The 57,383-nt window shown below is 60.8% G+C and carries 53 protein-coding genes and 1 tRNA gene (2 of these 54 cut by a window edge); 32 read left to right on the top strand and 22 right to left on the bottom strand.

All coding sequences use genetic code 11. The features are described from left to right. The 11 genes from HX817_RS23125 to HX817_RS23075 form a co-directional block, all read left to right on the top strand. Positions 1-440 carry the 3' portion of an LPS-assembly protein LptD gene (locus tag HX817_RS23125; protein ID WP_177027969.1) on the top strand. Its footprint begins 2,371 nt before the window's first position, so only the last 440 of its 2,811 coding nucleotides appear in the window; the start codon falls outside the window, past its left edge; the stop codon is at positions 438-440. Continuing rightward, complete coding sequence (locus HX817_RS23120; RefSeq protein ID WP_003210991.1) at positions 421-1,758, top strand: peptidylprolyl isomerase; 1,338 nt, start codon at positions 421-423, stop codon at positions 1,756-1,758. Before HX817_RS23125 ends, HX817_RS23120 begins: the two co-directional genes overlap by 20 nt. After that, a complete protein-coding gene (gene pdxA / locus HX817_RS23115; protein WP_003210992.1) occupies positions 1,755-2,744 on the top strand; it encodes a 4-hydroxythreonine-4-phosphate dehydrogenase PdxA in 990 nt (329 codons plus the stop codon). Before HX817_RS23120 ends, pdxA begins: the two co-directional genes overlap by 4 nt. After that, a complete protein-coding gene (gene rsmA, locus HX817_RS23110) occupies positions 2,741-3,553 on the top strand; it encodes a 16S rRNA (adenine(1518)-N(6)/adenine(1519)-N(6))-dimethyltransferase RsmA (RefSeq protein ID WP_003210994.1) in 813 nt (270 codons plus the stop codon). The genes pdxA and rsmA overlap by 4 nt, the downstream gene beginning before the upstream one ends. A gap of 124 nt (positions 3,554-3,677) precedes the next feature. Further along, entirely contained in the window at positions 3,678-4,058 is a 381-nt protein-coding gene (gene apaG, locus HX817_RS23105; RefSeq protein ID WP_003210996.1) for a Co2+/Mg2+ efflux protein ApaG, read from the top strand. Then, positions 4,058-4,909 carry a symmetrical bis(5'-nucleosyl)-tetraphosphatase gene (locus tag HX817_RS23100; RefSeq protein WP_008434419.1) on the top strand — a complete coding sequence of 284 codons (852 nt, stop codon included), beginning with the start codon at positions 4,058-4,060 and terminating at the stop codon, positions 4,907-4,909. Before apaG ends, HX817_RS23100 begins: the two co-directional genes overlap by 1 nt. A gap of 33 nt (positions 4,910-4,942) precedes the next feature. Continuing rightward, complete coding sequence (gene glpE, locus HX817_RS23095) at positions 4,943-5,272, top strand: thiosulfate sulfurtransferase GlpE (RefSeq protein WP_008434417.1); 330 nt, start codon at positions 4,943-4,945, stop codon at positions 5,270-5,272. Between the two features lie 285 nt (positions 5,273-5,557). Beyond that, positions 5,558-7,480, top strand: a complete 1,923-nt coding sequence (locus tag HX817_RS23090) for a PrkA family serine protein kinase (protein ID WP_003210999.1) — start codon at positions 5,558-5,560, stop codon at positions 7,478-7,480. A gap of 126 nt (positions 7,481-7,606) precedes the next feature. Further along, positions 7,607-8,878 (top strand): YeaH/YhbH family protein, encoded by a 1,272-nt coding sequence (locus HX817_RS23085; protein ID WP_003211000.1) that lies wholly within the window; start codon positions 7,607-7,609, stop codon positions 8,876-8,878. Then, entirely contained in the window at positions 8,875-10,437 is a 1,563-nt protein-coding gene (locus HX817_RS23080) for a SpoVR family protein (RefSeq protein ID WP_003211001.1), read from the top strand. Before HX817_RS23085 ends, HX817_RS23080 begins: the two co-directional genes overlap by 4 nt. A gap of 63 nt (positions 10,438-10,500) precedes the next feature. Then, complete coding sequence (locus HX817_RS23075) at positions 10,501-11,736, top strand: multifunctional CCA addition/repair protein (protein ID WP_177041292.1); 1,236 nt, start codon at positions 10,501-10,503, stop codon at positions 11,734-11,736. Here the strand turns inward: HX817_RS23075 and folK are convergent. Together folK and folB are read right to left on the bottom strand one after the other, a co-directional pair. Then, positions 11,706-12,224: a 2-amino-4-hydroxy-6-hydroxymethyldihydropteridine diphosphokinase gene (folK, locus tag HX817_RS23070; RefSeq protein ID WP_003211005.1), complete on the bottom strand. Its 519-nt coding sequence runs from the start codon at positions 12,222-12,224 to the stop codon at positions 11,706-11,708. The two genes, HX817_RS23075 and folK, sit on opposite strands and share 31 nt — an antisense overlap. Next, complete coding sequence (folB, locus tag HX817_RS23065; protein WP_177008799.1) at positions 12,215-12,568, bottom strand: dihydroneopterin aldolase; 354 nt, start codon at positions 12,566-12,568, stop codon at positions 12,215-12,217. The genes folK and folB overlap by 10 nt, the downstream gene beginning before the upstream one ends. A gap of 74 nt (positions 12,569-12,642) precedes the next feature. Here folB and plsY point away from each other — a divergent pair, with 74 nt between their 5' ends. Continuing rightward, positions 12,643-13,212, top strand: coding sequence for a glycerol-3-phosphate 1-O-acyltransferase PlsY (plsY, locus tag HX817_RS23060; protein WP_177041290.1), 570 nt, complete (start codon positions 12,643-12,645; stop codon positions 13,210-13,212). 33 nt (positions 13,213-13,245) lie between these two features. Here the strand turns inward: plsY and tsaD are convergent, their stop codons facing one another. Continuing rightward, on the bottom strand, positions 13,246-14,271 hold the full coding sequence (tsaD, locus tag HX817_RS23055) for a tRNA (adenosine(37)-N6)-threonylcarbamoyltransferase complex transferase subunit TsaD (RefSeq protein WP_087694726.1): 1,026 nt from the start codon (positions 14,269-14,271) through the stop codon (positions 13,246-13,248). A 203-nt stretch (positions 14,272-14,474) separates the two neighbouring features. Between tsaD and rpsU the strand changes: the two genes are divergently transcribed. The 6 genes from rpsU to HX817_RS23025 all read left to right on the top strand — a co-directional run bounded on the left by rpsU (position 14,475) and on the right by HX817_RS23025 (position 23,631). Further along, positions 14,475-14,690: a 30S ribosomal protein S21 gene (rpsU, locus tag HX817_RS23050; protein ID WP_002551877.1), complete on the top strand. Its 216-nt coding sequence runs from the start codon at positions 14,475-14,477 to the stop codon at positions 14,688-14,690. Positions 14,691-15,135: 445 nt separating this feature from the next. Then, entirely contained in the window at positions 15,136-17,097 is a 1,962-nt protein-coding gene (gene dnaG / locus HX817_RS23045) for a DNA primase (RefSeq protein ID WP_003211012.1), read from the top strand. 67 nt (positions 17,098-17,164) lie between these two features. Then, entirely contained in the window at positions 17,165-19,015 is a 1,851-nt protein-coding gene (gene rpoD, locus HX817_RS23040) for an RNA polymerase sigma factor RpoD (RefSeq protein ID WP_003211014.1), read from the top strand. 120 nt (positions 19,016-19,135) lie between these two features. Continuing rightward, positions 19,136-22,879: a bifunctional diguanylate cyclase/phosphodiesterase gene (locus HX817_RS23035; protein WP_177008800.1), complete on the top strand. Its 3,744-nt coding sequence runs from the start codon at positions 19,136-19,138 to the stop codon at positions 22,877-22,879. Between the two features lie 15 nt (positions 22,880-22,894). After that, a tRNA-Ile gene (locus tag HX817_RS23030) sits at positions 22,895-22,971 on the top strand. Between the two features lie 147 nt (positions 22,972-23,118). Then, positions 23,119-23,631, top strand: a complete 513-nt coding sequence (locus HX817_RS23025; RefSeq protein ID WP_177022285.1) for a cupin domain-containing protein — start codon at positions 23,119-23,121, stop codon at positions 23,629-23,631. Positions 23,632-23,720: 89 nt separating this feature from the next. On the opposite strand, the gene HX817_RS23020 is transcribed toward HX817_RS23025, so the two are convergent. The 4 genes from HX817_RS23020 to HX817_RS23005 form a co-directional block, all read right to left on the bottom strand. After that, positions 23,721-24,122 (bottom strand): type II toxin-antitoxin system HicB family antitoxin, encoded by a 402-nt coding sequence (locus HX817_RS23020; RefSeq protein ID WP_003211020.1) that lies wholly within the window; start codon positions 24,120-24,122, stop codon positions 23,721-23,723. A gap of 55 nt (positions 24,123-24,177) precedes the next feature. Then, positions 24,178-24,360 (bottom strand): type II toxin-antitoxin system HicA family toxin, encoded by a 183-nt coding sequence (locus HX817_RS23015; RefSeq protein ID WP_003211022.1) that lies wholly within the window; start codon positions 24,358-24,360, stop codon positions 24,178-24,180. Positions 24,361-24,545: 185 nt separating this feature from the next. Further along, positions 24,546-25,799 carry an amidase gene (locus HX817_RS23010; RefSeq protein WP_177041288.1) on the bottom strand — a complete coding sequence of 418 codons (1,254 nt, stop codon included), beginning with the start codon at positions 25,797-25,799 and terminating at the stop codon, positions 24,546-24,548. Between the two features lie 10 nt (positions 25,800-25,809). Then, positions 25,810-26,235: a VOC family protein gene (locus HX817_RS23005; RefSeq protein WP_003211024.1), complete on the bottom strand. Its 426-nt coding sequence runs from the start codon at positions 26,233-26,235 to the stop codon at positions 25,810-25,812. Between the two features lie 113 nt (positions 26,236-26,348). Between HX817_RS23005 and HX817_RS23000 the strand changes: the two genes are divergently transcribed. Further along, complete coding sequence (locus HX817_RS23000; protein ID WP_003211026.1) at positions 26,349-27,215, top strand: LysR family transcriptional regulator; 867 nt, start codon at positions 26,349-26,351, stop codon at positions 27,213-27,215. A 42-nt stretch (positions 27,216-27,257) separates the two neighbouring features. On the opposite strand, the gene HX817_RS22995 is transcribed toward HX817_RS23000, so the two are convergent. Continuing rightward, positions 27,258-29,618 carry a glucose/quinate/shikimate family membrane-bound PQQ-dependent dehydrogenase gene (locus HX817_RS22995; protein ID WP_177041286.1) on the bottom strand — a complete coding sequence of 787 codons (2,361 nt, stop codon included), beginning with the start codon at positions 29,616-29,618 and terminating at the stop codon, positions 27,258-27,260. A gap of 161 nt (positions 29,619-29,779) precedes the next feature. On the opposite strand from HX817_RS22995, the gene HX817_RS22990 reads away from it, so the two are divergent. The 9 genes from HX817_RS22990 (at position 29,780) to pqqE (ending at position 38,732) form a co-directional block, all read left to right on the top strand. Beyond that, a complete protein-coding gene (locus tag HX817_RS22990; RefSeq protein WP_102604402.1) occupies positions 29,780-30,262 on the top strand; it encodes an Lrp/AsnC family transcriptional regulator in 483 nt (160 codons plus the stop codon). 167 nt (positions 30,263-30,429) lie between these two features. Then, positions 30,430-32,112: an NAD(P)/FAD-dependent oxidoreductase gene (locus HX817_RS22985; RefSeq protein WP_032899288.1), complete on the top strand. Its 1,683-nt coding sequence runs from the start codon at positions 30,430-30,432 to the stop codon at positions 32,110-32,112. A 10-nt stretch (positions 32,113-32,122) separates the two neighbouring features. After that, positions 32,123-32,917, top strand: a complete 795-nt coding sequence (locus tag HX817_RS22980) for a carbon-nitrogen hydrolase family protein (protein WP_087694733.1) — start codon at positions 32,123-32,125, stop codon at positions 32,915-32,917. A 51-nt stretch (positions 32,918-32,968) separates the two neighbouring features. Beyond that, the gene (pqqF, locus tag HX817_RS22975; protein WP_177041284.1) at positions 32,969-35,341 is read left to right on the top strand and encodes a pyrroloquinoline quinone biosynthesis protein PqqF; all 2,373 of its coding nucleotides are present in this window, start codon (positions 32,969-32,971) and stop codon (positions 35,339-35,341) included. A gap of 159 nt (positions 35,342-35,500) precedes the next feature. Then, the gene (gene pqqA / locus HX817_RS22970) at positions 35,501-35,575 is read left to right on the top strand and encodes a pyrroloquinoline quinone precursor peptide PqqA (protein ID WP_003194766.1); all 75 of its coding nucleotides are present in this window, start codon (positions 35,501-35,503) and stop codon (positions 35,573-35,575) included. A 77-nt stretch (positions 35,576-35,652) separates the two neighbouring features. Continuing rightward, entirely contained in the window at positions 35,653-36,564 is a 912-nt protein-coding gene (pqqB, locus tag HX817_RS22965) for a pyrroloquinoline quinone biosynthesis protein PqqB (RefSeq protein ID WP_003211040.1), read from the top strand. Positions 36,565-36,575: 11 nt separating this feature from the next. After that, entirely contained in the window at positions 36,576-37,328 is a 753-nt protein-coding gene (gene pqqC, locus HX817_RS22960) for a pyrroloquinoline-quinone synthase PqqC (protein WP_003211042.1), read from the top strand. Beyond that, positions 37,325-37,600, top strand: a complete 276-nt coding sequence (pqqD, locus tag HX817_RS22955; RefSeq protein ID WP_003211043.1) for a pyrroloquinoline quinone biosynthesis peptide chaperone PqqD — start codon at positions 37,325-37,327, stop codon at positions 37,598-37,600. The genes pqqC and pqqD overlap by 4 nt, the downstream gene beginning before the upstream one ends. Continuing rightward, the gene (pqqE, locus tag HX817_RS22950) at positions 37,593-38,732 is read left to right on the top strand and encodes a pyrroloquinoline quinone biosynthesis protein PqqE (RefSeq protein ID WP_008434380.1); all 1,140 of its coding nucleotides are present in this window, start codon (positions 37,593-37,595) and stop codon (positions 38,730-38,732) included. The genes pqqD and pqqE overlap by 8 nt, the downstream gene beginning before the upstream one ends. A gap of 6 nt (positions 38,733-38,738) precedes the next feature. Here pqqE and HX817_RS22945 read toward each other — a convergent pair whose 3' ends face one another. The 4 genes from HX817_RS22945 to HX817_RS22930 all read right to left on the bottom strand — a co-directional run bounded on the left by HX817_RS22945 (position 38,739) and on the right by HX817_RS22930 (position 41,178). Further along, positions 38,739-38,897 carry a YqaE/Pmp3 family membrane protein gene (locus HX817_RS22945; RefSeq protein ID WP_003211049.1) on the bottom strand — a complete coding sequence of 53 codons (159 nt, stop codon included), beginning with the start codon at positions 38,895-38,897 and terminating at the stop codon, positions 38,739-38,741. A gap of 96 nt (positions 38,898-38,993) precedes the next feature. After that, positions 38,994-39,314 (bottom strand): DNA-binding transcriptional regulator, encoded by a 321-nt coding sequence (locus HX817_RS22940; protein WP_063026725.1) that lies wholly within the window; start codon positions 39,312-39,314, stop codon positions 38,994-38,996. After that, positions 39,298-39,663 (bottom strand): type II toxin-antitoxin system RelE/ParE family toxin, encoded by a 366-nt coding sequence (locus tag HX817_RS22935; RefSeq protein WP_177041282.1) that lies wholly within the window; start codon positions 39,661-39,663, stop codon positions 39,298-39,300. The genes HX817_RS22940 and HX817_RS22935 overlap by 17 nt, the downstream gene beginning before the upstream one ends. A 234-nt stretch (positions 39,664-39,897) precedes the next feature. Continuing rightward, entirely contained in the window at positions 39,898-41,178 is a 1,281-nt protein-coding gene (locus tag HX817_RS22930; protein WP_177041280.1) for an aspartate aminotransferase family protein, read from the bottom strand. A 209-nt stretch (positions 41,179-41,387) separates the two neighbouring features. On the opposite strand from HX817_RS22930, the gene HX817_RS22925 reads away from it, so the two are divergent. Then, a complete protein-coding gene (locus HX817_RS22925) occupies positions 41,388-42,278 on the top strand; it encodes a LysR family transcriptional regulator (RefSeq protein ID WP_003211052.1) in 891 nt (296 codons plus the stop codon). A gap of 226 nt (positions 42,279-42,504) precedes the next feature. Here HX817_RS22925 and HX817_RS22920 read toward each other — a convergent pair whose 3' ends face one another. From HX817_RS22920 to bioB, 10 genes are all read right to left on the bottom strand, one after another. Further along, the gene (locus HX817_RS22920; RefSeq protein ID WP_177020657.1) at positions 42,505-44,283 is read right to left on the bottom strand and encodes an acyl-CoA dehydrogenase C-terminal domain-containing protein; all 1,779 of its coding nucleotides are present in this window, start codon (positions 44,281-44,283) and stop codon (positions 42,505-42,507) included. A gap of 122 nt (positions 44,284-44,405) precedes the next feature. Continuing rightward, positions 44,406-46,190, bottom strand: coding sequence for an acyl-CoA dehydrogenase C-terminal domain-containing protein (locus tag HX817_RS22915; RefSeq protein ID WP_087694737.1), 1,785 nt, complete (start codon positions 46,188-46,190; stop codon positions 44,406-44,408). A gap of 90 nt (positions 46,191-46,280) precedes the next feature. After that, the gene (locus tag HX817_RS22910) at positions 46,281-47,570 is read right to left on the bottom strand and encodes a diguanylate cyclase (protein ID WP_023659318.1); all 1,290 of its coding nucleotides are present in this window, start codon (positions 47,568-47,570) and stop codon (positions 46,281-46,283) included. A gap of 204 nt (positions 47,571-47,774) precedes the next feature. Continuing rightward, on the bottom strand, positions 47,775-49,580 hold the full coding sequence (locus tag HX817_RS22905; RefSeq protein ID WP_177035247.1) for a phenylacyl-CoA dehydrogenase: 1,806 nt from the start codon (positions 49,578-49,580) through the stop codon (positions 47,775-47,777). Positions 49,581-49,919: 339 nt separating this feature from the next. Continuing rightward, positions 49,920-50,201, bottom strand: a complete 282-nt coding sequence (locus HX817_RS22900) for a hypothetical protein (protein WP_008434375.1) — start codon at positions 50,199-50,201, stop codon at positions 49,920-49,922. A 107-nt stretch (positions 50,202-50,308) separates the two neighbouring features. Beyond that, positions 50,309-50,989 carry a dethiobiotin synthase gene (gene bioD, locus HX817_RS22895; RefSeq protein WP_177041277.1) on the bottom strand — a complete coding sequence of 227 codons (681 nt, stop codon included), beginning with the start codon at positions 50,987-50,989 and terminating at the stop codon, positions 50,309-50,311. Continuing rightward, positions 50,986-51,795: a malonyl-ACP O-methyltransferase BioC gene (gene bioC, locus HX817_RS22890; RefSeq protein ID WP_177041274.1), complete on the bottom strand. Its 810-nt coding sequence runs from the start codon at positions 51,793-51,795 to the stop codon at positions 50,986-50,988. The genes bioD and bioC overlap by 4 nt, the downstream gene beginning before the upstream one ends. After that, complete coding sequence (locus HX817_RS22885) at positions 51,788-52,519, bottom strand: alpha/beta fold hydrolase (protein WP_177041272.1); 732 nt, start codon at positions 52,517-52,519, stop codon at positions 51,788-51,790. The genes bioC and HX817_RS22885 overlap by 8 nt, the downstream gene beginning before the upstream one ends. Beyond that, on the bottom strand, positions 52,512-53,690 hold the full coding sequence (gene bioF, locus HX817_RS22880; RefSeq protein WP_177041270.1) for an 8-amino-7-oxononanoate synthase: 1,179 nt from the start codon (positions 53,688-53,690) through the stop codon (positions 52,512-52,514). The genes HX817_RS22885 and bioF overlap by 8 nt, the downstream gene beginning before the upstream one ends. A 153-nt stretch (positions 53,691-53,843) precedes the next feature. Further along, positions 53,844-54,899 carry a biotin synthase BioB gene (gene bioB, locus HX817_RS22875; RefSeq protein WP_003211072.1) on the bottom strand — a complete coding sequence of 352 codons (1,056 nt, stop codon included), beginning with the start codon at positions 54,897-54,899 and terminating at the stop codon, positions 53,844-53,846. An 89-nt stretch (positions 54,900-54,988) separates the two neighbouring features. On the opposite strand from bioB, the gene HX817_RS22870 reads away from it, so the two are divergent. From HX817_RS22870 to HX817_RS22860, 3 genes are all read left to right on the top strand, one after another. After that, a complete protein-coding gene (locus tag HX817_RS22870; RefSeq protein ID WP_177022296.1) occupies positions 54,989-55,726 on the top strand; it encodes a ComF family protein in 738 nt (245 codons plus the stop codon). 57 nt (positions 55,727-55,783) lie between these two features. Next, a complete protein-coding gene (locus tag HX817_RS22865; protein WP_177041268.1) occupies positions 55,784-56,548 on the top strand; it encodes a TOBE domain-containing protein in 765 nt (254 codons plus the stop codon). Positions 56,549-56,619: 71 nt separating this feature from the next. Next, on the top strand, positions 56,620-57,383 hold the 5' end (the start) of the coding sequence (locus HX817_RS22860; RefSeq protein WP_177041266.1) for a PhoX family phosphatase. The gene runs 1,135 nt beyond the window's last position; the window shows 764 of its 1,899 coding nt (coding positions 1-764); the start codon lies at positions 56,620-56,622; its stop codon lies beyond the right edge, outside the window.

The following is a 57,383-nucleotide window of genomic DNA, read 5'->3' as shown; positions in this document are numbered from 1 at the left end:
GCTATCGCAACGACCAGGTGGTGTACAACCAGCTGACCGGCAAATGGCAGTTTGGTGGCGACTACGGGCAGCCAGGCGACCCGAACTTCGTGAAGGATTACTACAAAATCCAGCAACACGACTTCTCGATGATGTGGCCGATCGTTCCGCAGTGGAACCTGATCACCCGCTGGCAGTATGACTATGCCCGCAACCGTACCCTGGAGGCCTTCGGTGGTTTCGAGTACGACAACTGCTGCTGGAAACTGCGCGTCATCAACCGTTACTGGGTTTCCAACGACGAATACAGCCAGATCGCCCCGCTGAACGAAAAGGGTGACCACGGGCTCTTCTTCCAGATCGTCCTTAAAGGACTCGGCGGCCTGACCGGCGCCAAGGTAGAGAGCTTCCTCGACAAAGGCATTGAAGGTTATCGTGAACGTGAAGACCAAGCTTTCTGATTGTCTGCGCCCGCTGATGCTGGGTGCGCTGTTCCTGGGTACCGCCGCAGCTCACGCTGCGGTTCAACCGCTGGACAAGGTAGTGGCCATCGTCGATAACGACGTGATCATGCAGAGCCAACTGGACCAACGGGTCAAGGAAGTTCAGCAAACCATCGCCAAGCGTGGCGGCGGCGTACCACCGACCAGCGTGCTGGACCAGCAGGTGCTTGAACGCCTGATCGTTGAAAACCTGCAACTGCAGATCGGCGATCGCTCCGGTATCCGTATCAGCGACGAAGAATTGAACCAGGCTGTCGGCACCATCGCCCAGCGCAACAACATGAGTGTTGATCAGTTCCGCGCGGCCCTGGCTCACGACGGCCTGTCCTATGAGGACGCCCGTGACCAGATTCGCCGGGAAATGATCATCAGCCGTGTACGTCAGCGTCGCGTGGCCGAACGGATTCAGGTGTCCGAGCAGGAAGTGAAGAACTTCCTCGCCTCCGACCTTGGCAAGATGCAGCTTTCCGAAGAACTGCACCTGGCGAACATCCTGGTGCCTACGCCAGACAGCGCCAACGCTGAACAGCTCAATGCTGCCGCAGCGAAAACCCAGGCTATCTATGACCGTCTCAAGCAAGGTGCCGACTTTGCCCAGATGGCCATTGCCCAGTCCGGCAGCGACAACGCCCTCGAAGGCGGTGACATGGGCTGGCGTAAAGCCGCGCAACTGCCACCACCGTTCGACCGCGAGCTGAGCGCCATGGAAGTCGGTGGCATCACCCAGCCTGCCCGTACGCCAGGCGGTTTCATCATCCTCAAGTTGCTCGGCAAGCGCGGTGGCGAAGAAGCCCAGATGAAGGACGAAGTTCACGTTCGTCACATCCTGGTCAAGCCAAGCGAGATCCGTACCGAAGCCCAAACCAAGGAACTGGCCCAGAAGCTCTATGACCGCATCGAAGCGGGCGAAGACTTCGGCGAATTGGCGAAGAGCTATTCCGAAGACCCGGGTTCGGCGCTTAACGGCGGTGATCTGAACTGGATCGATCCGAAGGCACTGGTTCCAGAGTTCCAGGACGTCATGGCCAAGACCCCTCAAGGCGTGCTGTCCAAGCCGTTCAAGACCCAATACGGCTGGCATGTGCTGGAAGTCCTTGGCCGTCGCGCCACTGACAACACCACCCAGGCCCGCGAGCAGCAAGCCCTGACCGTACTGCGTAACCGCAAATACGACGAAGAGCTGCAAACCTGGTTGCGTCAGATCCGTGACGAAGCCTACGTAGAGAACAAGCTTCCTGGTGCCGACCAAACAGGCACCGACCAGGCAGCCCAGTGACACCCAAGCGTTTCGCACTGACACCCGGCGAGCCGGCCGGCATTGGTCCTGACCTGTGCCTGCTGCTCGCCTCGCACCCCCAGCCACACCCCCTGATTGCCATTACCAGCCGCGACCTGCTCATTGAGCGGGCCGCGCAGCTGGGTGTGGTTGTCGATCTGCTGCCGGTGGGCCCGGGCAACTGGCCTGATCTGCCGGCACCGGCCAACAGCCTGTACGTATGGGATACCCCGCTGGCGACCAAGGTCGTGGCCGGGCAACTGGACAAGGCCAACGCTGCCTTCGTCCTGGAAACCCTGACCCGTGCCGGCCAGGGCTGCATCGACGGGGATTTTGCCGGGATGATCACCGCCCCGGTACACAAGGGCGTGATCAACGAATCAGGCATCGCCTTTTCCGGGCATACCGAATTCCTCGCTGAGCTGACCCATACCGAACAAGTGGTGATGATGCTGGCAACGGGCGACCTGCGGGTGGCGCTGGTGACCACTCACCTGCCCCTGCGCGAGATTGCCGACGCCATTACCCCCGAGCGACTGGAGCGTGTAACACGCATCCTGCACGCCGACCTGCAACAGAAATTCGGCATCGCCCAACCACGCATCCTGGTCTGTGGGCTCAACCCCCACGCCGGTGAAGGTGGCCACCTGGGCCATGAAGAAATCGACATCATCGAACCAACCCTGGAGCGTCTGCGCCTTGAAGGCATGGACCTGCGCGGCCCATTGCCTGCCGACACTCTGTTTACCCCCAAATATCTGGAGCACTGCGACGCAGTGCTGGCGATGTACCATGACCAGGGCCTGCCCGTGCTGAAGTACAAAGGCTTCGGCGCCGCGGTCAACGTGACACTGGGCCTGCCGATCATCCGCACCTCCGTCGACCATGGCACCGCCCTGGACCTCGCAGGCAGCGGCAAGATCGATACCGGCAGCCTGCACGTGGCCCTGGAAACCGCCTATCAGATGGCCGAGACCCGTATATGACCGAGCATTACCAACACCGGGCGCGCAAGCGTTTCGGGCAAAACTTCCTGCACGACGCTGGCGTGATTGATCGCATCCTGCGTTCCATCCATGCCAAGCCCGAAGACCGCCTGCTGGAAATCGGCCCGGGCCAGGGCGCCCTGACCCAAGGCCTGCTGAAAAGCGGCGGCCAGCTGGACGTGGTTGAGTTGGACAAGGACCTGATCCCGATCCTCAACCAGCAGTTCGCCGGCATGCCCAATTTCAACCTGCACCAGGGTGATGCGCTGAAGTTCGACTTCACCAGCCTCAATGCAGCGCCCAACAGCCTGCGGGTGGTCGGCAACCTGCCGTACAACATCTCCACCCCGCTGATTTTTCACCTGCTGAACAACGCCGGCATCATCCGCGACATGCACTTCATGCTGCAAAAGGAAGTGGTCGAGCGTCTGGCAGCGGGTCCTGGAGGCGGTGACTGGGGTCGCCTGTCGATCATGGTTCAGTACCATTGCCGCGTAGAGCACCTGTTCAACGTCGGACCTGGCGCGTTCAACCCCCCGCCGAAAGTCGACTCCGCCATCGTGCGCCTGGTGCCTCACGCGGTGTTGCCACACCCGGCCAAAGATCACAAGTTGCTGGAGCGCGTGGTGCGCGAAGCCTTCAACCAGCGCCGCAAGACATTGCGCAATACGCTGAAGGCCTTGCTCAGCAACGCTGAAATCGAGGCCGCCGGCGTCGACGGCAGCCTGCGCCCCGAGCAGCTGGACCTGGCCGCCTTCGTGCGCCTGGCTGACCAGCTCGCCATTCAGCCTGCGCCAGTGGCTGAATAAATAGTAGGAGCCGGCTTGCCGGCGATGGCGCACTCACGATCGCCATCGCTGGCAAGCCAGCGCCTACGGGCCTAGACTGACCGGCATCCGCTGTTCCCCCGCTTTTGCTTTTAAGGCCTCTTGCATGTCCGATCCTCGTTATCAGATCGACGTCAGCGTCGTCACCCGCTTTCTGGCGGAACAATCGCAACCCGAGCAGAACCGCTTTGCGTTCGCCTACACCATTACCGTGCAAAACAACGGCGAGCTCCCTGCCAAGCTGCTGTCGCGCCACTGGGTCATCACCGACGGTGACGGCCAGGTCGAGGAAGTACGCGGCGCCGGCGTGGTCGGCCAACAACCGCTGATCGCCCCAGGCAAGAGCCACACCTACAGCAGCGGCACTGTCATGACCTCCCGTGTCGGCAACATGCAAGGCAGCTACCAGATGCTCGCCGACGACGGCAAACACTTCGACGCCATCATCGCCCCGTTCCGCCTCGCGGTGCCTGGAGCCCTGCACTGATGGCGACGTATGCCGTCGGCGACCTGCAAGGCTGCCTGGAACCGCTCAAGTGCCTGCTCGAGCGTGTGGCCTTTGACCCGGCCAAGGATCGCCTGTGGCTGGTGGGCGACCTGGTCAACCGTGGCCCGCAATCCCTGGAAACCCTGCGCTTCCTTTATGGCATGCGCGACTCCCTGGTGTGCGTACTGGGCAACCATGACCTGCACTTGCTGGCCGCCGGCAATAACATCGAGCGTCTGAAAAAGGGCGATACCCTGCGGGAAATCCTCGAAGCGCCGGATCGCACCGAGCTGCTTGACTGGCTGCGCCGGCAAAAACTCATGCACTACGACGAGAGCCGCGACACCGCCTTGGTGCATGCCGGCATTCCACCCCAGTGGACGCTGAAGAAAGCCCTCAAGTGCGCGAGTGAAGTCGAAGCAGCCCTGGCCGATGACAACCTGTACACCGCTTACCTGGATGGCATGTACGGCAACGAACCCGTTAAGTGGGACAACGAACTGACCGGCGTCGCGCGCCTGCGGGTGATCACCAACTACTTCACCCGCATGCGTTTCTGCACCGCCGAAGGCAAGCTGGACCTCAAGAGCAAGGAAGGCGCCGACACTGCGCTGCCCGGCTACAAGCCCTGGTTCGCCCACAAGGAGCGCAAGACCCGTGAAACGAAGATCATCTTCGGCCACTGGGCAGCCCTGGAAGGCAAATGCGATGAACCCGGTGTATTCGCCCTCGACACCGGCTGCGTGTGGGGCGGCGCGATGACCCTGATGAATGTCGACACCGGCGAGCGCTCGAGCTGCCAGTGCGACTCGCCCATTCCCGAACAACTGCAGGCCACGGCAAAGCGCTGAGCCGCGCTTTCATACAGGCCAAAGGAGCCCGCCATGACTGAATTCAAACGTATCCCTCCCGAGCAAGCCCAGGCCCTGCGCGAGCAAGGCGCGGTGGTTGTAGACATCCGCGACCAGCCAACCTACAACGCTGCCCACATCAGTGGTGCCCAGCACCTGGACAACCACAACATCGCCGACTTCATCCGCGCCGCCGACCTCGACGCGCCGGTCATCGTCGCGTGCTACCACGGCAACTCCAGCCAAAGCGCGGCCGCCTACCTAGTGAGCCAGGGTTTCTCCGACGTCTATAGCCTCGACGGTGGCTTTGAGCTATGGCGTGCGACCTATCCTGCAGAAATTGCCGCAGGCGACGCGCAATAATTTTTTTCAAACCCCGCTATCCCGCGTGACGCTTGGCCTCGCGCCGTTTCTGACGAACGGCGCGGCCAAACTAATTTCGTATCGCGCCTTGACCTCCCGGATTCCGAACTATCCTTAAGCGCAGGCCATCCAAAACAGGGGAGAGCCGGTACACCGGCGTGCGGGTCATCGGTAGCGTTTCAGGGTGTTCTGGGGGGAAAACGGCCATTGGTGTCCACCAATGGCTGCCAGCATCGACTGATTGATCCGGCGTCGGCTCCACGTATCGAGCGAGGTGACGACGTCATGAGTATTTTTAGCCACTTCCAACAACGCTTCGAGTCCACCCGCCAGGAAGAGCTCTCGCTTCAGGAGTATCTCGAACTGTGCAAAAAGGACCGCAGCGCCTACGCGTCTGCCGCTGAACGCCTGCTGTTGGCGATCGGCGAGCCGGAGCTGGTGGACACCGCAGCCAATTCGCGCTTGTCGCGGATTTTCTCGAACAAGGTGATCCGTCGCTACCCGGCCTTTGAAGACTTCCACGGTATGGAAGAATGCATTGACCAGATCGTCTCGTATTTCCGCCATGCCGCCCAAGGCCTGGAAGAGAAGAAACAGATCCTCTACCTGCTCGGCCCCGTCGGCGGCGGCAAGTCGTCCCTGGCCGAAAAACTCAAACAACTGATCGAGAAGGTGCCGTTCTACGCCATCAAGGGCTCGCCGGTGTTCGAGTCGCCCCTGGGGCTGTTCAACGCCACGGAAGATGGCGCGATCCTCGAAGAAGACTTCGGTATTCCACGGCGCTACCTCAATACCATCATGTCGCCGTGGGCGACCAAGCGCCTGGCCGAATTCGGCGGCGACATCAGCCAGTTCCGGGTGGTGAAGCTCTATCCCTCGATCCTCAACCAGATCGCCGTGGCCAAGACCGAACCCGGTGACGAGAACAACCAGGACATCTCGGCGCTGGTGGGCAAGGTCGATATCCGCAAACTCGAAGAATTCCCGCAGAACGACGCCGATGCCTACAGCTACTCGGGCGCACTGTGCCGGGCCAACCAGGGCCTGATGGAGTTCGTGGAGATGTTCAAGGCACCGATCAAGGTGCTGCACCCACTGCTTACCGCCACCCAGGAAGGTAACTACAACAGTACCGAAGGCCTGGGGGCGATTCCGTTTACCGGGATCCTGTTGGCCCACTCCAACGAATCGGAATGGCACACCTTCCGCAACAACAAGAACAACGAAGCCTTCATCGACCGGATCTACATCGTCAAGGTGCCGTACTGCCTGCGGGTCAGCGATGAAATCAAGATTTACGACAAGCTGCTGTTCAACAGCTCCCTGGCCAAGGCCCATTGCGCGCCTGACACCCTGAAGATGCTGGCCCAGTTCACCGTGTTGTCGCGCCTCAAGGAGCCGGAAAACTCCAACATCTACTCGAAGATGCGGGTGTATGACGGCGAAAACCTCAAGGACACCGATCCGAAGGCCAAGTCGATCCAGGAATACCGCGACACCGCCGGCGTGGATGAGGGCATGAACGGCCTGTCGACACGTTTTGCGTTCAAGATCCTGTCCAAGGTCTTCAACTTCGACCCGCACGAAATCGCCGCCAACCCGGTGCACCTGCTCTACGTGCTGGAACAGCAGATCGAACAGGAACAATTCCAGGCTGAAACCCGCGAGCGCTATCTGCGCTTCCTCAAGGAATACCTGGCACCGCGCTACATCGAGTTCATCGGCAAGGAAATCCAGACCGCGTACCTGGAGTCCTACAGCGAATACGGCCAGAACATCTTCGACCGCTATGTGCTGTACGCAGACTTCTGGATCCAGGACCAGGAATACCGCGACCCGGAAACCGGCGAGATTCTCAACCGCGTAGCCCTCAACGAGGAACTGGAAAAGATCGAAAAACCCGCTGGCATCAGCAATCCGAAGGATTTCCGCAACGAAATCGTCAACTTCGTGCTGCGCGCCCGGGCCAACAACAACGGCAAGAACCCAACCTGGCTCAGCTACGAGAAGCTGCGGGTGGTCATCGAGAAGAAAATGTTCTCCAACACCGAGGATCTGCTGCCGGTCATCAGCTTCAACGCCAAGGCCAGCAAGGAGGATCAGCAAAAACACAACGACTTCGTCACTCGCATGGTCGAGCGTGGCTACACCGACAAACAGGTACGACTGCTCTCCGAGTGGTACCTGCGGGTCCGCAAATCGCAGTAAGGCAGCGACAAGCGTGCAATGCCAGGCTCCCGGTGCGCCGGACAGCCTGGCAATCGACCGCTTGTCTTTAAGCTTCCAGCTTGCCGCTTGAAGCTTGTAACTTGAAGCTGCCCGGAGGGCTCCTGCATGAGCTATGTGATCGACCGACGTCTCAATGGCAAGAACAAGAGCACGGTAAACCGCCAGCGGTTCCTGCGGCGTTACCGTGACCACATCAAAAAGGCCGTCGAAGAGGCCGTCAGCCGCCGTTCCATCACCGATATGGAGCATGGCGAACAGATCAGCATCCCCGGACGCGACATCGATGAACCGGTGCTGCACCACGGCCGGGGCGGCAAACAGACCGTCGTGCATCCCGGCAACAAGGAATTCACCAGCGGCGAACATATCCAGCGGCCCCAGGGCGGCGCGGGCGGCAAAGGCCCGGGCAAGGCCGGTAACTCCGGCGAAGGCATGGATGAGTTCGTGTTCCAGATCACCCAGGAAGAGTTCCTGGAGTTCATGTTCGAAGACCTGGAACTGCCCAACCTGGTCAAACGCAACCTGACCGGTACCGACACCTTCAAGACCGTGCGTGCCGGGATCAGCAACGAAGGCAACCCGTCACGGATCAACATCATCCGCACCCTGCGCTCGGCCCATGCGCGACGTATCGCCTTGTCTGGCAGCAGCCGGGCAAAACTGCGGGATGCCAAGGCGGAACTGGAACGCCTGAAACGCGAAGAGCCGGACAACTTCGGCGATATCCAGGAAATTGAAGCCGAAATCGCCAAACTCAGCGCGCGAATCCATCGCGTGCCGTTTCTCGACACCTTCGACCTGAAGTACAACCTGCTGGTCAAGCAACCCAATCCCAGTTCCAAGGCGGTGATGTTCTGCCTGATGGACGTGTCCGGCTCCATGACCCAGGCGACCAAGGACATCGCCAAGCGCTTCTTCATCCTGCTGTACCTGTTTCTCAAGCGTAACTACGACAAGATCGATGTGGTGTTCATCCGCCATCACACCAGCGCCAGGGAAGTCGACGAGGAGGAATTCTTCTACTCGCGGGAAACCGGCGGCACCATCGTCTCCAGCGCCTTGAAGCTGATGCAGGAAATCATGGCCGAACGCTATCCGGCCAACGAGTGGAACATCTACGCCGCCCAGGCTTCCGACGGCGACAACTGGAACGACGACTCGCCGATCTGCCGCGACATCCTGATCAACCAGATCATGCCGTTCGTGCAGTACTACACCTACGTCGAAATCACCCCGCGCGAGCATCAGGCCCTGTGGTTCGAATACGAGCGCATCAGCGAAGCCTTCGCTGACACCTTCGCCCAGCAACAATTGGTCTCGGCCGGCGATATCTATCCGGTCTTCCGTGAACTCTTCCAGCGCAGGTTAGTGACATGACCGCCAAAGAGCATAAGCGCCAACCCATATCCACGGGGTCCGAATGGACCTTCGAACTGATCCAGGCCTATGACCGGGAAATCAGCCGCATCGCGGCGGGTTATGCCCTGGATACCTACCCCAACCAGATCGAAGTGATCACCGCCGAACAGATGATGGATGCCTATGCGTCCGTGGGCATGCCCCTGGGCTATCACCACTGGTCCTACGGCAAACACTTCCTCAGCACTGAAAAGTCCTACACCCGCGGCCAGATGGGCCTGGCCTACGAAATCGTCATCAACTCCGACCCGTGCATCGCCTACCTGATGGAAGAAAACACCATCTGCATGCAGGCGCTGGTGGTGGCCCACGCGTGCTACGGGCATAACAGCTTCTTCAAGGGTAACTACCTGTTCCGCACCTGGACCGATGCCAGCTCGATCATCGATTACCTGGTATTCGCCAAGCAGTACATCATGCAGTGCGAGGAGCGCCACGGCATCGACGCGGTGGAAGACCTGCTGGACTCCTGCCATGCCCTGATGAACTACGGCGTCGACCGCTACAAACGCCCGTATCCGATTTCCGCCGAAGAAGAACGGCTGCGCCAGAAGGACCGTGAAGAGCATCTGCAAAAGCAGATCAACGACCTGTGGCGCACCATTCCCAAACGCGCCGGCAAGAACAACGACAAGGACAATGCGCGCTTCCCCGCCGAACCTCAGGAAAACATCCTGTATTTCATCGAAAAGCACGCGCCATTGCTGGAGCCCTGGCAGCGGGAAATCGTGCGGATCGTGCGCAAGATCGCCCAGTATTTCTACCCACAACGCCAGACCCAGGTGATGAACGAAGGCTGGGCCACGTTCTGGCACTACACCCTGATGAACGACCTGTATGACGAAGGCCTGGTCACCGACGGTTTCATGATGGAGTTCCTGACGTCCCACACCAGCGTGGTCTTCCAGCCGGGCTTCGACAGCCCCTACTACAGCGGTATCAACCCGTATGCATTGGGCTTTGCGATGTACCGCGATATCCGGCGCATGTGCGAGCACCCCACCGAAGAAGACCGCCGCTGGTTCCCGGAGATTGCCGGCAGCGATTGGTTGTCGACCATCAAGTTCGCCATGAGCAGCTTCAAGGATGAGAGCTTCATCCTGCAGTACCTGTCCCCCCAGGTGATTCGAGACCTCAAGCTGTTCAGCATCATGGACGACGACCTCAAGGACGACCTGCTGGTGCCGGCGATCCACGATGAGCCGGGTTACCGCACCATCCGCGAAACCCTCGCGGCGCAGTACAACCTGGGCAACCGCGAACCCAATGTGCAGATCTACAGCATCGACGTACGCGGCGACCGCTCGCTGACCCTGCGCCACCAGCAGCACGACCGCAAACCGCTGGGAGAGTCCACTGAGGAGGTTCTCAAGCACCTGCACCGGCTGTGGGGGTTCGATATCCACTTGGAGACGCTGCAAGGCGACCAGGTCATGAAAACCCACCACGTTCCGCCCCGCAACGAACACGGCGATAACGATTACGGCCGCCTGGACCTGGCAGTCGTACATCTGTGAAACGGCAAAGCCTCCATTGGCGGGCCGCAGGCGTTATCCTGTGCCGCTAATGGAGGCTTTTTCATGCAAATCTACAAAGTCGGTGGTGCGGTACGTGATCGCCTGCTGGGCATCCCCGTTACCGATATCGACCGTGTCGTAGTCGGCGCTACCACTGAAGAAATGCTCGCCCTGGGCTACAAGCCTGTGGGTTCGGACTTCCCGGTATTTCTTGACCCGAAAAATGGTGACGAGTACGCCCTCGCCCGCACGGAGCGCAAGAGCGGCCGGGGTTATGGCGGCTTTGTGTTTCACGCCAGCCCCGAAGTTACCCTGGAAGAAGACCTGATCCGCCGCGACCTGACCATCAACGCCATGGCCGAGGATGACGCGGGCAACCTGACCGACCCTTATCACGGCCAGCAGGATCTTGACGCACGCATTCTGCGTCACGTTTCCCCGGCGTTTGCCGAAGATCCACTGCGTGTCCTGCGCGTTGCCCGCTTTGCCGCACGCTATGCCGGCCTCGGCTTTACGGTAGCGCCCGAAACCCTGGAACTGATGCGCGAACTCAGCGAGTCGGGCGAACTGGAAGCCTTGACGCCCGAACGCAGCTGGAAGGAGATTTCCCGCGCATTGATGGAAAACCAGCCACAGGTGTTTATCCAGGTGCTGCGCGATTGCGGCGCCCTGAAAACCCTGATGCCGGAAATCGACGCACTGTTTGGCGTGCCGCAACCCGAGGCCCATCACCCCGAAATCGATACCGGCGTGCACACATTGAGCGTGCTGGAACAGGCGGCCATCCATGCCCAGCCGTTGACCGTCCGCTGGGCGTGCCTGCTGCACGATCTGGGCAAGGGGCTCACGCCTGTGGATAAGTTGCCGCAGCACATCGCTCATGAGCAACGCGGCGTGAAGCTGATCAAGGCGATGAACGAACGCTTCAAGGTGCCAAGGGATTGCCAGGAGTTGGCGTTGCTGGTGGGCGAATATCACACCCATGGCCACCGCGCACTGGAGCTGAGGCCCTCGACATTGCTGGAGTTGCTGCAAAGCTTCGACGTTTACCGTCGCCCGCAACGCTTTGAAGAGTTTGTGGTGGCATGCGAGATGGACGCCCGCGGGCGCAAGGGCCTTGAGCAGAGAAGTTATCCACAAGCAGATTATTTGCGCGGTGCGGCGCTGGCGGCCAGAGGTGTGGCCGTCGCACCGCTACTGGAACAAGGCTTCAAAGGCCCCGAACTGGGCGAAGCGCTGAAACGCGAACGGCTCAAGGCGCTAAAAGCCTACAAGAGCGAGTCCGGCGTCAACGGCTGATCCCGCCATTCGAACGCGACCGGCGCCAGTACCTGGTCAATGTGTGCATCCTGCCACAGCGCGGCAAATGACTTGCCCACCTCAGGATGCACACGCTGCGGCGCCATCAACGACAGCGGCCACAGCACAAACGCGTTCTTCAGGATTTCGGCCCGGGGCAGGATCAGGCCATCGAAGTTACCCACCAGCTCGCCATACAGCAGCACGTCGATGTCCAGCGGCAAGCCCTTGCGATCCGGGGCGTAGCGGCCATTGTCGGCCTCGATGAATTTCAGCCGGCGGTCCAGTTCCATCAACGGCAGGTCGGTATACGCCGACACCACCAGATTGAAGAATGGCCCGCTCTTGATGCCCACAGGCTGGCTTTCAAACACCGGCGAACAGCGCATCTGCGTCAGGAAACCCGCCAGCGCATCAAGGCCAGCGTGCAAATGGGCCTCACGCTCGATGTTACTGCCAAGACCAAGGTAAACCTGAGTTAGCGACATCCGCGCTCGATCTCCACGCCCACACCCTTGGCGGCCGGTACGGCGCCGGGCTTGGTCAGTTTGAGGTGCAGCCAGGGAATCTGGAACTCACTCATCAACACTTCAGCAAGGCGCTCGGCGAAGGTTTCCACCAGCTGGAACTGCGTCTGCTCGGCAAAGGCCTGGATCCGCGCGGACACGCTGGCGTAATCCAGCGCCAAAGTCAGGTCATCACCGGCAGCGGCCGGGCGGTTATCCCAGGCGAAGCTCAGGTCCAGACGCAGGCATTGCCGGATACCGCGCTCCCAGTCGTAGGCCCCGATCACGGTGTCGACTTCCAGACCTTCGATAAACACTCTGTCCAAGCACTCTTCTCCGCTGCACGACAAGGGCGCGATGCCCCGTTAGAATCAGGGCGTCCTCGCCCGGAATAGTTAGCATGTTTTGGTTACTGGCGACTTTCGCCTACCTGCTCGGCTCGCTGTCCTTCGCCATTTTGCTCAGCCGCCTGACGGGAAATCCCGACCCGCGAATGAGTGGCTCAGGCAATGCCGGCGCCACCAATATGTTGCGCCTGGCCGGCAAGAAACTCGCCGCACTCACGCTGTTCGGCGACGTCTGCAAGGGCCTGCTGCCGGTGCTGATCGCCGATCTCGCCGGGCTCTCGCTGCAACAGCAAGCCTGGATCGGCGTCTGCGCGGTGCTCGGCCACCTGTTCCCGCTGTACTTTCGCTTTCGCGGCGGCAAAGGCGTTGCGACGGCGGCCGGCATGCTGCTGGGGATCTACCCACCGGCGGCGCTGCTGGCCATCCTGGCCTGGCTGCTGACGTTCTACCTGACACGCACCAGCTCGCTGGCCGCCCTCATCGCCACGCCCCTGACCCTGCCGTTGCTGGCGTGGCAGGAACCGGAGGCGCTGGTGCCGATGAGCGTGCTCACGCTGCTGATCGTCTGGCGCCACCGGGGCAATTTACGCGACCTGTTTGCCGGGCGCGAACGGCATTTTTAAATACGCCCGGTGAACCCGGCTCACGTTCGCCCGTTACAGCGGCGGCAACTGCTCCATCGGCCAGCGCGCCTGCACGCTGATTGCCAGGCTTTCATGCTGCCCGGCCTGCAAACGCTGGCAACCGGCATAGGCGATCATCGCACCGTTGTCGGTGCAGAATTCGGGACGCGCATAAAACACGTCGCCCTTCATGTCGCCGAGCATTTTCTCCAAGGAGCTGCGCAGCGCCTTGTTCGCGCTGACGCCGCCCGCGATCACCAGGCGCTTCATGCCCGCCTGCTTCAGGGCCCGCTTGCACTTGATGGTCAAAGTCTCCACCACGGCCTGCTGGAACGCCAGCGAGATGTCGCAACGGGCTTGCTCACTGTCGTCTCCGGCGCTGACGCTCTGCTGCCAGGTGTTCAGGGCAGAGGTTTTCAGGCCGCTGAAGCTGAACATCAGGCCAGGGCGATCGCACATCGGGCGCGGGAAGGTATAGCGCCCCGGAACGCCTTTTTCTGCCAAGCGGGCGATTTCCGGGCCGCCCGGATAATTAAGGCCCATCATCTTCGCAGTCTTGTCGAAAGCTTCACCGGCAGCGTCGTCCAGGCTTTCGCCCAGCAGCGTGTATTGACCGATTCCGTCGACCTGAACCAGCTGCGTATGGCCGCCTGAAACCAACAAAGCGACGAACGGGAACGCTGGCGGGTTTTCTTCCAGCATCGGTGCCAGTAAATGGCCTTCCATGTGGTGCACACCAAGGGCCGGAATGCCCCAGGCAAATGCCAGCGCCTGGGCGCAAGAGGCCCCAACCAGCAGGGCTCCGACCAATCCGGGGCCGGCGGTATAGGCAATGGCGTCGATCTCGGTCGGCACGCAGCCGGCCTCGTCCAACACCTGGCGAATCAATGGCAGCATGCGTTTCACATGATCACGGCTGGCCAGCTCCGGCACCACGCCGCCATAGGCGCGATGCAGGTCGATCTGACTGAACAGTGCGTCGGCCAAAAGCCCGCGTTCACTGTCGTAAAGTGCGACACCGGTTTCGTCGCACGAGGTTTCTAATCCCAGAACTAGCATGGGTTTGCGCCTTGTAGAGGCTGAATTCGAAGGCGCGCATAATAGTCGCCACTCCCCCTCCCGACTAGCGGTTTTCGATCAGAGGCTTTGCATTCCGGGCAATGAGGGGTTAACATCCGCAACCCTTAAAAACCGACGACCTCAGCCGCGAATTTTTTGCGACGAGAACGTTGATTCCCGGTAATGAAAGAAGGTAGCTCTGGATGCCAGCCGTCAAAGTAAAAGAGAACGAACCCTTCGACGTAGCTCTGCGTCGTTTCAAGCGCTCCTGCGAAAAAGCCGGTGTTCTGGCTGAAGTTCGTAGCCGCGAATTTTACGAGAAGCCAACTTCTGAGCGTAAGCGTAAAGCAGCAGCCGCTGTTAAGCGTCACGCCAAGAAAGTTCAGCGCGAGCAGCGCCGCGCCGTTCGTCTGTACTAATACACAGACGTTCGTAGCAAGCTTCTGCCAAGCCCGGCCCTCAGCCGGGCTGTTGGCATTTGCGGATATCGCTTGATGCTTCACCGTTGACGCCGCACACGCGACTGAAACGAACTGCTTCACACGTCAGGACTGGCTCTTTTGCCAGCGGTGCACGTCTCTTCTGACGAGCCTAACAAGGCTACTGACGAGCACACTTATTTTTTAACAGGCGATCAACAGGTCGGCTGCGCCCACTGATGAGCTTCCGAGGCCCCCACATGGCCAAGACCGGACTCCCGGGCAACATTTCTACGCCGGGCACTGATCGGAACTAACGTCAGTGAATGTTCGGCAGATACACTTCCTGACAGACCAAGCAGACGACAGTAGATCGAGCCGCACAACACGCGCGCCTTGAGCACTTTGCGGGCCCTCTTTTACACGCAGTGATGACGAGAACGCCATGGCCGGGCTAATTCCCCAGAGCTTTATTGACGACCTTCTGAACCGCACCGACATCGTCGATGTTGTCAGCTCGCGCCTGCAGATGAAAAAGGCCGGCAAGAACTATACCGCCTGCTGCCCGTTCCACAAGGAAAAGACTCCGTCGTTCAGCGTCAGCCCCGACAAGCAGTTCTACTACTGCTTCGGCTGCGGCGCTGGCGGCAACGCCCTCGGCTTCATCATGGACCACGACAACCTGGACTTCCCCCAGGCCGTCGAGGAACTGGCGAAAGCCGCCGGCATGGAAATCCCCCGCGAAGAAAGTGGCCGCCCGCACAAACCGCGGCAACCCACCGATTCGCCGCTGTACCCGCTGCTTACCGCTGCTGCCGACTTTTACCGCCAGGCACTGAAAAGCCACCCGCAGCGCAAAGCCGCCGTCGATTACCTCAAGGGCCGCGGCCTGACCGGTGAAATCGCCCGCGACTTCGGCCTCGGCTTCGCCCCGCCGGGCTGGGACAACCTGTACAAGCACCTGAGCAGCGACACCCTGCAGCAAAAAGCCATGATCGACGCCGGCCTGTTGGTGGAAAACGCCGAGACCGGCAAGCGTTATGACCGTTTCCGCGACCGCGTGATGTTCCCGATCCGCGACAGCCGCGGCCGCATCATCGCGTTCGGCGGCCGGGTGCTGGGGGACGACAAGCCCAAATACCTGAACTCACCGGAAACCCCGGTGTTTCATAAAGGCCAGGAACTCTACGGCCTGTTTGAAGCGCGCAAGAACAACCGCAACCTCGACGAAATCATCGTGGTTGAAGGCTATATGGACGTGATTGCCCTGGCCCAGCAAGGTTTGCGCAACGCCGTGGCGACCCTGGGCACCGCGACCAGCGAAGAGCACTTGAAGCGCCTGTTTCGCGTAGTGCCCAACGTACTGTTCTGCTTCGACGGCGACCAGGCCGGCCGCAACGCAGCGTGGCGTGCCCTTGAGTCGACCCTGTCGAGCCTGCAGGACGGGCGGCGCGCACGCTTCCTGTTCTTGCCCGAAGGCGAAGACCCGGACACCCTGGTCCGCTCCGAAGGCACCGACGCGTTCCGCGCGCGCATCAACCAACACGCACAACCGCTGGCCGATTACTTTTTCCAGCAACTGACCGAAGAGTCCGACCCGCGCTCCCTCGAAGGCAAGGCCCACATGGTCACCCTCGCGGCACCGCTGATCGACAAGGTTCCGGGCGCCAACCTGCGGACCCTGATGCGCCAGCGCCTGCTGGAAATCACCGGTTTGAGTGGCGAGGCCGTCAGCCAGCTGGCCCGCAGCGCGCCGCAAGAGGCGCCGCCGGCCTACGACCCGGGCATGGATTACGACGCCATGCCGGACTATTCCGACTTCCACCAACCGCAGGAGGCCTACACGCCCCAGCAGGAGTGGACACCGAAGAAACCCGGCGCCGGCGGCAAGAAATGGGACAAGAAACCCTGGGACAAAAACGGCAAACGTGGCGGTGACCGTGACGAACCGCGCGGCCCACGCGTCCCAGCAGCAGTAGAGCCGCCCACCATGGCAGCCCTGCGTACACTTTTGCACCACCCGCAACTGGCACAAAAAGTCGAGGATGCGGGGCACTTTGCGGCCGAAGACCACACCAATACGCAACTGTTGGTGGCCCTGCTCGAAGCCGTACAGAAGAATCCTAAGCTAAACTCATTCCAGCTGATTGCACGCTGGCACGGCACCGAACAGGGCCGTTTGCTGAAGGCATTGGCAGAAAAGGAATGGCTGATTGATGGCGATAACCTTGAACAACAGTTTTTCGACACCATTACTAGTTTGGTAGCTCGTCAACGCGAGCGAAACCTGGAACAACTTCTTCGAAAAGCGCGTCAGAGTGAATTGACCGCCGAAGAGAAAAATCAACTGCGCGACCTTTTAAGTCGCAATGTTTCCGCATCAAACCCGACCTCAGCTGGCGTGTGAGGTCATAGCTCGGGTATAATCCTCGGCTTGTTTTTTGCCCGCCAAGACCTTCAGTGGATAGGGTGTTATGTCCGGAAAAGCGCAACAGCAGTCTCGTATCAAAGAGTTGATCACCCTTGGTCGTGAGCAGAAGTATCTGACTTACGCAGAGGTCAACGACCACCTGCCTGAGGATATTTCAGATCCAGAGCAGGTGGAAGACATCATCCGCATGATTAATGACATGGGGATCCCCGTACACGAGAGTGCTCCGGATGCGGACGCCCTTATGTTGGCCGACGCCGATACCGACGAGGCAGCCGCTGAAGAAGCAGCCGCCGCGTTGGCAGCGGTCGAGACCGACATCGGTCGCACGACTGACCCTGTGCGCATGTATATGCGCGAAATGGGTACGGTAGAGCTGCTGACACGTGAAGGCGAAATCGAAATCGCCAAGCGTATCGAAGAGGGCATCCGTGAAGTGATGGGCGCAATCGCGCACTTCCCAGGCACGGTTGACCACATTCTCTCCGAGTACACTCGCGTCACCACCGAAGGTGGCCGCCTGTCCGACGTCCTGAGCGGTTATATCGACCCGGACGACGGCATTGCGCCACCTGCGGCTGAAATTCCGCCACCGATCGATGCCAAGGCTGCGAAAGCAGACGACGACACCGACGACGACGAAGCTGAAGCCAGCACCGATGACGAAGAAGAAGTCGAAAGCGGTCCGGATCCGATCATCGCAGCCCAGCGCTTTGGCGCGGTCTCCGATCAGATGGAACTGGCTCGCAAGGCCCTGAAGAAGCACGGTCGCGGCAGCAAGCAGGCAACTGCTGAATTGCTGGCCCTGGCTGAACTCTTCATGCCGATCAAACTGGTACCGAAGCAATTCGAAGGCCTGGTTGAGCGGGTTCGTAGCGCCCTTGAGCGTCTGCGTGCACAAGAGCGTGCGATCATGCAGCTCTGTGTCCGTGATGCGCGCATGCCGCGTGCCGACTTCCTGCGCCAGTTCCCTGGCAACGAAGTCGACGAAAGCTGGACCGACGCACTGGCCAAAGGCAAAAGCAAATACGCTGAAGCCATTGGTCGCTTCCAGGCCGACATCGTTCGTTGCCAGCAGAAGCTGACTGCATTGCAGACTGAAACCGGTCTGACGATTGCCGAGATCAAGGACATCAACCGTCGCATGTCGATCGGTGAGGCCAAGGCCCGCCGCGCGAAGAAAGAGATGGTTGAAGCGAACTTGCGTCTGGTGATCTCCATCGCCAAGAAGTACACCAACCGTGGCCTGCAATTCCTCGATCTGATCCAGGAAGGCAACATCGGCTTGATGAAAGCGGTGGACAAGTTCGAATACCGTCGCGGCTACAAGTTCTCGACTTATGCCACCTGGTGGATCCGTCAGGCGATCACTCGCTCGATCGCCGACCAGGCCCGCACCATCCGTATTCCGGTGCACATGATCGAGACGATCAACAAGCTCAACCGTATTTCCCGGCAGATGTTGCAGGAAATGGGTCGCGAACCGACCCCGGAAGAGTTGGGCGAACGCATGGAAATGCCTGAGGATAAAATCCGCAAGGTATTGAAGATCGCTAAAGAGCCGATCTCCATGGAAACCCCGATCGGTGATGACGAAGACTCCCATCTGGGTGACTTCATCGAAGACTCGACCATGCAGTCGCCAATCGATGTTGCTACCGTTGAGAGCCTGAAAGAAGCGACTCGCGACGTACTGTCCGGCCTCACTGCCCGTGAAGCCAAGGTACTGCGCATGCGCTTCGGCATCGACATGAATACCGACCACACCCTTGAGGAGGTTGGTAAGCAGTTCGACGTTACCCGTGAGCGGATTCGTCAGATCGAAGCCAAGGCGCTGCGCAAGCTGCGCCACCCGACGAGAAGCGAGCATTTGCGCTCCTTCCTCGACGAGTGATCACAAAAACCCCGGCCCAGGCCGGGGTTTTTGCTTCTACAGATTAAATCCTCGCTGACTCCCCTCCCCCGCAATGCCCGTCTACACTCGAAACATTCCCCGTGCCATAACGAGACCGTTATGCCCAGATTGCCGACCGTGTTACTGCTGTCGCTGCTGACCTGGACCGCAACGGCTGGCGCGTTGACTCTCACCGATGAAGAGCGTGGCTGGCTGGCGGACCACCAAGAGTTGCGCCTGGGCGTCGACGCCTCTTGGCCACCCTTTGAATACCGCGATGAAGATGGTCGCTACCAGGGCCTGGCCGCTGATTATGTGCGGCTGATGCAGGATCGCCTTGGCGTCAGGATAAAACTGATCGAGCCGGTGAACTGGAGTGCCGTGCTGGAACAGGCCCGCAACAACCAGCTCGACCTGCTGCCGGGCATCATGTCCACACCGGAACGCCAGGGTTTCCTGTCGTTTACCCGGCCTTATCTCGACTTCCCCATCGTCATCCTCGCCCACGAAGGCGGCCCGCAACCACGCAGCCTCAAAGACCTGTACGGGTTGAAGGTGGCCGTGGTGGAAAACTACGCGCCCCATGAACTGCTGCGCACTCACCACCCGGACCTCAACCTGGTGGCCATGCCCAATGTCAGCGCTACGCTGCAGGCCCTGGCCACCGACAAGGTCGACGCCGTAGTGGGCGATCTGGCGTCCAGCGTGTGGAGCCTGCGCCAACTCAAGCTGGAAGGCCTGTACATCAGCGGCGAAACGCCTTACCGCTATCAGTTGGCCATGGGCGTACCCAAGGACGACAAGATGCTGGTGGGCATCCTCGATAAAGTCCTGGCCGACATCAGCCCGTCTGAGACCGAGGCCATCCAGCAGCGCTGGGTCGGCAACGTCATCGACCACCGCACGCTCTGGACGGATGTGCTGCTCTACGGGTTGCCTGCCGTGCTGTTGCTGAGCATCGTGCTGGCCGTGGTTATTCGGATCAATCGTCGGCTCAGCTCGGAAATTTCCCGCCGGGTCGCCCTCGAACAGGAACTGCGCAGCAGCGAATACCACTATCGCGGCCTGGTGGAGAGCCTTTCCGCGATCGCCTGGGAAGCCAGCATCAGCGATTTCACCTACAGCTACGTGTCGCCCCACGCCGAGGAACTGCTGGGTTACCCCCGTGCCCACTGGCTGATCCCGGGCTTCTGGCGCAACATCATCCACCCCGCGGACCTGACCCGCACCGAATCCTATTGCTACGCCGAAACCCGGGCCAACCGCGACCACAGTGTCGACTACCGGGTGATCACCGCCGATGGACGCTGCCTGTGGGTGCGGGACATCGTCAGCCTGATCGAACACGGCCACGAGCCCGTGCTGCGCGGCCTGATGATCGACATCAGCGAAGCCAAGCGCACCGAGGAAGCGTTGCAGCTTTCGGAACAGAAATTCGCCTCCGTGTTCCAACAATGCCCGGACATCCTGGTCATCGCCCGGCTGTCGGACGGCTGCCTGATGGAGGTCAATAAGGCATTCGAAGACCAGATCGGCCTGAGCGCCGAAGCAGTCGTAGGAAAAACCGCCACTGAACTGAATATCTGGGGCATCCAGGGCGTAGGCCCCGGCCTGCTGCAACGGGTACAGACCACCAGCATCCGCAACCTGGAAATGCCCTTCCTGCGCAGCAACGGCCAGGCCTTCACCGGACTGATCTCCGCCGAACCCTTTCAACTGGATACCACCGAAGCCCTGGTCGTGGTGGTGCGTGACATCACCCAGCTGAAAGAAACCCAGCAGCGGCTGCAAACCTCCGAAGAGAAATTCGCCAAGGCCTTTCATGCCTCTCCCGACGGCCTGCTGTTGTCCCGCCAAAGCGACGGTTTGCTGATTGAGGTCAACGAAGGATTCAGCCGTATTACCGGCTTCAACAGCGTGATGTCGCTGGACCAGTCAACCCTGGACCTCGGGATCTGGGTCGACCTGAACGAACGCAAAGATATGTTGGAGCGACTGCAACGGGATGGATTTGTCCGCGACTTTGTCTGCCACATCCGCCGCAGCGACGGCGAAATTCGCCTGTGTGAAGTCTCCAGCCGCCCGCTGCCCATCGGCGACGACGACTGCATGCTGACCATCGCCCGGGACATCACCGAACGCCAACTGATGCAGGAAAAACTGCAACAGGCCGCCACCGTGTTCGAGAGCACGGCCGAAGGCGTACTGATCACCGACACCCGGCAAAATATCAGCGCCGTGAACCGCGCCTTCAGCGAGATCACCGGCTACAGCGAAGCCGAGGCCCTTGGCCAAACCCCGCGCCTGCTTGCCTCGGGCCTGCACGACAGCGCCTTCTACGCGGCCATGTGGCACCAACTGACGGCCAACGGCCACTGGCAAGGCGAGATCTCCAACCGGCGCAAGAACGGCGAGCTGTACCCCAGCTGGCTGACCATCAGCGCCGTGCGCAACCGCGAGGAGTCGATCACCCACTTCGTCGCCGTGTTTGCCGACATCTCCAGCCTCAAGCACGCCCAGGCGCGCCTCGATTACCAGGCCCACCACGACCCGCTGACCGGCCTGCCCAACCGCACCCTGTTTGAAAGCCGCCTGCAAGCCGCCCTCAACAACCAACAGGAAACCGGCAGCCAGGGCGCCGTGCTGTTCCTCGACCTCGACCGCTTCAAACACATCAACGACAGCCTCGGCCACCCGATTGGCGACCTGCTGCTCAAGGACATCGCCGTTCGCCTCAAGGACCAACTGCGAGACGTCGACACCGTCGCGCGCCTGGGTGGCGACGAATTCATCATCCTGCTGCCCGGCCTGCAACAAGCCAGCGACGCCGAACACCTGGCCAATAAGCTGCTGGCCTGCTTCACCCCACCGTTCCAGGCGGGCGAGCATGAGTTCTTCATCAGCGCCAGCATCGGCACCAGCCTGTACCCACGGGACGGCAACGACGTCGCCACCCTGGTCAAAAACGCTGACGCCGCCATGTACCGCTCCAAGGCCAAAGGCCGCAACCGCGTCGAAAGCTACACCCAGGACCTCACTGCGCAAGCCAACGAGCGCGTGGCCCTGGAACACGAACTGCGCCGAGCGATCGAGCGCGACGAATTGTCTCTCTATTACCAGCCGAAACTCAGCCTCGACACCCAACAACTGATCGGCGCCGAAGCCCTGATTCGCTGGCGCCACCCCACCTTCGGCGAAGTGCCGCCCGAGCACTTCATTGCCCTGGCCGAAGAGAACGGCATGATCCTGCAGATTGGCGACTGGGTACTGGAGCAGGCCTGCCGACAGATGCACGACTGGCGAGAAATTTTTGATGACTTCGGCCCGCTGTCCGTCAACCTCGCCGGCGCGCAACTGCGCCACCCCAACCTGCTGGCGCGCATCGAGCAACTGCTGCGGGACAACCGCCTGGAGCCTGGCTGCCTGCAACTGGAGATCACCGAAAACTTCATCATGAGCCAGGCCGAAGAGGCGCTGGAGGTGCTGCACCAGCTCAAGCATCTGGGCGTGCAACTGGCCATTGATGACTTCGGCACCGGCTATTCGTCCCTAAGCTACCTGAAACGCCTGCCGCTGGACTTCCTGAAGATCGACCAATCCTTCGTCCGTGGCCTGCCCGACGACCCACACGATGCGGCGATCGTGCGCGCCATTATTGCCCTGGGGCACAGCATGCAATTCACCATCATTGCCGAGGGCGTAGAAACGCCGGCCCAGCAAGCGTTTCTGGCGGCTGAAGGTTGTGAGCAGATGCAGGGCTACATCGTCAGCCTGCCGCTGCCGCCGGACCTTTTCGCCGCTACGTTCCTTCGTATGAGCGTTTCGGACTTTTCGGATGGCACAGCGAAGAAACCATCGCTATAATCCGCGGCCTACTGAGGGCCTATAGCTCAGTTGGTTAGAGCAGGGGACTCATAATCCCTTGGTCGTAGGTTCGAGTCCTACTGGGCCCACCATCTTGAAAGCCGCGCATTGCGCGGCTTTGTCGTTTCTGGCGCGCGTGAGTCGTGCAGCAATGAAACATTAGTTAGTTGTCCCGAACGGCTACGGCACTGACCATGATTCCCAGTCAACGCCAATTCAGCACGAGGGAAACTTGTTCCATGCATCAGCAAAAACGCTCGCCGCGCAACGCAATCCACGGCCTGGGCATACGTGCCACAGCCACCGTCGCAATCACCCTCGCCACCTTGAGCGGTGCACAAGCCGCCCCCGCCGCCACTGACTCCATCAAGGCATTCAAGCTCTGCACCGGCGCCGACAACAATTCGCACGTACTGGAAGGCACCATCGACCAGAGCATGCGCAATGACGTGACTGCCATTCACTTCAAGCAAACCCCGGCGCACGCCTCGTATGGCTGGCATAACGACCCGGAGCCTCAGTACGTGATGACGCTGTCCGGCACCCTTGCATTCGTGACTCGCGGCGGTGAGAAGTTCACGTTGCATCCGGGTGAAGTACTGATCGCCGAAGACAATACCGGCACCGGGCACCGCTGGAATCTGGTGGACGATCAACCGTGGCGGCGAGGGTACGTGGTGCTGAAGCCGGGCGCGCCGGATTCATTTATCCCGAACGATGCTGCCGCTGCGAAGGTGTGCAAGGGGTCGTAGTCTCGCTGATCACACCTCCTCGAATAAAAGAAAGACTTACGCTTTGCGGCGTAAGCCTTTTTTGTACTGCGTGCTCTACCGGCCCGTTATCAAACGGAAAGTTCGCGCAAAGCCGCCGTCGCCAGGAACCCAGAGCGCGAGGCATAGCGATGGTCTTTTTGCACTCGCTCATCGATACGATTCAAAAGTTGCTCAGGCAGCGAGGCGTTGAACCTGACTGACTTGCCCAGGTAAGGAGTGAGATCAAAGTCGATCACCGCCCACACGCCACCCGCAAAGTCCGGATTCTCCAAATGGACGTCGACCTCTCTAGCCTGAGGAAGCCGCTCCTCATCAGCAACCAATCCCTCGAGGTGCAGCGCTAAAGCTTCGCGGACATTATCCAGAGCTTCGGAAAAGGTTGTGCCCGCAGAAAAGCAACCTGGCACGTCCGGGACGGTCACGCTGTAATCTGAATCAGCGTCTTTGTGTATCACCACTGGAAATTTCATTTTTCCTCCTTTGAATGAGCCGCAGCGGGATCATTCACCACATAACCTACGGTCATCACTTCAGGCCTGCTGATTTCAAAATGCTGTGCAAGGTCCCCTTGGCTATCTCTGATTTAGGATGAGGAACCGTCACCCGGCCGGGCTTGGTTGAGTGCTTGAATTGATGGTGACTGCCTTTCGCCGCCACCTCAAACCATCCATCCGCCATCAGCAAGTCAATTACCTCTCTGCTTCTCATCGCGCCCGCTCCACAGTGTGTATCTTACACACCGAAGGTATCCTGCAGCATCTTTTATACACACAGGACACACCAATGAAAAAAGCCCGCTCATTTCTGAACGGGCTCATGCGAAGAATATGATGACTACGCCTATCGCCGCTTCGCCAGCGAACTAATGTCAGTTTTTGTGCCTTGACTGACTCTCAGCTTACCAACGCATTAACAATGACTTGCGCCGTACCTAGCAACGGCGCATCCCCTCTGAACGCCCCAATTACCTGCAACCCCACCGGCAACTCCCCTTCCCCACGCATCACCGGTACATTCACCTGCGGCAAGCCAAACGCGCCCCAGAACTTGATGAAGTCCGACGGGCCCGTGGTCGCCAACCCCACCGGCGCCAGCATCCCGCAGGAAACACTCAACATCGCATCAAACGGCTGGCAGATTTGCGCGAGCTGCGGGGCGAGTTGTGCGAGGCGTGCCTTCGCAGCCGACTCCTGTTCCCAGCTTGTAGCCTTCGCACGCTCAATCATGGCCAACGTCGAATCACTGAGTAACTCAGGATGAGACTGAAATTCCTTGGCCAATGAACGGGCACCTTCGCAATCGTTGATCAACTGGTGATCGTCGAATACTCCGTCGAACGCCTCGGGCAACACGACTTCACTGACAAGAGGCCCCAACCTGGCTATCGCTAGCTCAATCGCCTGGGCCACCACCGGCTGCACATCCGACCAGCGAGAGGTACGGCAGAAACCAAGCCGCAAGGGCCGACGCCCCGCCTCAACAGCCGGAAACCCAGGGATCAACACCCGCGCCACCCGCTCAAGATCACGCACCGAACGGCCATACCAACCCACGGTATCGAAGCTCGGCGCCAGGGGTTTCACGCCTTCTAGCGAGACCAGTCCAAACGACGGTTTGAAGGCATACAACCCGCAATAAGCGGCTGGCTTGAGCAGCGACCCAGCCGTCTGGGTACCCAACGCCAACGGGAAAAACCCGGCCGCCATCCCCGCCGCGGAACCCGCGCTGGAGCTACCCGGCGTGCGGGACAGATCGAGCGGATTACGCGTCGGCCCTGTGTGCATGTAGGCAAATTCGGTGGTGTGGGTCTTGCCCATGATGATCGCGCCCGCCTGTCGTAGCAGCGTCACCACATGGGCATCCCGCGATGGACGATTACCCAGGTAAATCGGCGAATAGAATTCCGTTGGGTGGTCGGCGGTATCAAAGATGTCCTTGACCCCCACGGGCAAGCCCGCCAGCGGACCGGAACAGCCTTCAAGCTGCAACGCCTGCTCGCGCACCGCCTCAGCGTCGAAGGATACAAACGCCTGGATATCTGGTTCGTCGACACCTATGCGCGCAAGAAAGTGTTCAGCAACCAAAGCCGGCGTAATCGCCCCCGAACCCACCGCCTCGGCGATGCCCGTTGCATCCAGGCCATTCATCAAAGCGCCCTCACTTGGCAAACAACTGCCCAATGTCCTTGAACGCCTTGAACTCCAACGCGTTGCCGCACGGGTCAAACAGAAACAACGTCGCCTGCTCGCCCACCTGGCCTTTGAAACGAATATGCGGTTCCAACACAAACTGGGTATTGCGCGCCTGCAAACGCTCCGCCAACGCATGCCAATCATCCCAACTCAACACCACGCCAAAATGCGGCACCGGCACGTCGTGGCCGTCCACTGCATTGGTGTGCGCCGCCTCTTGAGAAGCGGTTTTCGGGTGCTCATGAATCACCAATTGATGCCCGAAGAAGTCGAAGTCGACCCAGTGATCACTGGCACGTCCCTCCTCCAACCCAAACACCTCGCCATAAAACTGCCGCGCAGCCGCCAGGTCGAATACCGGAATTGCCAGGTGAAAAGGAGCCAGTGCCATCAGGTCTAACCTCTATGGGTATTAAGTCCTTGCGAGTCTAGCCTTGCCGTAACCGATGGAAAGACGATAGTTTTCGCAGCGAGCTCAAATTATTTTGATCAATCGAGACGCCCATGCTGCGGGAACTGAAAACCTTTATCGCCGTTACCCGCCATGGCACGTTCGCCGCAGCGGGCATGCATATCGGGCTGACACAATCGGCAGTGAGTGCGCAGATCCGTCAGTTGGAGCAGGTGCTCGGCGTGCAGTTGTTCGACCGAACCGGACGCCAGGCCACGCTGAACGCGGCGGGGATCCGCGCGCTGCCGCTGGCCAGGGAAATTCTCGAGACGTTCAACCGCATGGCTGTGCCGGTGGATGCCAATGAGTACAGGGGCGAGTTGAAGGTCGGCGCCATCACCACCGCCCAGACCGGCCTGCTGCCCCAGGCCCTGGTGCGTTTGCGCCAGGCGGCGCCGACGGTGGAGTGCAAGTTGGTGCCGGGAGTTTCCCTGGAGCTGCTCAGCCAGGTGGATGCAGGCGAACTCGACTCGGCGATCATCATTCGCCCACCCTTTGACTTGCCCAAGGAACTGCACGTGCAACTGCTGCGCAGGGAGCCGTTTGTGTTGATCGCGCCGCTGACGGTCGAGGGGGATGACCCGCTGCAACTGCTCGCCGCTCATCCTCACGTGCGCTACGACCGGGCTTCGTTTGGCGGGCGGCTGGTCAGTCGCTTTCTGCGGGATCAGCGGCTGGACGTGCAAGTGGCGCTGGAACTGGACGAGATTGAGGCGCTGGTCAAAATGGTCGAATGCGGCCTGGGCGTTTCACTGGTTCCCCACGCCGGACTATGGCTGGACCGATCCCCGCAGGTGCGTGTCATCCCGCTGGGCGAGCTGACCTTTAACCGGGAAATCATCCTGCTGAGCCGCTACAGCCAGCGCAACCTTCCGGTGCCACAACTCTTTGCCCGATGCCTGCTGGCAGACACGATCTAAGACGCAAAAAAAAGCCGCACATCCGTGCGGCTTTTTCACGCCCTATTTCTTGGGCAACGCGTAGGCAATCACATAATCCCCACGGTCCGGCGACTGTCGCGCGCCGCCAGCGGTGAGCACGATGTACTGCGTGCCGGTCTTGGGCGACACGTAGGTCATCGGCCCCGACTGGCTACCCACCGGCAGCCGTGATTTCCAGATCTCGTTGCCGTTGCCGGTGTCGAAAGCGCGCAGGTAGAAGTCCTGGGTGCCGGCGAAAAACAGCAAGCCGGACTGGGTGGCCAGGGACGCGCCGAGGGTCGGCATGCCGATTGGAATCGGCATGTGCATGCGGATGCCCAGCGGCCCGGTGTCTTCAACCGTGCCCACCGGCACTTGCCACATCAGCTTGTGGGTTTTCAGGTCGATGGCCGACAGGGTGCCGAACGGCGGCTTCTGACACGGAATGCCCGCCGCCGAGAGGAAGCGCTCGCGCATCGCACCGAACGGCGTACCTTCTTGCGGCACCACGCCCATTTCGATGCCACTGGCACCGGCGGCGATCTTGTCGCGCGGGATCATGTAGTTGGCCAAACCCAGGCGCATGTCGTTGACGAACATGTAGTGGGTGTTCGGGTCCACCGACACACTGCCCCAGTTCATACCCCCCAGCGAACCCGGGAATTGCAGCGCGCGGTCCAGGCCTGGCGGCGTATAGACGCCCTGGTGGCGCATGCCCTTGAACTGGATGCGGCACATCAACTGGTCAAACGGCGTGGCGCCCCACATGTCGGATTCGGTCAGTTGCTGATTGCCGATCGAAGGCATGTCCACCGAGAACGGCTGGGTCGGCGAATAACGTTCGCCGGGCACATTGCCCTGGGGCACCGGGCGCTCTTCGACCCGGGCGATGGGGACGCCGGTTTCGCGGTTGAGCAGGAAGATTTCACCTTGCTTGGTGACTTGGGCCAGCGCTGGCTGTACGCCGCCATTGCCATCCGGAATGTCATAGAGCAGCGGCTGTGCCGGCAGGTCGAAGTCCCACAGGTCGTGGTGAGTGGTCTGGAAGTGCCAGCGCACCTGGCCGGTCTTCACGTCGATGGCGACGATGGAGGAGCTCCACTTGTCGTCATAGGCGGTACGTTCACCGGCGAAGAAGTCCGGGGTGGCGTTACCGGTGGGCAGGTAGACCAGGCCGAGCTTGGCGTCGTAAGACATGGCCGACCATACGTTCGGCGTGCCCCGGGTGTAGGTCTCTCCTGCAGGTGGGCGTTTGGTGGTGTTCGGGTTGCCCGGATCCCAGGCCCACACCAGTTCGCCGCTGTGCACGTCAAAGGCGCGCACCACGCCTGGCGGTTCACCGGTGGAGAAGTTGTCCGCCACGCGTCCACCCACGATCACAACATTTCCCGCCACCAGTGGCGTCGAGGTTTGCTGGTAATAACCGGGCTTCACTTCGCCCATGTCGGTCTTCAGGTCGACGGTGCCGTGGTCGCCGAAGTCTTCGCAAGGCGCGCCGGTTTCAGCATTGATCGCAATCAACCGGGCATCGCCGGTCGGCAGAAACAGACGTTTCACACAGGCTTTGGCGCCGGCGGGTTGCTCGCTGGCACTGCTGTCGAAATACCCCAGGCCACGGCAACGCTGCCAGTTGGGGCCGCTGCCCTGGGGATCGAATTTCCAGCGTTGGGCACCGGTATCGGCGTCCAGGGAAAACACTTTGCCGTAGGCGGTGCACACGTAAACGCTGTCACCGATCTGCAGCGGGGTGTTCTGGTCTTCGGCACCGGCGCCATTGCTCTCGGGGATGTCGCCGGTGTGGAAGGTCCAGGCCACCTGCAACTTGTCGATGTTGCCTTTGTTGATCTGGTCCAGCGCGGCAAACCGATTGCCGGCGGTGGTGTTGCCCCAGTGGGCCCAGTCTTTTTGCTCGGTGCCCGGCGTTACCGCAGTCACCGCAGGCTCACTGCTGGCCTTGACCACGTGGGTCGGTACAAACATGTACGCCAGGGTGGCGACCACGCCCAGGCCCAGCAGCCCGGCAACGCCATAGGCGCCGCGCCCGGGTGTCGATCCGGAAGCGCGGGCGAGCTGGGGATAAATCAGCGCGACTACCAGGCCGATGACGGCGAAGGTCAGGACTCGCGAAACCAACGGCCAGTATTCCAGACCGGTATCCCACACCGCCCAGATCGCAGTCAGCACCAATGTCACGGCGTACAGCCATGCGCCCAGAGGCCGGCGCTTGGCGATCAGCACACCAGAGACCAGCATCGCCAGGCCCATCAGCAGGAAATACCAACTGCCGCCCAGCACTACGAGGTAACCGCCACCGCCTGCCAAACCCAGGCCGATCAAGGCGATCAGCAGGCCCAGCCCAACCAGCAACCATCTGCTGCCGGTAGCAGCTCCAAAGTTATTCATCGCGCAAACGTCCTTCCTGTATACCTAACGCAAAATAATGTACCAAACAGTTACTTTTCACAATCTGGCACAAAATAATGTGTTCGATCAGCGGCGAAAATAAATTCCCGGCCGGGCGGGCAGTATCGCCAGGACCGAGCCTGTAACATGCTCGCCCATTGATGCCCGCGCCGGAGAACACCTTGTCCGCCTCTCACCCTCCCGTCCTCGATGAAATCGATCGCCAGTTGATCGCCGCCTTGCAGATCAACGCGCGTGAAAGTGTGGCCATGCTTGCCCGGCAACTGGGCATCGCGCGCACCACCGTCACCTCACGCCTGGCGCGCCTGGAAAAAACCCAGGTGATTACCGGCTATGGCGTGCGCCTCAGCCAGCGGGTGGTGGACGGTGGTTTGCAGGCCTACGTGGGGATCACCGTGCAACCGCGCTCCGGCAAGGAAGTGCTGCGCCGGATCAGTGCCATGGCGCAGGTTCAGCAGTTATGTGCGGTAAGCGGCGAGTTCGATTACGTGGCCTGGCTGCGCACCGATTCGCCGGAACAGCTGGATCAACTGCTGGACCAGATCGGCAGCGTCGACGGCGTGGAGAAGACCACCACCTCGATCATCCTCAGTAACAAACTGGATCGCGGCCAACCAATCTGACCAGCAAGCTCGTCACTCTGACTAAAAACAATTCAATCCGACGACACATTGCGTCTTATTAACGAACGCTACGCTCCCTAGAATGGCTGCCATCTTTTCCTATACTCAGCGGGTCGCGCCCCGCCGAGCCGCCAGCAAGGTCAGCCATGAGCATTCCTTCCAGCACCATCAGCAAGACCAATCGCCACCCCGCCACCGGTAAAAAGCCGATCACCATCTTTGGCCCGGACTTCCCGTTTGCCTTTGATGACTGGATCGAGCATCCGGCGGGCCTGGGCAGCATTCCGGCGGCCAACCACGGCGCCGAAGTGGCGATCGTCGGCGCCGGGATTGCCGGGCTGGTAGCCGCCTATGAGCTGATGAAGCTGGGCCTTAAACCCGTGGTGTATGAAGCCTCGAAAATGGGTGGCCGCCTGCGCTCCCAGGCGTTCGAAGGCGCCGAAGGCATCATCGCGGAACTGGGTGGCATGCGCTTCCCGGTGTCCTCCACCGCGTTCTACCACTATGTGGACAAGCTCGGGCTGGAGACCAAACCCTTCCCCAACCCGCTGACGCCGGCTTCCGGCAGCACGGTCATCGACCTCGAAGGCCAGACGCACTACGCACAGAAACTCGCTGACCTTCCTGCACTGTTCCAGGAAGTGGCTGACGCCTGGGCCGACGCCCTGGAAGCCGGCTCGCAGTTCGCCGATATCCAGCAAGCCATCCGCGACCGTGACGTACCGCGCCTGAAAGAGCTGTGGAATACGCTGGTTCCGTTGTGGGACGACCGCACCTTCTACGACTTCGTGGCGACCTCCAAAGCGTTCGCCAAGTTGTCCTTTCATCACCGCGAAGTGTTCGGCCAGGTCGGCTTTGGCACCGGCGGCTGGGACTCGGACTTCCCCAACTCGATGCTGGAAATCTTCCGCGTGGTGATGACCAACTGCGACGATCACCAGCATCTGGTGGTCGGCGGCGTCGCCCAAGTGCCCATGGGCATCTGGCGCCATGTGCCGGAGCGTTGCGCCCACTGGCCCGAAGGCACCAGCCTCAGTTCCCTGCACAACGGTGCGCCACGGGCCGGGGTCAAGCGCATTGCCCACGCGCCGGACGGCCGTTTCGCCGTCACCGACAACTACGGTGACACCCGCGAATACGCCGCCGTGCTGACCACCTGCCAGAGCTGGCTGCTGACCACCCAGATCGAGTGCGACGAAACCCTGTTCTCGCAAAAGATGTGGATGGCCCTGGACCGCACCCGCTACATGCAGTCGTCGAAGACCTTCGTGATGGTCGACCGGCCATTCTGGAAGGACAAGGATCCGGAAACCGGCCGCGACCTGATGAGCATGACGCTGACGGATCGCCTGACCCGCGGCACCTATCTGTTCGACAACGGTGACGACAAGCCGGGGGTGATTTGCCTGTCCTACTCCTGGATGAGCGATGCGCTGAAAATGCTTCCGCAACCCATCGAGAAACGCGTGAAACTGGCTCTGGATGCGCTGAAGAAGATCTACCCGAAAGTCGACATCGCCGCGCGGATCATCGGCGATCCGATCACCGTGTCATGGGAAGCAGACCCGCATTTCCTCGGTGCTTTCAAAGGCGCACTTCCCGGTCACTATCGCTACAACCAGCGGATGTACGCGCACTTCATGCAAAAGGACATGCCGGCGGAGCAACGCGGTATTTTCATCGCCGGTGACGACGTGTCCTGGACCCCGGCGTGGGTTGAAGGCGCCGTGCAAACCTCGCTGAACGCGGTGTGGGGCATCATGACTCACTTCGGTGGCAGCACTCACCCGCAGAACCCGGGGCCGGGGGATGTATTCGATGAGATCGGGCCAATCGCGCTGCCCGAGTAAGGAGTTGCCCATGCGTGTTGCCCTGTATCAATGCCCGCCTCTGCCGCTGGACGTGGCCGGCAATCTCAAGCGCCTGCATCAGTTGGCGCAGGAGGCCACCGACGCCGACCTGCTGGTGCTGCCGGAGATGTTTCTCACCGGCTACAACATCGGCGTGGAAGCGGTCGGCGCCTTGGCTGAAACCCAGGACGGCCCCGCTGCCCAATCCATCGCCGCGCTGGCGAAAAACTCGGGCGTGGCGATTCTGTATGGCTATCCGGAGCGCGGTGCAGACGGGCAGATCTACAACGCCGTGCAGTTGATAGACGCCAACGGCCAACGCCTGTGCAACTACCGCAAGACCCACCTGTTTGGCGACCTCGACAACTCGATGTTCAGCGCCGGGGACGATGATTTTCCGCTGGTGGAATTGAACGGCTGGAAGCTGGGTTTCCTGATTTGCTATGACCTGGAGTTCCCGGAGAACACCCGGCGCCTGGCGCTGGCCGGGGCGGAGTTGATCCTGGTGCCGACGGCCAATATGGTGCCCTTCGATTTCGTCGCCGATGTGACCGTGCGGGCGCGGGCGTTTGAAAACCAGTGTTATGTGGCCTACGCCAATTACTGCGGGCAGGAGGGCGAGATCCAGTATTGCGGGCAAAGCAGCATCGCCGCACCGGATGGCCAGCGGATTGCCCAGGCAGGTCTGGATGAAGCGCTGATCGTTGGCACACTCGATCGGCAGTTGATGGTCGACTCACGCGCGGCCAATCGCTACCTGTTGGACCGGCGTCCCGAGCTTTATGGGGCGTTGCACAAGCACTGATCCCGGCTGCTTTGCGCTAGCATAGGCACTTCCTACGTTTCGGAAGTGCTCATGCCTGCGCCGGCCCACCCTCATCACCTTCAATTGACCCTGGCCAGCGGCCTGCGGGTTTCCTTGCATCATGCGCCGCGCTTGAAGCGCGCCGCGGCTGCCTTGCGCGTTGCAGCGGGCAGCCACGATGTACCCCTGGCGTGGCCGGGACTGGCGCATTTTCTTGAGCATTTATTGTTCCTGGGCACCGAGCGTTTTCCTGCAAGCGACGGGCTGATGGCCTACGTCCAGCGCCAGGGTGGACAGGTGAATGCCAGCACCCGCGAGCGCACTACCGACTTTTTCTTTGAGGTGCCTGTTACGGCATTTGAAGCCGCACTGGAGCGCCTGGGGGACATGCTCGCCCATCCGCGCCTGGCCCTGGAAGACCAGTTGCGTGAGCGCGAAGTATTGCAGGCGGAGTTTATTGCCTGGTCGCAAGATGCCACGGCGCAACAGCAACAAGCGTTGCTGGGAGGTGTTGCGGCGGGTCATCCGTTGCGCGCGTTTCATGCGGGCAACCGGGATAGCTTGGCGGTAGAGCGTGAGGATTTTCAGCAGGCCTTGCGGGATTTTTATGAAGGTTTCTATCATTCCGGGCAGATGACCTTGAGCCTTGCGGGCCCTCAGTCGCTGGTGGAGCTGGAGGCATTGGCGCATCAGTTTGGCGCTGCGCTGAAGACTGCACCTCTGCGGCGACAGACGCCGGCGCCAGCGTTGCTGGCCGGCAATCAACGTACTTATCAACACACCGATGAACACCACTGGCATCAGGTGGTTGTGAGCGAGGCTTCCCCTGAGGCGCTGGATTTCCTCTGCCTGTGGCTGAACACTTCGGCGCCCGGCGGGTTGCTCGCCGAGTTGCAGTCGCGGCAGTTAGTCAGCGCCATTAACGCAACGGCGCTGTATCAATTTGCCGGACAGGCGTTGTTGGATATCAAGTTCACCCTGGACACTCAGGGTGCGCAGCAGACGACACTGATCCAGGAACTGCTGCACGACTGGCTGAGCTTTTTCGCACACAGTGACTGGGCGCCCCTGCGGGAAGAGTACGCCTTGCTGCTTGCTCGCAAACAACAGGTCAGTGGTGCCCTGGCATTGGCCCGGCAGGCCAACGAACTGGTCATGTCCGAGCAAAGCGCCAGCTCCCTCAAGACCCTGCTGGACTCGCTGCAATTGCCGCCGTCCCGGCACGCCTGGCAACTGCCGCCCACCAATCCGTTCCTGCAGCCGGCAGCCAGGGAAGAGCGCCCGGGGCTGATTCGCGGGCAAACCAGCGCCCATCGCGGCCTGCGCACGTTCGCCCAGGATCGCTCCCGTGGGCGGAAGGACCTTTCGGCGCTGACCTTCAGCCAGGCCTTGCCAGGTGACACAGATGAAGGCGCGCTCTACCTGCGCTGGCATCTGGATTCGCCGCTGGATGCAGAGCTTTTCCCACGGCTGCGTGAGAACGCCAGCCAGGCTGGCGTCCAGTTGTCTTTCGAGACAATCGGCGGTCACTGGCAGCTGAAGATGCTAGGGCTGCACGAACCCATGCCCGCGATATTGGAGGAAGTGGCACGCGAGCTGACCCGGCTCGACGAAAATGCCGGAGCGTCATCCTCCCCGGCGCCGGCAATGGCGATCCGGCAGTTACTCAAGGCATTGCCCGGGTATTGCGCCGACATCCCAGCTGCACAGCAGGTTGCTGGGCGAGACCGATGGTCAACCGCTCGCTGGCAAGGGCTCGCCGTGGGGCTGCCCGCCGCCTGCGAGACGGCGATAAAAAGTGCAGCCGGGAAACTGCCCGGCCAACCGCAAGCGGCTATCAGCGAACTGCCGTCAATCAGCAGCCAGCATCGTTGGCACGAAGTCAGGACCGATTCCAGCGACGCCGCGTTGCTGCTGTTCTGCCCGACAGCCACACGCTCCCTGGCGGACGAGGCTTGCTGGCGTCTACTCGCACATCTGGTGCAAGCGCCGTTCTACCAGCAACTGCGTGTTGAGCTTCAATTGGGCTACGCGGTGTTCAGCGACATCCGACAGTACAGCGGGCAAACCGGCCTGCTGTTTGGGGTGCAATCCCCAAGCGCGTCTCTTGCGCAAATACTTGATCACCTGCAGGCGTTCCTGAAGCAACTGCCCGCGCTGATCAACGCCAGCGAACTGCCGAACGATCTGGCCCGGCAATTTTCCCTCGACGCCCTACCCACTTCCCAAGCCGCTGAACTGCTCTGGCACGCGCACTTGGCAGGCCACCCGTCGGATTACATCCAGCAGCTGCAAGATTTCATCCAGACCCGCACCCGTGAGGATTTAATGGTATCTGCACAGCAACTCAATGCTGCTGCAGGCGGATGGTGCTGTGTGGCCAATGGCGCTTGTGCCGCCGGCTCCTGGCAACGACCTGGCTGATCATTGCCGCTTCGGTAAAAGGCTTTTTCCCGCAGGACAGCGCTATCTTCAAAAGAAGTACGTAACATTCACATGCACACATCTGAACATCTCCGCTTGGAGGTGGACTATATGTATTACTTGGTAGTAAACGTCCCTTCCCTTCGTAGGAGTAAGAACATGACCTGGTCCAAACCTGCTTACACTGATCTGCGTATCGGCTTTGAAGTCACCATGTACTTTGCCAGCCGCTGATTGGCTTTGTATCGCAATGCAACGCCTCGGCTCGCCCGGGGCGTTTTTATTTTTGAGTTGTGTGTAATGGAGCGGCCATGTTTGTCCAGATTCTAGGTTCCGCCGCGGGCGGTGGTTTCCCGCAATGGAACTGCAACTGCGTGAACTGTGCAGGTTTTCGCGACGGCAGCCTGCGGGCCGAGGCGCGTACCCAGTCGTCCATCGCGATTTCCGATGACGGCGTGAACTGGGTGCTGTGCAACGCCTCGCCAGATATCCGCGCCCAGCTTCAAGGCTTCGCCCCGATGCAACCGGGCCGCGCGCTGCGGGATACCGGCATCAGCGCGATCATCCTGATGGACAGCCAGATCGACCACACCACCGGCCTGCTCAGCCTGCGCGAAGGCTGCCCGCACCAGGTGTGGTGCACCGACATGGTCCATGAGGACCTGAGCACCGGCTTCCCGCTGTTCACCATGCTGACCCACTGGAACGGCGGCCTGGCCTGGAACCGCATCGAGCTGGACGCCAGCTTCACGATCCCCGCCTGCCCCAACCTGCGCTTCACACCATTGCCGCTGCGTAGCGCGGCACCGCCCTACTCGCCTCACCGATTCGACCCACACCCGGGCGACAACATCGGCCTGATCGTCGAAGACCTGCGCACCGGCGGCAAGCTGTTCTATGCGCCGGGCCTGGGCAAGGTTGACGCACCGTTGCTGGAAATAATGGCCGGCAGCGATTGCCTGCTGGTGGACGGCACGATGTGGGACGACGACGAAATGCAGCGCCGTGGCGTCGGCACCCGCACCGGTCGCGAGATGGGCCACCTGGCACAAAACGGCCCCGGCGGCATGCTGGAAGTGCTGGAGCAGTTGCCCAAGCAGCGCAAGGTGCTTATCCACATCAACAACACCAACCCGATCCTGGATGAAGACTCGCCCGAGCGAGCCGAGCTGCTGCGACGCAATGTGGAAGTGGCGTACGACGGCATGAGCATTGAATTGTAGGAGCGAGCCAAATGACTGACACACCGCTGACCACCGCCGAGTTCGAACAGGCCCTGCGCGCCAAGGGCGCCTTCTACCATATCCATCACCCGTATCACGTGGCGATGTACGAAGGCCGCGCCACCCGCGAGCAGATCCAGGGCTGGGTCGCCAACCGTTTTTATTACCAGGTGAACATTCCCCTCAAGGACGCCGCGATCCTGGCCAACTGCCCGGACCGGGAGATTCGTCGTGAGTGGATCCAGCGCCTGCTGGATCACGACGGCGCTCCCGGCGAAGACGGCGGCATTGAAGCCTGGTTGCGCCTGGGACAGGCCGTCGGCCTCGACCCGGATCAACTGCGCTCCCAGGAGTTGGTACTGCCGGGCGTACGATTTGCGGTAGACGCCTACGTCAACTTCGCCCGCCGGGCCAGCTGGCAGGAAGCCGCCAGCAGTTCCCTGACCGAGTTGTTCGCCCCGCAGATCCACCAGTCGCGCCTCGACAGCTGGCCCCAGCATTACCCGTGGATCGACCCGGCCGGCTACGAGTATTTCCGCACCCGCCTGGGCCAGGCTCGCCGGGATGTGGAGCACGGTCTGGCCATCACCCTGCAGCACTACACCACCCGCGAAGGCCAGGAGCGCATGCTGGAAATTCTCCAGTTCAAACTGGACATTCTTTGGAGCATGCTCGATGCAATGAGCATGGCTTATGAACTGAAACGCCCGCCGTATCACAGCGTGACCGACCAGCGTGTATGGCATAAGGGGATCACCCTATGAGCTTCGATCGCAGCAAAAAACCGACCTGGCGCCAGGGCTATCGTTTCCAGTACGAACCGGCGCAAAAAGGCCATGTGCTGCTGTACCCGGAAGGCATGATCAAGCTCAACGACAGCGCCGCCTTGATCGGTGGCTTGATCGACGGCGAGCGCGATGTCAGCGCAATCATCGCCGAGTTGGACAAGCAGTTCCCTGGCGTGCCCGAGCTCGGTGAAGACATCGAGCAATTCATGGAGGTTGCCCGTGCTCAGCACTGGATCGAACTTGCCTGACCTGCCACCCAAGCCGGAAATCGGCCTGCCGCTCTGGTTGCTGGCCGAGCTGACCTACCGCTGCCCGCTGCAATGCCCGTACTGCTCCAATCCGCTGGATTTCGCCGAGCAGGGCAAGGAACTGAGCACGGAACAGTGGATCAAGGTATTTCGTGAAGCCCGGGAAATGGGCGCTGCGCAACTGGGGTTTTCCGGCGGTGAGCCGCTGGTGCGCCAGGACCTCGCCGAACTGATCGCCGAGGCACGCAAGCTGGGTTTCTATACCAACCTGATCACCTCCGGCATCGGCCTCACCGAGCAGAAGATCAGCGACTTCAAGAAGGCCGGCCTGGACCATATCCAGATCAGTTTCCAGGCCAGTGACGAGCAAGTGAACAACTTGCTGGCCGGCTCGAAAAAAGCCTTCGCGCAAAAACTCGAAATGGCCCGGGCAGTGAAAGCCCATGGCTACCCGATGGTGCTGAACTTCGTCACCCATCGGCACAATATCGACAAGATCGACCGCATCATTGAGCTGTGCATTGCCCTGGAAGCGGACTTTGTCGAGCTTGCCACCTGCCAGTTCTACGGCTGGGCCCAGCTCAATCGGGTCGGCCTGTTGCCGACCCAGGAACAGCTGGTGCGCGCCGAACGCATCACCAACGAATACCGCGCCAAGCTCGAAGCCGAAGGCCACCCGTGCAAGCTGATATTCGTCACGCCGGATTACTACGAGGAACGCCCGAAAGCCTGCATGAATGGCTGGGGCAGCATCTTTCTGACAGTAACGCCGGACGGTACTGCCCTGCCGTGCCACGGAGCCCGACAGATGCCGGTGCAATTTCCCAATGTGCGCGACCACAGCATGCAACACATCTGGTACGACTCGTTTGGCTTCAACCGCTTTCGCGGCTACGACTGGATGCCCGAGCCGTGCCGTTCATGTGACGAGAAGGAAAAGGACTTCGGTGGGTGCCGCTGCCAGGCGTTCATGCTGACCGGGGATGCCAGCAATGCTGACCCGGTGTGCAGCAAATCGGAGCACCACGGCATGATCCTCCAGGCCCGCGAAGAAGCGGAGCACGCCACCCAGACCATCGAGCAACTGGCCTTTCGCAATGAGCGCAACTCACGGCTGATCGCGAAAGGCTGAGGTCTTTTAGCGTTTGGCGATGATGTACACCGCGTGCACGATGCCGGGAATGTAACCGCACAAGGTCAGCAGGATGTTCAGCCAGAACGCGCCAGCGAAACCCACTTGCAGGAACACACCCAGTGGCGGCAGCAGAATAGCGATGATGATGCGAATGATATCCATGGGTTCAGCTCCAGAAAATCGGCTCGTGTGAGCCGTACAAGCTAATCGACCTTGGCCGTTGGTAAGGGTTCAGTGGGATCTGGCACGGGGCCATCCTCAGGCCAGGATTTCCAAACCATGCTTCTGCACGATGCTCAACAGCTTGAGCGCCATGCCGCTGGGCCGCTTTTCACCAGACTCCCATTGCTTCACCGTGGAGGCGCTGGTGTTCAAGTAACGGGCAAATACAGGTTGGCTGACGTGGCTGCGCTCGCGTAGTTGTTTGATTTGCTCGGCCGGGATTTGCGCCGGAATATCCGCAAGGCATGCCTCGTCGAACTCACGAAGGGTGGTTTTGTTAATAGCGCCAATTGCATAAAGCGCTTCGGCGGATTGATGAATGGACTCAAACGCCTCACTTTTATATTTCTTGGTCATGATGTATCTCCACAAACTCCCTGAGATCCAGCATCTGCTGAATCTGTGCTTCGCTGAAACCTTCATAGGTCTTAGCCAGCGACCGAAACCAAACCAGCTCGCTTTGACTGATATTGCTTTGGTTCTGCTTGGCGTATAGCAATTGATATACCCAGTAATGCCTGCCCTTGGCCAAGACAATTGAACGATGTCGGTTCTGATTCAGACGTTTCTTCCAAACACCACCGCCCAAATTGTCGGCTTGGCCGCCAAGCATCTCGCTGAATGCTTCCCTCAATTGCGAATCACATATCCAAGCCTTGCTGGCTGCGTTGGCAAAATTCCGCGTTTTGAACAGCCTGAGCCTCATAGGCATCCCTTCCCAAAAACATACCACTCAGTGGTATAGATTAGAAATAGGGCATAAATAACTTCACGCCCTATCGGCAGTCCTTGCCGACGCCCGCTAAAAGGCCATTTTTCCCAATGATGCTCAAGCACCCTTTTCAATCCAAAAATTACGCGGACAAAAAAACGCCCCCAGCCAAAAGAATCAGGCTGGAGGCGCCGCGTATACCGCGAGACGGTTCAGGAAATATGGGGCTTAAACGGCAATGCCCTTGCGGCATTGCAGCTGTGCAGTGCGCACCCGGGAGAAGGTACGGGCCAGACGCAGGAGCATTTCGTCGACGTTGCTTTTGCTCAATGTGAGCGCCGGGGTGAAGCGCAGGCAATCGGGTTGCGGCGCGCTCAGGATCAGGCCTTCACTGAGCGCGGCGTTTACCACCGCATCTGCCGAATCCTCCGACAGAGTCAGTCCCCACATCAGGCCCTGGCCGCGCAGTTCACCCTGGTCATAGCGATGCGCCAGGCGGGCAAGCCCTTCACCCAGGTAAGTGCCGACCTCGCAGACGTGTTCAAGAAATCCGTGGTTCAGCACCGTATCAAGCACCGCCACACCGGCGGAAGCCATCAGCGCGTTGCCGTGGTGGGTGCCTTCCAGCTCACCCAGTTCAAAACAACACGCCTTGCCCCGCGCAAGCAACGCCGCCAGTGGCACACCACCACCCAAGCCCTTGCCCAGGCAGATGATGTCGGCACGTACGCCGTAGTACTGTTCGGCGAGCAACGTGCCACAACGGCCGGTGCCGGTTTGCACTTCATCGAGGATCAACAGAATTCCCAGCTCACGGCACAGACGTTCGACACCCTTGAGGTAATGCTCGGTCGCGGGAATGACGCCGGCATCGTTCTGGATCGGTTCCAGCATGATTGCCACGGTTTGCGCATCCACCGCCGCGTGCAGCGCCGGCAGGTCGTTGAACGGCACGTGGCTGAAGCCTGGCAACTGGGGCTCAAAACGGTTTTCACTGGCGGCTGCCGAGGCCGACATCGCGGCAAAGCTGCGGCCATGGCAACCGTTGCTCGCGGTGATGATGCGATAGGCGCCGCCACGGTGCAGTTGGCCCCATTTGCGCGCCAGCTTGATAGCCGCTTCGCAGGCTTCGGCGCCGCTGTTGAGCAGGTAGGCCTGGTCGCTGCCGGTGCGATGGCACAGGCGGTCGGCGAGGTTCAGTTGAACACGGTTGTGCAGGCTGTTACCGGGATTGATCAGCGATTGGGCCTGATCGGCCAGCGCCTTGGTCACTGCCTGTGGGCTATGGCCCAGGCTGTTGGCGCCGCCACCCTGGCTGAAGTCGAGATAGGCGCGGTCTTCGCTGTCCCACAGCCAGGAGCCCTGGCCGCGTACAAACACCTGGGGCGGGCGGGCCACACTGGGCATCAGGCAATCGCTGGAAAGATCGTCTCGCAGAGCCGGGGTCTTCGCCTCGAGGATCAGATCATCCAGGCTGGGGGCGGGGCGACGCAGGTTGAACAGGTTCATGGATGAACCCCTTTGGCAATCGCACCTTGGTCGGCATTACCGATAAACCCATGGCGGAGGTTTTTTGCCTTGCCTATGCAAACACCGTCAACATAAACACTACTCATCGTGCTTTCCGGCCCTGTAAGCCCTGTGAATAGGCGCTAGACTAGGCGCCTTGGGGGCACTCGGCCATTTCGATTTTCCAGCATTTTCGATAAGTATTACTTATGGATTTCAAGCAACTGCGTTATTTCGTCGCGGTGTACGAAGAAGGCCATGTGGGGCGGGCAGCGGAGCGCCTGTCGATCTCCCAGCCAGCTTTGTCGCAACAGATTCGCCAGCTCGAGCAAAACCTTGATGTGAGCCTGTTCGAACGCAGCAGCAAGCGCCTGCTGCCGACCCTCGCCGCCCACACTTTGTATAACCACGCCCTGCCCTTGCTCGACGGTATGCAGCATGCGGTGGAAGCGCTGCGTAACTTCAAGGGCCAGGCACTACGCACCTTGGCGATCGGCGTTCTGCAAACCGTGCACACCAGCCTGGTGCCGCAGATGCTCGAACGGGTGCGCAAGGCCCAGCCGCACCTGGTCGTACAGATCTACGAGCTGACCGGGATGGAAATCGAACGCCGGCTGCTCAACGGCTCGCTGGATATCGGCATCAGCTACCTGCCGCCACGCCAGCCGGGGCTGCACGGCGTGCTGCTGTATGAAGATGAACTGAAGGTGGTCATCCCGGCTGATCACCCGCTGCGGGAATTCAAGAAAGTCTCCCTGAAGCAAGCCGCCGAGTTACCCATGTTGCTGCTGGGGGAGGAGTTTCAGGTGCGCCAGATATGGCAAGGTCAATTGGCCAACCTGGGCCGACGCCCGCAAGTGCAGGCCGAGTTGAATACGATGGCGGGGATTCTCGACAGCCTGCCCCACACCAAGCTGGCGACGGTGCTTCCCGGACGCTCCCAGGATGAACACAACAGCAAGGCGTTGCTGTGGAAACCCTTGAGCGAACCACGGGTGCCGTTGAAAGTGGGGTTGGTGTGCCGGGATGTGCAGCGCCAGCAGGCGACGCTGGAATTGTTGCGCACGCTGCTGGAAGACGTGATGAACGCGCCCGCCTGACTTTTTCGCAGGCAAAAGAAAACCCCGCCGAAGCGGGGCTTTGCAGACTGTTTCCCTGACATCCATTTCACTCCGCCTTCCTGGCAGAATCCTACGTGTCCGTGTTGTTGCTTTGCGCTTCCTGCGCGACGTCCATGTGAAGTAGATTATCCGTGGATCCAATTTGGCGATAGAGGACGAATAGCAGCACGTCATGTAAGAGAATGCTTACACGCCCTCCAAGTCCTTAGAACAGTGCTTCATCCAGCAAGAACAGCGATTCGCTACCGGCTTTTACCGAGGCGCTGAGGGACGCGATCCGCGGCAGCAAGCGCGCAAAGTAGAAACGCGCGGTGCCCAGCTTGCTCGCGTAGAAGTCTTCCTGAGCCTCTTTACCCAGAGCCGCCTTGGCCATCAGGGCCCACATGTAGGCATAAGCCATGTAGCCGAACGCGTGCAGGTATTCCACGGATGCCGCGCCGATTTCATTCGGGTTGGATTTGGCGCGGTCCAGCAGCCAGGCGGTCAGTTCGTCCAGGTCATCCACAGCCGCGTTCAGCGGCTTGGTGAATTCGGCCAGTTCGGCGCCGGCAGTGGCGGTGAAATGGCGGATCTCATCAGCGAACAGCTTGTAGAACGCCCCACCGCTGCCGACGATCTTGCGTCCCACCAGGTCCAGGGCCTGAATGCCGTTGGTGCCTTCGTAGATCTGGGTGATGCGCACATCACGCACCAGTTGCTCCTGGCCCCATTCGCGAATGTAGCCGTGGCCGCCGAAAACCTGCTGGCCGTGCACGGTGGTTTCCAGGCCCAGGTCGGTCAGGAACGCCTTGGCAACCGGGGTCAGCAGAGCAACCAGATCGTCCGCGCGTTTGCGGGCGGTGGCGTCTTCGCTGAACTTGGCGGTGTCGAGCTGCATCGCCACATAGGTGGAGAACGCACGGCCACCTTCGTTCGAGGCTTTCATGGTCAGCAGCATGCGCCGCACGTCCGGGTGGACGATGATTGGGTCAGCGACCTTGTCCTTGGCTTTCGGACCGGTTGGCGAACGGCTTTGCAGGCGGTCGCGCGCATATTCGATAGCGTTCTGATAAGAGCGCTCACCGGAGGCCAGGCCCTGGATGCCCACACCCAGGCGCTCGTAGTTCATCATGGTGAACATCGCGGCCAGGCCACGGTTAGGCTCGCCCACGAGGTAGCCCACGGCTTCGTCGAAGTTCATCACGCAGGTCGCAGACGCCTGGATGCCCATCTTGTGTTCGATGGAGCCGCAGGTCACCGGATTGCGCGCCCCCAGGCTGCCGTCGGCATTGACCATGAACTTGGGCACCAGGAACAGCGAAATACCCTTGGGACCCGCCGGTGCGTCCGGCAGCTTGGCCAGCACCAGGTGGATGATGTTCTCGGTGAGGTCGTGCTCGCCACCGGTGATGAAGATCTTGGTGCCGCTGACCTTGTAGGAACCGTCTGCCTGAGGCTCGGCCTTGGTCCGAATTATCCCCAGGTCAGTGCCGGCATGAGGTTCGGTCAGGCACATGGAACCGGCCCACACGCCGGAGTACATATTCGGCAGGTAAGTGGCCTTGAGCTCTTCACTGGCGTGGGTGTTGATCGACACGCAGGCGCCGGAGGTCAGCATCGGGTACAGGCCGAAGGCCAGGCCCGAGGAGTTGATCATCTCTTCCACCTGGGCCGACACCGCCTTGGGCATGCCCATGCCGCCGTACGCCGGGTCGCCGCCAACACCTACCCAACCGCCTTCAGCGTAGGTTTTGTAGGCGTCCTTGAAGCCAGCCGGGGTGAAGACCGCGCCATTCTCCCAGCGGCAGCCTTCTTCGTCGCCGCCGCGGCTGAGCGGGGCGACGGTCTTGGAGGTGACTTTGCCGGCTTCTTCGAGGATTGCCTCAACGGTCTCGGCGTCGACGGTTTCCGCCAGCGCGGGCAGTTGGGCCCAGAGTTTGGCGACCTCGAAAACTTCGTTGAGGACGAAGCGCATATCGCGCAGCGGCGCTTTGTAGTCAGCCATGGCAAACCTCGTGAGAACTTTAACGTTATTCGGGTGGGGTCGGTTTTACAGACCCCGAGTGTAACCGAACAACTTTTGTGACACATAGGGTCTGCTTGTGACCAACAAGTATTTTACGGTCACTAAAGCGCAAACAGCTCCGCCGGCAGACTCATCAGGCACTCACTGCCCGCCTCCACCGCCGCCCGGTGCGCGGCCGTGCGCGGTAGCAGGCGCTTGAAGTAGAACTCGCAGGTCGCCAGCTTGCCTCGGGCGTAATCGGCATCACCGCTACCGCTGTCCAACTGCTCCTGCGCCACCAGCGCCATGCGCAGCCACAAGTAGGCAAGGATGATGTAGCCGCTGTACATCAGGTAATCCAGGGCTGCGGCGCCGACTTCATCCGGGTTTTTCATGGCTGCCATGCCTACCTTGACCGTCAGCTCACCCCACTGCTGATTCAACTGGTTGAGCTGAGCCACATGGGCCTTGAGTTGCGGATGTTCGGCGTTGGCCGCGCAGAACTTGTGGACGATTTTGGTAAAGCCGCGCAGCAGCTTGCCCTGGCTGCCGAGCACCTTGCGCCCGAGCAAATCCAGGGCCTGGATGCCGTTGGTCCCTTCATAGATCGGCGCAATCCGGCAATCGCGAACCAGTTGCTCCATGCCCCATTCACGAATGAAGCCATGGCCACCGAACACCTGCATGCCGTGGTTGGTCACCTCCAGCCCGGTTTCGGTCATGAACGCCTTGCAGATCGGCGTAAGGAAGGCCAACAGGTCTTCGGCTTCCTGGCGTTGCCCCTCGTCGCCACTCAGGTGTGCGGTATCGAGCAACTGTGCCGAGAAGTAGGTCAATGCGCGGTTGCCTTCATTGAAGGCTTTCATGGTCAGCAACATGCGCCGCACATCCGGGTGGACGATGATCGGATCAGCGGCTTTTTCGGGTGCCTTGGCGCCGGTCAGCGAGCGCATCTGCAAGCGGTCGTTGGCGTACTTGATCGCACCCTGGAAGCTCGCTTCCCCCAGGCAAAGGCCCTGCATGCCGGTGCCCAGGCGCGCATGGTTCATCATGGTGAACATGCAGTTGAGGCCCTTGTTCGCCTCACCGATCAGAAAACCCCGGGCGCCATCGAAGTTCAACACACAGGTGGCCGACGCCTTGATGCCCATTTTGTGCTCGATGGAGCCGCAACTCATCGTGTTGCGCTCGCCCGAGTCGGCATGGAACTTGGGCACGATAAACAGCGAGATTCCCTTGGTGCCGGCCGGCGCATCCGGCAGCTTGGCCAGCACCAGGTGGATGATGTTGTCACTCATGTCATGCTCGCCGGCCGAGATGAAAATCTTGCTGCCGGTGACTGCATAACTGCCGTCGGCCTGCGGGACGGCGCGGGTCTTGATCAGGCCCAGGTCGGTGCCGCAATGGGCTTCGGTCAGGCACATGGTGCCGGTCCACTGGCCCGCGGTGAGTTTGCTCAGGTAGGTGTTTTTCTGCTCTTCAGTGCCGTGGGCACGGATCGCCGACATCGCACCGTGGGTCAGGCCGGGGTACATGCCCCAGGACGTATTGCTGGAGGAGATCATCTCCGCGAGCACCAGGCCCAGGGACATTGGCAAGCCCTGCCCGCCGTAGGCCGGGTCAGCCGCCAAACCGTGCCAGCCGCCTTCCACGTACTGCGCGAAGGCTTCCTTGAAGCCCTTGGGCGTGGTCACCACACCGTTGTCGAAATGGCAGCCTTCTTCATCGCCGGAGCGGTTCAACGGCGCCAGGACGTTTTCGCAGAACTTCGCACCTTCCTCGAGGATCGCGCCGACCATGTCCGGGCTGGCATCGCTTGCACCCAGCGCGGCGTAGTGGCCGTGGAAGTCAAAGACGTGATCGATCAGAAAGCGCATGTCGCGCAGGGGAGCTTTATAGTCAGGCATGGCAATGTCTCCGGCAGCAGATGCCTTCAACCTACTGCCGCACGGCCCACCGGACAATCACTGTAGGGCCGCTGAATACACCACCATCACTCAACCGGCAGCGCTGTCCATGCGGACCGCGCCGCGGCGGGTCTGCCCCGCAGCGACCACGCAGTTACGCCCCGCACCCTTGGCGTTGTACAGCGCCTGGTCGGCGGATTTGAGCACTTCTTCAGGGCTGCGCTGCTCGGCCTGGCGTTCGGCCACGCCGATGCTGACGGTCACCGACACGCTGGAAGCGCCATTGCCCACACGACGCTGGCGCCCCTGCTGGTCGTCGTGGGGACGGTCCGGGTTACGCAGTTTGATGTCGTAGTTGGCGATGATTTCGCGGATCTCTTCCAGGTGCGGCAGGCATTCATCCAGAGTCTTGCCGGCGAATACCACGGCAAATTCCTCACCGCCATAGCGGTAGGCCCGGCCGCCGCCGTTGACCTTGGACAGCTTGCTGGCGACCAGGCGCAGTACCTGGTCGCCCACGTCGTGGCCATGGGTATCGTTGAAACGCTTGAAGTGATCGACGTCGCCCATGGCCAGCACATAATTGCGCCCCAGGCGTTGCATGCGCTCATTGAGCGCGCGGCGGCCCGGCAACCCGGTCAGCTCGTCACGGAAGGCCATTTGATAAGCCTCGTGGGCCACCCCGGCAGCGATCATCAGCATCACCTGGCTGCACATGATGTTCAGGGTGAACGGCAGGATGAACGTCTGCGGCAACATCCAGAACAACCCCAGCAACCCTACCAGCTGCGCGGCGTGCAGCGGTCTTGGTTGATACCAGTACTGCGCGGCCAGGGTCACAAAACCAATCAGGAACATCGGATAGGACAGCTGGATCAGGCTCATCCAGCGGCCATGCAAGGCGGGCCAGCGAATTTCGGCCAACCAGCTCAACAAGGCATGGGGAAAACTTTGTTCAAGGGCAAGCGCCACGCTGCCTACCGCAAACAGCACCGCGCAGCGTGCGACGAAGTCACGAAACAGGTGGGTTTTTTCTTGCCAGACCGCGTAGATGCCGAACAGCAACGGTAACAACAGGCAACACAGATGGAAGACCACGGCCGCGTCGTCCCGCACGCGACCGTTATCGCGGTAGTAATCGGTCTGGGTATCCAGCAGGAAATAGACCACGTACACCGTGATCATCAGGAACAGCTCTCGCTGGCGCCGGTAGACCGCGCAGTACGAGCCGCCCAGCAGCAGCACGAGGGTCGGCAGCACATTGAACAGTGAAGTGAAGAACACATTGAGATCCTTCACATACGCAGCCGAGAGCCCCGCCAGCAGTAAAAGCAGTGAAGGTAAAAAATGACTGAAACGTACAGCAGACGCGCGCGACAAGGGTAAAGCTCCGACCCACAAAAAAGATGGCACAGTGCCTTCACTGATCACAGTTAAGCACATTCAATGTGATGCGTATCACATTGCCATCACTGTAACGGCCGCTCGGAGCAATCCCTGAGTGCGGTACTGTGGTTTTTTATCGCGCAAAAAAAACCGCCGCTCCCGAAGGAGCGGCGGCTTTTGAAGCGAACTGGCCGAGGCTTAGTAGCCCAGGTCGAAGTTCTCTTCTTTCATGTCCATCAGGTTGTTGGCGCCCGACAGCATGGTTGCAACGTGGGTGCGGGTACGCGGCAGGATGCGCTGGAAGTAGAAACGCGCAGTCTGCAGCTTGGCGGTGTAGAAGCCTTCTTCGCTGGTGCCGGCAGCCAGTTTCTCGGCGGCCAGGCGGGCCATGTCGGCCCAGAAGTAAGCCAGGCAGGCATAACCGGAGTACATCAGGTAATCCACCGAAGCGGCACCGACTTCTTCGCGGTCTTTCATGGCCGCCATGCCGACCTTCATGGTCAACTCGCCCCACTCTTTGTTCAGTGCCGCCAGCGGTGCAATGAATTCTTGTACCGCTTCGTTGCCTTCGTTGGCCTGGCAGAACTTGTGGACGATCTTGGTGAAGCCCTTCAGCGCTTCGCCTTGGGTCATCAGCACTTTACGGCCCAGCAGGTCGAGGGCCTGGATGCCGGTGGTGCCTTCGTACAGCATCGAAATGCGGCTGTCGCGAACGTTCTGCTCCATGCCCCACTCGGCGATGAAGCCGTGGCCGCCGTAGATTTGCACGCCGTGGTTGGCGGCTTCAAAACCGACTTCGGTCATGAACGCCTTGGCAATCGGGGTCATGAAGGCCAGCAGTGCGTCAGCCTGTTTCTTGGCTTCGTCGTCAGTGCCGTACTTGACCACGTCAACCTGCTTGGCGGTGAAGTACACCATCGCGCGGTTGCCTTCGGCGAAGGCTTTCATGGTCAGCAGCATGCGGCGCACGTCTGGGTGCACGATGATCGGGTCGGCGGCCTTGTCCGGCGCTTTCGGGCCAGTCAGGGAGCGCATTTGCAGGCGGTCGCGAGCGTATTTGAGGCCGCCCTGGAAGCCGATTTCAGCGTGGGACAGGCCTTGCAGCGCGGTGCCCAGGCGAGCGGTGTTCATAAAGGTGAACATGCAGTTCAGGCCTTTGTTCGCCGGGCCGATCAGGAAACCGGTGGCCGCGTCGAAGTTCATCACGCAGGTGGCATTGCCGTGGATACCCATCTTGTGTTCCAGGGAACCACAGGACACCGCGTTGCGTTCGCCAATCGAACCGTCGGCGTTTGGTACGAACTTGGGAACGATGAACAGCGAAATGCCTTTGGTGCCAGCCGGTGCGTCCGGCAGGCGAGCCAGCACGATGTGGACGATGTTGTCGGCCATGTCGTGTTCGCCGGCCGAGATGAAGATCTTGGTACCGGAAACCTTGTAGGAACCATCAGCCTGAGGCTCGGCCTTGGTGCGCAGCATGCCCAGGTCGGTGCCGCAGTGCGGTTCGGTCAGGCACATGGTGCCGGTCCACTCGCCCGACACCAGTTTGGTCAGGTAAGCCTCTTGCTGCTCGGGAGTGCCGTGCTCGGAAATGGTGTTCATCGCGCCATGGGACAGGCCCGGGTACATGCCCCACGACCAGTTGGCCTCGCCGACCATTTCGCTGACCGCCAGGCCCAGGGATTCCGGCAGGCCCTGGCCACCGTGCGCCACGTCGTGGGCCAGGCTTGGCCAGCCGCCTTCAACGAACTGTTTGTAGGCTTCTTTGAAACCGGTAGGGGTCTTAACGCCTGACTCGCTCCAGGTGCAACCTTCGATATCACCCACGCGGTTCAGCGGTGCCAGTACCTGCTCACAGAACTTGGCGCCTTCTTCGAGAATGGCGTCAACCATGTCCGGGGTAGCGTCCTGGCAAGCCGGCAGGCTCTGATAGTGCGCTTCATAGCCAAGCAGTTCGTCACGAACGAAGCGAATATCACGCAAGGGGGCCTTGTAGTCAGGCATAGCGATAAACCTCTGCTGATGTATCTGGGATGAACAACCGCATGGATGTGTTGTGGCGGTCAAACAGTTGTTTGAAACATACGTTTACGACCAATCCTTGTCAAGCGTCGCGCAAACGCCGTTTGTCCATGACGCAGGTCAACGTCAGGCACGGCAAGGCCTGCAGCGAAATGCCGCATGACGATTCAGGGGGAAAAAGATTATTGAGCGGTGAAGATCAGTGTGGGAGCTGGCTTGCCTGCGATGCGGGCGCCGCGGTGTATCAGGAGGATCGAGGTGACGCTATCGCAGGCAAGCCAGCTCCCACAGAGAAGCCAGCTCGCACGATAAGAGGGGGGGTTATGCGTAAGTATCGATCAACGTGCCGAGCATTTCGTCGGAAGCCTTGGCGACTTTGGCGCCCAGTTCAACCTGGAACTTGCCTTGGGCCATCTCGACCATGTTGCTCGCCGAGTTGCTGGCCTGATTGGCGTCTACCGAACGCAAACGATCATTTTGCGCGTCCGAAGGCTGGGAAGTGGCGGCGCTGGCAATCTTGCCGGCGGCCTGGTCGACACGGTTCTGCCCGGTCTGAATCGCGCTCAGTCCCGAGTAAAACGCACTGCTACCAGAGATTTCCATGGCGTGAACCTGCCTATAAGAGAATCGTGAACTGTTATTGAAGCAGACCTACCGGCAAAACGCCCGTCAAAAACACTAATGGCATAATGCCTTCGCGATAGGCAAAACTAGTCAAGCAGGTCCAGTTGCAAGTACGCGGCGACCGCTTCGGCGGTGGGATGCTTGAGCTTGGGCACCCTTCCCAGGCATGGCGCGGGGAGTCGTTCAGCCAGGGTCGCGAGGTTTTCTTCCAGACGAGAGGTCTTGGGGTCGATGATATTGGCCACCCAGCCCGCCAGCGGCAACCCGTCCCGGGCGATGGCTTCTGCGGTCAGCAACGCGTGGCTGATACACCCCAGCCGCACACCCACCACCAGAATCACCGGCAGCTTCAGCGCCTGGGCCAGGTCCGACAAATTGTCCTGGTCCGCCAATGGCACACGCCAGCCGCCCGCACCTTCGATCAAGGTGAAGTCCGCCTGCTTGGCGAGAACGTGCTGCATGGGTTTCAACAACGACTGCACCGTCAGCGCCACGCCGGCTTCACGGGCCGCCAGATGCGGCGCGATGGCCGGCTCGAAGGCCACCGGGTTGACCTCGGCATAACTCAACGGCAACGAACACTCGGCCAGCAACGCCAGGGCGTCCGAATTGCGCAGGCCCTTGGGCGTCAGCTGGCACCCAGAGGCTACCGGCTTGCCCGCCGCCGTACTTTTGCCGGCTTGCCGCGCGGCATGCAGCAGGCCGGCAGCGACGGTGGTCTTGCCGACGTCGGTGTCGGTCCCCGTGATGAAGTAAGCGGCATTCATAGAGGTTTCTCCAGGACGGCGTACACCACTTGATAAGTTGCCGGCAGGCCCTGGGCCTGGCGGAACTGCTCGTAGGCTTGCACCAGTGCAACAATCCGCGCCCGGCCCGTCAACCCTCCTGGGCGCCCCGGGTTCAGATTGTGCGCACCCAACGCTTTCAGTTCTTGGGTCAGGCTGCGCACGTCGGGGTAATGCAACACGTGGGGACACTGCTCCAGGCTGCGCACCCGCAAACCACTGGCTGCGCACAGTTGCTCATAAGCACTGAACGGCCGGAAGCGGTTCACATGAACCATGCCATCCGCTGCGCGCCAGCTTTCGCGCAACTCATCCAGCGTACCCACGCAGAGGCTGGCAAACGCCAGCACGCCGCCGGGCTGCAATACGCGCCGCGCTTCGCTGAGCACTGCGGCAAAATCCGAGCACCACTGCACCGCCAAACTGGAGTAAATCAGCCCGCAACTGGCGTCCTGCAACGGCAAGCGCTCGGCATCGCCAGCGATGAAATGTTGTGCACCGCCCAGCGGCCGGGCGTGTTTGAGCATGCCCTCGGCGATATCCAGGGCGAAACCCTGGCTACCCGCAAATGACTGGCCCAGCACACGACTGAAATAACCCGTGCCGCAGCCCAGGTCCAGCCAGCGTTGTGGAGAAAGACCTTCGGGCAAACGCCGCAGCAGCTCGCTGCCCACCGCACGCTGCAACTCGGCAACGCTGTCGTAACTGGCGGCTGCGCGGGAAAAGGAGGCCGCTACCTGGCGCTTGTCTGGCAAGCCGCCGGGCAGCACATGGGACAAATCAGTCATCACCGCACTCATGCAAAAAAGCCTGGATGGCCCCCGCCACACCGTGGGGGTCCTCCAGTAGAAAAGCGTGACCGGCCTGTTCAATCAGGCCGATTTCAACGTCAGGCAACAAGGCGAACAACTCACTGGCCACTTCAGCCGGAACCAGCCCGTCCAGCCCGGCAAACAGATGCAACTGCGGCCCTTGAAAGTCGACCAACGCCTGACGGGTGTCCAATCGGCCCAACAGCTCCAGACCACTGAGCAAGGTCTGCGCGGAGGTTTTAGGGGCACCCGCCAGCAATAGCCGAGCAAGTGATCGGGGATCGCTGGAACCCCGGGCGCAAAGCAGACTGAAGCGTTTTAACGTCGCAACCGGATCAAGGCGGCAACCGTTAAGAAACGCCATAAAATCCTCTTCGTGCATGCCATGGTCCCAGCGGGGCCAGGCCACGAAGCTTGCGTTGCTGGCAAAGGTGAGCAAACCGCAACAATGATCACCGCGCCGCGCGGCCAACTCGGCAGCAAGCATGCCGCCGAGGGACCAACCACCCAGCCAGACGTCTTGGGGCAAGGTCGAATCCAGCTCATCGAGCCACTCTTGAAGGTCGTCCGACTCCACGTCCGGCAACGGTTCGATCTGCACCCGCAAGTGTTCATCCAGCCCCTGCAACGCCGCCGCCAGCGGTTCCAGCGGCGAAACGCCGAGGCCCCAGCCAGGCAGCAGTATCAGTCGATCACGCATGGTCGGGCTCCTGGCCTAACAAGCGGAAACACTCTTCCAATGCGCTTAACAATAGCTGCACCTGGGCTTCACTGTGGGCTGCCGTGAGAGTCACCCGCAGACGGGCACTGCCGGCGGGCACGGTCGGTGGGCGGATCGCGGTCACCATCAGCCCGCGCTCGCGCAGCATCTGCGACAAACGCACGGCGCGGGCACTGTCGCCAATCATGATCGGCTGGATCGGCGTGAAACTGTCCATCAGTTCCAGGCCAATCTGCTCGGCGCCCTGACGGAACTGGCGGATCAGCCCATTGAGATGCTCCCGCCGCCAATGCTCGGTGCGCAGCAGTTCCAGGCTTTTCAGCGTGGCGCAGGCCAATGCCGGCGGTTGGCTGGTGGTGTAGATATACGGGCGGGCGAACTGGATCAGGCTTTCGATCAGCTCTTCGCTGCCCGCGACAAACGCGCCGGCAGTACCGAAGGCTTTGCCCAGAGTGCCCACCAACACCGGAACGTCTTCCTGGCTCAAACCGAAATGCTCGACGATCCCGCCACCGTTGGCGCCCAAAGGCCCGAAGCCATGGGCGTCATCCACCATCAACCATGCGCCCCTGGCCCGGGTTTCACGGGCCAGCGCCGGCAAGTCGGCCAGGTCACCGTCCATGCTGAACACGCCGTCGGTCACCACCAGCGTATTGCCGGTGGCTTTCTCCAGGCGCTTGGCCAGGCTTTCAGCATCGTTGTGCAGGTAACGATTGAAGCGCGCACCCGAGAGCAAACCAGCGTCCAGCAACGAGGCGTGGTTAAGGCGGTCTTCCAGCACCGTATCGCCCTGCCCCACCAGCGCGGTGACGGCGCCAAGGTTGGCCATGTAACCGGTGGTGAACAGCAGCGCCCGCGGGCGACCGGTGAGGTCGGCCAGGGCCTCTTCCAGTTCATGGTGCGGCGTGCTGTGGCCGATCACCAGATGCGAAGCGCCGCCACCCACGCCCCAGCGAGCCGCGCCCGCGCGCCAGGCTTCAATCACTTGCGGGTGATTGGCCAGGCCCAGGTAATCGTTGTTGCAGAACGCCAGCAACGGCTGGCCGTCGACCACCACGTCAGGGCCTTGCGGGCTCTGCAGCAGTGGACGTTGGCGATACAGGTGTTCGGCACGACGAGCCGCAAGACGCGCGGCGAGATCGAAAGACATGAGACCTCGGTAGATCAGGTTGAACGCGGTCAAAAATGTGGGAGCGGGCTTGCTCGCGAAAGCAGTGGATCAGTCAGCTTATGTATTGGCTGACACACCGCCTTCGCGAGCAAGCCCGCTCCCACATTTGGATGGCATTCCAAAGTGGACTTATCAAACAGCCGCGTTGTAAAACTGCTCGCTGCTCTTCTGCTCCACCAGCGCCTGCTCGATCGCCGCCTGGTGCACTTCATCGGCGTGCTCTTCACGAGCTTCCGGCAAGATGCCCAGGCGCGAGAACAGTTGCATGTCCTTGTCCGCCTGCGGGTTGGCAGTGGTCAGCAGCTTGTCGCCGTAGAAAATCGAGTTGGCGCCGGCAAAAAACGCCAGGGCCTGCATCTGCTCGTTCATCGCCTCACGCCCGGCCGACAGCCGCACATGGGACTGCGGCATCAGGATGCGCGCCACCGCCAGCATGCGGATGAAGTCGAACGGGTCGATGTCGTCGGCGTTTTCCAGCGGCGTGCCGGCAACTTTCACCAGCATGTTGATCGGCACCGATTCCGGATGCTCCGGCAGGTTGGCCAGCTGGATCAGCAGGTTGGCGCGGTCGTCCAGGGACTCGCCCATGCCGAGGATGCCGCCGGAGCAGATCTTCATCCCCGAATCACGCACGTACGCCAGGGTTTGCAGGCGCTCGCCGTAGGTGCGGGTGGTGATGATCGAGCCGTAGAACTCCGGCGACGTGTCGAGGTTGTGGTTGTAGTAATCGAGGCCGGCCTGGGCCAGGGCCTCGGTCTGGTCCTGGTCGAGACGGCCGAGGGTCATGCAGGTTTCCAGGCCCATGGCCTTCACACCTTTGACCATCTCCAGCACGTAGGGCATGTCTTTGGCCGATGGATGTTTCCAGGCGGCGCCCATGCAGAAGCGGGTCGAACCGATGGCCTTGGCGCGAGCGGCCTCTTCGAGGACCTTCTGCACTTCCATCAACTTCTCTTTTTCCAGGCCGGTGTTGTAGTGGCCCGACTGCGGACAATATTTGCAATCTTCCGGGCAGGCGCCGGTCTTGATCGACAGCAGCGTGGAAACCTGGACGCGGTTAGCGTCGAAATGCGCGCGGTGCACGGTCTGCGCCTGGAACAACAGGTCGTTGAAGGGCTGTACGAACAGCGCTTTGACTTCGGCTAAAGACCAATCGTGACGCAGGTTGGCAGTGATGCTGGCGCTCATGGGCGATTCCTTGATTATGCTTTGGCAAGCCCTGTGGGAGTAATACCCACAGGTACGACACGGATGCTCGGCATATTTAAGGAAGATTCATGCACTGTCAACTTGAGAACAAACACGAGGTTTACATCTGGTTAAAAAGCAACCAAACCTGTTTAATCTGCGATGAAAGCAGCGGAACGGCCGATCCTGTCTGCGGCGCCTGCGAAACCGAGCTGCCCTGGCTGATGGAACATTGCGAGGTGTGCGCACTGCCGTTGCCAGCGACGGGCCTGGTGTGCGGCCAGTGCTTGAAGCAACCTCAGGCGTTCAAGCAGGTCGTCGCGCCGTGGACCTACAGCTTCCCCATCGACAGCCTGATCAGCCGTTTCAAGCATCAGGCCCGCTGGCCGCTGGGGCACCTGCTTGCGCACCTGTTGGGACAATTCCTGCAACACCGCTATGAAGATGCCGCGCTGGCTCGCCCCGACTGCCTGCTGCCCGTGCCCTTGGCCCGCAAACGCCTGCGGGAACGGGGCTTCAACCAGGCGGCGATGCTCGCCCGCTGGCTGAGTGAGGACTTGAACATCCCCTGGGATGAGCACCTGCTGTCACGGCCGCGTGAAACCGTGGCGCAGCAAGACCTCGACGCCAGGACCCGCAAGCGCAACCTGCACCAGGCCTTCGCCCTGGCCGACGGCGCGCAAGTCAAAGGCCGGCACTTGGCGCTGATCGACGACGTACTGACTACCGGCGCCACCGCCAGCAGTCTCGCCCGCCTGTTGATGGATGCCGGCGCCCGACAGGTGGATGTGTATTGCCTGGCACGGACGCCCAAGCCCGGCACATGACTTGACTCGCGGGCGCCCTGCCCGCAACGTCAGCCCATTCCATCGAAGCGTGTAACCATGTCCCTGCCAACCCTCTTGAGCCAACACATCGTCCGTCGCCCGCAGCGCATTGCACTGCTGCAACATATTGCCGAACAAGGCTCCATCACCCGCGCCGCAAAGAGTGCGGGGCTGAGCTACAAGGCGGCCTGGGACGCCATCGACGAACTGAACAACCTGGCGCAAAAGCCCCTGGTGGAACGCAGCGTCGGCGGCAAGGGCGGTGGCGGCGCCAGGTTGACGGCCGAGGGTGAGCGGGTATTACGCCTTTACCAACGCCTGCAGGTGTTGCAAGCCCAGGTGCTGGATTGCGCCGAAGACGCCAGCGACTTCAACCTGCTGGGCCGCCTGATGCTGCGCACCAGCGCACGTAACCAGTTGCACGGCCGGGTGATCGCCATCGACAGCCACGGCCGCAATGACCTGATTCGCCTGGAGCTGGCCGCTGGGCTGCGCCTGGATGCGCAGATCACCCACGACAGCACCTTGCGCCTGGAGCTGGAGATCGGCACCGAAGTCGTCGCCCTGATCAAGGCCGGCTGGCTTGAAGTACTGGCCGTCACGCAGGCAGCAACACCTGGACACAATTGCCTGGAAGGAAAAATCGACGCCATTCTCGATGCCGAAGACGGCCCCAGCGAGGTGCGGATCACCTTGCCCAACGGCCAGGTTCTCTGCGCCCTGGCCCGGCCCGAGGCGCTTGCACAGATTAATGCCGCCGAAGGCCTGCAAGTGAAGGTGCAGTTCTCCCCCAGTAACGTGCTGCTGGGCACTCCGGTGTAGCGCTTCAAACTGCAACAATTTCGTCACGACTGCTCCCTAAGGTGGCTGCAAAAACCCGCAGGGAGCCTGAAATGAGCCTATTAGAAGAAAACCAAGCCACCGACCTGGAACAGATGGTCGGCCTCACCCGCCGGCGTTTTATCGGTGCCGGCGCCCTGTGCGGTGCCGCGATGTTCCTCGGCGGCAACCTGCTGACCCGCAGTGCCCTGGCGGTCAACGCCGCGTCGAACAGCCCATTGCTGGGTTTCACCAGCATCGCCGCAGCCACCAGCGACACCATCACCCTGCCGCCAGGCTACAGCGCTTCGGTACTGATCAGCTGGGGCCAGCCGCTGCACAAGAACGCGCCGGCCTTCGACCCCAGCGGCAACGGCACGGCCAAGGCCCAGGAACAGCAGTTCGGCGACAACAACGACGGCATGAGCCTGTTCGCCTTCCCCGGTGACGACAACCGCGCGCTGATGGCGATCAACAACGAATACACCAACTACCGCTACCTCTACGCCCACGGCGGCGCGCCGCAATCGGCCGAAGACGTGCGCAAGGCGTTGGCCAGCGAAGGCGTGTCGGTGATCGAAGTACGGCGCAAAGGCGATACCTGGCAGTTCGTCCAGGACTCGCGCTACAACCGGCGCATCCACGGCAACTCGCCCATCCGCTTCGGTGGCCCTGCGGCGGGCCATGCCTGGCTGAAAACCAGCGCCGACAAAACCGGCAAAAAAGTCCTCGGCACCTTCCAGAACTGCGCCAACGGCAAGACCCCGTGGGGCACGTATCTCACCTGCGAAGAGAACTTCACCGACTGCTTCGGCAGCAGCAACCCGCAACAAACCTT

Origin of the sequence: Pseudomonas sp. C6002, assembly GCF_013385805.1 — a bacterium.
Lineage (GTDB): Bacteria > Pseudomonadota > Gammaproteobacteria > Pseudomonadales > Pseudomonadaceae > Aquipseudomonas.
The sequence above is the reverse complement of the archived record's forward strand: the minus strand, read 5'-3'. Positions and strand labels throughout refer to the sequence as shown.

Excerpts from the sequence above, each read along its gene's own strand:
- rsmA (WP_003210994.1), top strand. The coding sequence starts at position 2,741 with ATGACCGAGCATTACCAACACCGGGCGCGCAAGCGTTTCGGGCAAAAC.
- apaG (WP_003210996.1), top strand. The coding sequence starts at position 3,678 with ATGTCCGATCCTCGTTATCAGATCGACGTCAGCGTCGTCACCCGCTTT.
- HX817_RS23100 (WP_008434419.1), top strand. The coding sequence starts at position 4,058 with ATGGCGACGTATGCCGTCGGCGACCTGCAAGGCTGCCTGGAACCGCTC.
- glpE (WP_008434417.1), top strand. The coding sequence starts at position 4,943 with ATGACTGAATTCAAACGTATCCCTCCCGAGCAAGCCCAGGCCCTGCGC.
- HX817_RS23090 (WP_003210999.1), top strand. The coding sequence starts at position 5,558 with ATGAGTATTTTTAGCCACTTCCAACAACGCTTCGAGTCCACCCGCCAG.
- HX817_RS23085 (WP_003211000.1), top strand. The coding sequence starts at position 7,607 with ATGAGCTATGTGATCGACCGACGTCTCAATGGCAAGAACAAGAGCACG.
- HX817_RS23080 (WP_003211001.1), top strand. The coding sequence starts at position 8,875 with ATGACCGCCAAAGAGCATAAGCGCCAACCCATATCCACGGGGTCCGAA.
- HX817_RS23075 (WP_177041292.1), top strand. The coding sequence starts at position 10,501 with ATGCAAATCTACAAAGTCGGTGGTGCGGTACGTGATCGCCTGCTGGGC.
- folK (WP_003211005.1), bottom strand. The coding sequence starts at position 12,224 with ATGTCGCTAACTCAGGTTTACCTTGGTCTTGGCAGTAACATCGAGCGT.
- plsY (WP_177041290.1), top strand. The coding sequence starts at position 12,643 with ATGTTTTGGTTACTGGCGACTTTCGCCTACCTGCTCGGCTCGCTGTCC.
- tsaD (WP_087694726.1), bottom strand. The coding sequence starts at position 14,271 with ATGCTAGTTCTGGGATTAGAAACCTCGTGCGACGAAACCGGTGTCGCA.
- rpsU (WP_002551877.1), top strand. The coding sequence starts at position 14,475 with ATGCCAGCCGTCAAAGTAAAAGAGAACGAACCCTTCGACGTAGCTCTG.
- dnaG (WP_003211012.1), top strand. The coding sequence starts at position 15,136 with ATGGCCGGGCTAATTCCCCAGAGCTTTATTGACGACCTTCTGAACCGC.
- rpoD (WP_003211014.1), top strand. The coding sequence starts at position 17,165 with ATGTCCGGAAAAGCGCAACAGCAGTCTCGTATCAAAGAGTTGATCACC.
- HX817_RS23035 (WP_177008800.1), top strand. The coding sequence starts at position 19,136 with ATGCCCAGATTGCCGACCGTGTTACTGCTGTCGCTGCTGACCTGGACC.
- HX817_RS23025 (WP_177022285.1), top strand. The coding sequence starts at position 23,119 with ATGCATCAGCAAAAACGCTCGCCGCGCAACGCAATCCACGGCCTGGGC.
- HX817_RS23020 (WP_003211020.1), bottom strand. The coding sequence starts at position 24,122 with ATGAAATTTCCAGTGGTGATACACAAAGACGCTGATTCAGATTACAGC.
- HX817_RS23015 (WP_003211022.1), bottom strand. The coding sequence starts at position 24,360 with ATGAGAAGCAGAGAGGTAATTGACTTGCTGATGGCGGATGGATGGTTT.
- HX817_RS23010 (WP_177041288.1), bottom strand. The coding sequence starts at position 25,799 with ATGAATGGCCTGGATGCAACGGGCATCGCCGAGGCGGTGGGTTCGGGG.
- HX817_RS23005 (WP_003211024.1), bottom strand. The coding sequence starts at position 26,235 with ATGGCACTGGCTCCTTTTCACCTGGCAATTCCGGTATTCGACCTGGCG.
- HX817_RS23000 (WP_003211026.1), top strand. The coding sequence starts at position 26,349 with ATGCTGCGGGAACTGAAAACCTTTATCGCCGTTACCCGCCATGGCACG.
- HX817_RS22995 (WP_177041286.1), bottom strand. The coding sequence starts at position 29,618 with ATGAATAACTTTGGAGCTGCTACCGGCAGCAGATGGTTGCTGGTTGGG.
- HX817_RS22990 (WP_102604402.1), top strand. The coding sequence starts at position 29,780 with ATGCCCGCGCCGGAGAACACCTTGTCCGCCTCTCACCCTCCCGTCCTC.
- HX817_RS22980 (WP_087694733.1), top strand. The coding sequence starts at position 32,123 with ATGCGTGTTGCCCTGTATCAATGCCCGCCTCTGCCGCTGGACGTGGCC.
- pqqF (WP_177041284.1), top strand. The coding sequence starts at position 32,969 with ATGCCTGCGCCGGCCCACCCTCATCACCTTCAATTGACCCTGGCCAGC.
- pqqB (WP_003211040.1), top strand. The coding sequence starts at position 35,653 with ATGTTTGTCCAGATTCTAGGTTCCGCCGCGGGCGGTGGTTTCCCGCAA.
- pqqC (WP_003211042.1), top strand. The coding sequence starts at position 36,576 with ATGACTGACACACCGCTGACCACCGCCGAGTTCGAACAGGCCCTGCGC.
- pqqD (WP_003211043.1), top strand. The coding sequence starts at position 37,325 with ATGAGCTTCGATCGCAGCAAAAAACCGACCTGGCGCCAGGGCTATCGT.
- HX817_RS22945 (WP_003211049.1), bottom strand. The coding sequence starts at position 38,897 with ATGGATATCATTCGCATCATCATCGCTATTCTGCTGCCGCCACTGGGT.
- HX817_RS22940 (WP_063026725.1), bottom strand. The coding sequence starts at position 39,314 with ATGACCAAGAAATATAAAAGTGAGGCGTTTGAGTCCATTCATCAATCC.
- HX817_RS22935 (WP_177041282.1), bottom strand. The coding sequence starts at position 39,663 with ATGAGGCTCAGGCTGTTCAAAACGCGGAATTTTGCCAACGCAGCCAGC.
- HX817_RS22930 (WP_177041280.1), bottom strand. The coding sequence starts at position 41,178 with ATGAACCTGTTCAACCTGCGTCGCCCCGCCCCCAGCCTGGATGATCTG.
- HX817_RS22925 (WP_003211052.1), top strand. The coding sequence starts at position 41,388 with ATGGATTTCAAGCAACTGCGTTATTTCGTCGCGGTGTACGAAGAAGGC.
- HX817_RS22920 (WP_177020657.1), bottom strand. The coding sequence starts at position 44,283 with ATGGCTGACTACAAAGCGCCGCTGCGCGATATGCGCTTCGTCCTCAAC.
- HX817_RS22915 (WP_087694737.1), bottom strand. The coding sequence starts at position 46,190 with ATGCCTGACTATAAAGCTCCCCTGCGCGACATGCGCTTTCTGATCGAT.
- HX817_RS22905 (WP_177035247.1), bottom strand. The coding sequence starts at position 49,580 with ATGCCTGACTACAAGGCCCCCTTGCGTGATATTCGCTTCGTTCGTGAC.
- HX817_RS22900 (WP_008434375.1), bottom strand. The coding sequence starts at position 50,201 with ATGGAAATCTCTGGTAGCAGTGCGTTTTACTCGGGACTGAGCGCGATT.
- bioD (WP_177041277.1), bottom strand. The coding sequence starts at position 50,989 with ATGAATGCCGCTTACTTCATCACGGGGACCGACACCGACGTCGGCAAG.
- bioC (WP_177041274.1), bottom strand. The coding sequence starts at position 51,795 with ATGACTGATTTGTCCCATGTGCTGCCCGGCGGCTTGCCAGACAAGCGC.
- HX817_RS22885 (WP_177041272.1), bottom strand. The coding sequence starts at position 52,519 with ATGCGTGATCGACTGATACTGCTGCCTGGCTGGGGCCTCGGCGTTTCG.
- bioF (WP_177041270.1), bottom strand. The coding sequence starts at position 53,690 with ATGTCTTTCGATCTCGCCGCGCGTCTTGCGGCTCGTCGTGCCGAACAC.
- bioB (WP_003211072.1), bottom strand. The coding sequence starts at position 54,899 with ATGAGCGCCAGCATCACTGCCAACCTGCGTCACGATTGGTCTTTAGCC.
- HX817_RS22870 (WP_177022296.1), top strand. The coding sequence starts at position 54,989 with ATGCACTGTCAACTTGAGAACAAACACGAGGTTTACATCTGGTTAAAA.
- HX817_RS22865 (WP_177041268.1), top strand. The coding sequence starts at position 55,784 with ATGTCCCTGCCAACCCTCTTGAGCCAACACATCGTCCGTCGCCCGCAG.